The organism is Dethiosulfovibrio faecalis (assembly GCF_021568795.1).
GTDB classification, from domain to species: Bacteria; Synergistota; Synergistia; order Synergistales; family Dethiosulfovibrionaceae; genus Dethiosulfovibrio; species Dethiosulfovibrio faecalis.
In genome coordinates, this window is record NZ_JAKGUE010000004.1 from 1 (window position 1) to 57,671 (window position 57,671).

The 57,671-nt window shown below is 53.2% G+C and carries 53 protein-coding genes and 2 tRNA genes (1 of these 55 running past the window's edge); 17 read left to right on the plus strand and 38 right to left on the minus strand.

All coding sequences use genetic code 11. The features are described from left to right. Window positions 1-219: 219 nt before the first annotated feature. From L2W58_RS04845 to L2W58_RS04875, 7 genes are all read right to left on the minus strand, one after another. Window positions 220-651, minus strand: a complete 432-nt coding sequence (locus tag L2W58_RS04845) for a MarR family winged helix-turn-helix transcriptional regulator (RefSeq protein ID WP_236101999.1) — start codon at window positions 649-651, stop codon at window positions 220-222. A 161-nt stretch (window positions 652-812) separates the two neighbouring features. Then, entirely contained in the window at window positions 813-1,340 is a 528-nt protein-coding gene (locus tag L2W58_RS04850; RefSeq protein ID WP_236102001.1) for a chemotaxis protein CheX, read from the minus strand. Window positions 1,341-1,400: 60 nt separating this feature from the next. Beyond that, window positions 1,401-2,804: a dihydrolipoyl dehydrogenase family protein gene (locus L2W58_RS04855; protein WP_236102003.1), complete on the minus strand. Its 1,404-nt coding sequence runs from the start codon at window positions 2,802-2,804 to the stop codon at window positions 1,401-1,403. Between the two features lie 167 nt (window positions 2,805-2,971). After that, a tRNA-Ala gene (locus tag L2W58_RS04860) sits at window positions 2,972-3,047 on the minus strand. A 77-nt stretch (window positions 3,048-3,124) separates the two neighbouring features. Beyond that, the gene (locus tag L2W58_RS04865) at window positions 3,125-3,868 is read right to left on the minus strand and encodes a peptidylprolyl isomerase (RefSeq protein ID WP_236102005.1); all 744 of its coding nucleotides are present in this window, start codon (window positions 3,866-3,868) and stop codon (window positions 3,125-3,127) included. Window positions 3,869-3,959: 91 nt separating this feature from the next. Continuing rightward, window positions 3,960-5,054 (minus strand): RelA/SpoT domain-containing protein, encoded by a 1,095-nt coding sequence (locus tag L2W58_RS04870; protein WP_236102007.1) that lies wholly within the window; start codon window positions 5,052-5,054, stop codon window positions 3,960-3,962. 103 nt (window positions 5,055-5,157) lie between these two features. Next, on the minus strand, window positions 5,158-7,254 hold the full coding sequence (locus L2W58_RS04875; RefSeq protein ID WP_236102009.1) for a tetratricopeptide repeat protein: 2,097 nt from the start codon (window positions 7,252-7,254) through the stop codon (window positions 5,158-5,160). 148 nt (window positions 7,255-7,402) lie between these two features. Here L2W58_RS04875 and L2W58_RS04880 point away from each other — a divergent pair, with 148 nt between their 5' ends. Then, window positions 7,403-9,103, plus strand: coding sequence for a phosphodiester glycosidase family protein (locus tag L2W58_RS04880; protein ID WP_236102011.1), 1,701 nt, complete (start codon window positions 7,403-7,405; stop codon window positions 9,101-9,103). Here the strand turns inward: L2W58_RS04880 and L2W58_RS04885 are convergent. The 5 genes from L2W58_RS04885 to L2W58_RS04905 all read right to left on the minus strand — a co-directional run bounded on the left by L2W58_RS04885 (window position 9,082) and on the right by L2W58_RS04905 (window position 15,133). Beyond that, window positions 9,082-11,556: an ATP-dependent Clp protease ATP-binding subunit gene (locus L2W58_RS04885; RefSeq protein WP_236102013.1), complete on the minus strand. Its 2,475-nt coding sequence runs from the start codon at window positions 11,554-11,556 to the stop codon at window positions 9,082-9,084. The genes L2W58_RS04880 and L2W58_RS04885 overlap by 22 nt on opposite strands. An 11-nt stretch (window positions 11,557-11,567) precedes the next feature. Next, on the minus strand, window positions 11,568-12,047 hold the full coding sequence (locus L2W58_RS04890) for a CtsR family transcriptional regulator (RefSeq protein WP_236102015.1): 480 nt from the start codon (window positions 12,045-12,047) through the stop codon (window positions 11,568-11,570). A gap of 85 nt (window positions 12,048-12,132) precedes the next feature. Beyond that, window positions 12,133-12,744 (minus strand): glycerol-3-phosphate 1-O-acyltransferase PlsY, encoded by a 612-nt coding sequence (gene plsY, locus L2W58_RS04895; RefSeq protein ID WP_338033068.1) that lies wholly within the window; start codon window positions 12,742-12,744, stop codon window positions 12,133-12,135. Continuing rightward, window positions 12,744-14,795: an acetate--CoA ligase family protein gene (locus L2W58_RS04900; protein WP_236102017.1), complete on the minus strand. Its 2,052-nt coding sequence runs from the start codon at window positions 14,793-14,795 to the stop codon at window positions 12,744-12,746. The genes plsY and L2W58_RS04900 overlap by 1 nt, the downstream gene beginning before the upstream one ends. A gap of 161 nt (window positions 14,796-14,956) precedes the next feature. After that, window positions 14,957-15,133 (minus strand): hypothetical protein, encoded by a 177-nt coding sequence (locus L2W58_RS04905; protein WP_236102018.1) that lies wholly within the window; start codon window positions 15,131-15,133, stop codon window positions 14,957-14,959. Between the two features lie 258 nt (window positions 15,134-15,391). On the opposite strand from L2W58_RS04905, the gene adhE reads away from it, so the two are divergent. After that, window positions 15,392-18,019 (plus strand): bifunctional acetaldehyde-CoA/alcohol dehydrogenase, encoded by a 2,628-nt coding sequence (gene adhE / locus L2W58_RS04910; RefSeq protein WP_236102019.1) that lies wholly within the window; start codon window positions 15,392-15,394, stop codon window positions 18,017-18,019. 53 nt (window positions 18,020-18,072) lie between these two features. Here the strand turns inward: adhE and nifU are convergent, their stop codons facing one another. The 5 genes from nifU to L2W58_RS04935 form a co-directional block, all read right to left on the minus strand. Next, window positions 18,073-18,501, minus strand: coding sequence for a Fe-S cluster assembly scaffold protein NifU (gene nifU / locus L2W58_RS04915; RefSeq protein ID WP_236097777.1), 429 nt, complete (start codon window positions 18,499-18,501; stop codon window positions 18,073-18,075). After that, entirely contained in the window at window positions 18,501-19,694 is a 1,194-nt protein-coding gene (nifS, locus tag L2W58_RS04920) for a cysteine desulfurase NifS (RefSeq protein ID WP_236102021.1), read from the minus strand. The genes nifU and nifS overlap by 1 nt, the downstream gene beginning before the upstream one ends. Before the next feature lie 68 nt (window positions 19,695-19,762). Then, a complete protein-coding gene (carB, locus tag L2W58_RS04925) occupies window positions 19,763-22,897 on the minus strand; it encodes a carbamoyl-phosphate synthase large subunit (RefSeq protein ID WP_236102023.1) in 3,135 nt (1,044 codons plus the stop codon). 3 nt (window positions 22,898-22,900) lie between these two features. After that, window positions 22,901-23,932, minus strand: coding sequence for a carbamoyl phosphate synthase small subunit (locus L2W58_RS04930; RefSeq protein ID WP_236102025.1), 1,032 nt, complete (start codon window positions 23,930-23,932; stop codon window positions 22,901-22,903). Between the two features lie 162 nt (window positions 23,933-24,094). Then, window positions 24,095-25,735 (minus strand): bifunctional metallophosphatase/5'-nucleotidase, encoded by a 1,641-nt coding sequence (locus L2W58_RS04935; protein WP_236102027.1) that lies wholly within the window; start codon window positions 25,733-25,735, stop codon window positions 24,095-24,097. Window positions 25,736-25,848: 113 nt separating this feature from the next. On the opposite strand from L2W58_RS04935, the gene L2W58_RS04940 reads away from it, so the two are divergent. Continuing rightward, entirely contained in the window at window positions 25,849-26,388 is a 540-nt protein-coding gene (locus L2W58_RS04940) for a DUF2179 domain-containing protein (protein WP_236102029.1), read from the plus strand. A gap of 61 nt (window positions 26,389-26,449) precedes the next feature. Here L2W58_RS04940 and L2W58_RS04945 read toward each other — a convergent pair whose 3' ends face one another. Next, window positions 26,450-28,108: a dipeptidase gene (locus L2W58_RS04945; protein WP_236102031.1), complete on the minus strand. Its 1,659-nt coding sequence runs from the start codon at window positions 28,106-28,108 to the stop codon at window positions 26,450-26,452. 270 nt (window positions 28,109-28,378) lie between these two features. On the opposite strand from L2W58_RS04945, the gene L2W58_RS04950 reads away from it, so the two are divergent. From L2W58_RS04950 to L2W58_RS04975, 6 genes are read left to right on the plus strand one after another with little or no spacing between them, the layout of a single operon-like run. Further along, entirely contained in the window at window positions 28,379-29,056 is a 678-nt protein-coding gene (locus L2W58_RS04950) for a queuosine precursor transporter (RefSeq protein WP_236097760.1), read from the plus strand. Between the two features lie 19 nt (window positions 29,057-29,075). Further along, window positions 29,076-30,710 carry an ABC transporter substrate-binding protein gene (locus L2W58_RS04955; protein ID WP_236102033.1) on the plus strand — a complete coding sequence of 545 codons (1,635 nt, stop codon included), beginning with the start codon at window positions 29,076-29,078 and terminating at the stop codon, window positions 30,708-30,710. Next, window positions 30,707-31,696 carry an ABC transporter permease gene (locus L2W58_RS04960; protein ID WP_236102035.1) on the plus strand — a complete coding sequence of 330 codons (990 nt, stop codon included), beginning with the start codon at window positions 30,707-30,709 and terminating at the stop codon, window positions 31,694-31,696. The genes L2W58_RS04955 and L2W58_RS04960 overlap by 4 nt, the downstream gene beginning before the upstream one ends. Further along, window positions 31,693-32,850 (plus strand): ABC transporter permease, encoded by a 1,158-nt coding sequence (locus tag L2W58_RS04965; protein ID WP_236102037.1) that lies wholly within the window; start codon window positions 31,693-31,695, stop codon window positions 32,848-32,850. Before L2W58_RS04960 ends, L2W58_RS04965 begins: the two co-directional genes overlap by 4 nt. Further along, the gene (locus L2W58_RS04970) at window positions 32,847-33,626 is read left to right on the plus strand and encodes an ABC transporter ATP-binding protein (protein WP_236102039.1); all 780 of its coding nucleotides are present in this window, start codon (window positions 32,847-32,849) and stop codon (window positions 33,624-33,626) included. Before L2W58_RS04965 ends, L2W58_RS04970 begins: the two co-directional genes overlap by 4 nt. After that, complete coding sequence (locus tag L2W58_RS04975) at window positions 33,623-34,558, plus strand: ABC transporter ATP-binding protein (protein WP_236102041.1); 936 nt, start codon at window positions 33,623-33,625, stop codon at window positions 34,556-34,558. Before L2W58_RS04970 ends, L2W58_RS04975 begins: the two co-directional genes overlap by 4 nt. On the opposite strand, the gene L2W58_RS04980 is transcribed toward L2W58_RS04975, so the two are convergent. Then, window positions 34,555-35,463, minus strand: a complete 909-nt coding sequence (locus tag L2W58_RS04980; RefSeq protein WP_236102043.1) for a DMT family transporter — start codon at window positions 35,461-35,463, stop codon at window positions 34,555-34,557. The two genes, L2W58_RS04975 and L2W58_RS04980, sit on opposite strands and share 4 nt — an antisense overlap. Before the next feature lie 139 nt (window positions 35,464-35,602). Between L2W58_RS04980 and L2W58_RS04985 the strand changes: the two genes are divergently transcribed. Further along, window positions 35,603-36,406: an EFR1 family ferrodoxin gene (locus L2W58_RS04985; RefSeq protein ID WP_236102044.1), complete on the plus strand. Its 804-nt coding sequence runs from the start codon at window positions 35,603-35,605 to the stop codon at window positions 36,404-36,406. Between the two features lie 93 nt (window positions 36,407-36,499). Further along, entirely contained in the window at window positions 36,500-36,994 is a 495-nt protein-coding gene (locus tag L2W58_RS04990) for a peptidylprolyl isomerase (RefSeq protein WP_236102045.1), read from the plus strand. A 63-nt stretch (window positions 36,995-37,057) separates the two neighbouring features. Here the strand turns inward: L2W58_RS04990 and L2W58_RS04995 are convergent. The 8 genes from L2W58_RS04995 to L2W58_RS05030 all read right to left on the minus strand — a co-directional run bounded on the left by L2W58_RS04995 (window position 37,058) and on the right by L2W58_RS05030 (window position 41,606). After that, window positions 37,058-37,143 (minus strand) — tRNA-Leu (locus tag L2W58_RS04995). Window positions 37,144-37,207: 64 nt separating this feature from the next. After that, on the minus strand, window positions 37,208-37,555 hold the full coding sequence (gene rplS, locus L2W58_RS05000; protein ID WP_236102047.1) for a 50S ribosomal protein L19: 348 nt from the start codon (window positions 37,553-37,555) through the stop codon (window positions 37,208-37,210). A gap of 34 nt (window positions 37,556-37,589) precedes the next feature. After that, window positions 37,590-38,744 (minus strand): tRNA (guanosine(37)-N1)-methyltransferase TrmD, encoded by a 1,155-nt coding sequence (gene trmD / locus L2W58_RS05005; protein ID WP_236102049.1) that lies wholly within the window; start codon window positions 38,742-38,744, stop codon window positions 37,590-37,592. After that, window positions 38,741-39,274 (minus strand): ribosome maturation factor RimM, encoded by a 534-nt coding sequence (gene rimM, locus L2W58_RS05010; protein WP_236102051.1) that lies wholly within the window; start codon window positions 39,272-39,274, stop codon window positions 38,741-38,743. Before rimM ends, trmD begins: the two co-directional genes overlap by 4 nt. 2 nt (window positions 39,275-39,276) lie before the next feature. After that, the gene (locus tag L2W58_RS05015; protein ID WP_236102053.1) at window positions 39,277-39,522 is read right to left on the minus strand and encodes a KH domain-containing protein; all 246 of its coding nucleotides are present in this window, start codon (window positions 39,520-39,522) and stop codon (window positions 39,277-39,279) included. Window positions 39,523-39,524: 2 nt separating this feature from the next. Beyond that, entirely contained in the window at window positions 39,525-39,800 is a 276-nt protein-coding gene (gene rpsP / locus L2W58_RS05020) for a 30S ribosomal protein S16 (RefSeq protein ID WP_236102055.1), read from the minus strand. 78 nt (window positions 39,801-39,878) lie between these two features. After that, on the minus strand, window positions 39,879-41,231 hold the full coding sequence (gene ffh / locus L2W58_RS05025; protein WP_236102225.1) for a signal recognition particle protein: 1,353 nt from the start codon (window positions 41,229-41,231) through the stop codon (window positions 39,879-39,881). 24 nt (window positions 41,232-41,255) lie between these two features. Next, a complete protein-coding gene (locus L2W58_RS05030) occupies window positions 41,256-41,606 on the minus strand; it encodes a sigma factor-like helix-turn-helix DNA-binding protein (protein ID WP_236102057.1) in 351 nt (116 codons plus the stop codon). A gap of 158 nt (window positions 41,607-41,764) precedes the next feature. Between L2W58_RS05030 and L2W58_RS05035 the strand changes: the two genes are divergently transcribed. Both L2W58_RS05035 and L2W58_RS05040 read left to right on the plus strand, forming a co-directional pair. Continuing rightward, the gene (locus tag L2W58_RS05035; RefSeq protein WP_236102059.1) at window positions 41,765-42,430 is read left to right on the plus strand and encodes a lactate utilization protein; all 666 of its coding nucleotides are present in this window, start codon (window positions 41,765-41,767) and stop codon (window positions 42,428-42,430) included. 17 nt (window positions 42,431-42,447) lie between these two features. Beyond that, the gene (locus tag L2W58_RS05040; protein WP_236102061.1) at window positions 42,448-43,440 is read left to right on the plus strand and encodes an asparaginase; all 993 of its coding nucleotides are present in this window, start codon (window positions 42,448-42,450) and stop codon (window positions 43,438-43,440) included. A 42-nt stretch (window positions 43,441-43,482) separates the two neighbouring features. Here the strand turns inward: L2W58_RS05040 and L2W58_RS05045 are convergent, their stop codons facing one another. Then, window positions 43,483-44,238, minus strand: coding sequence for a sulfite exporter TauE/SafE family protein (locus L2W58_RS05045; RefSeq protein ID WP_236102063.1), 756 nt, complete (start codon window positions 44,236-44,238; stop codon window positions 43,483-43,485). Window positions 44,239-44,355: 117 nt separating this feature from the next. Between L2W58_RS05045 and L2W58_RS05050 the strand changes: the two genes are divergently transcribed. After that, window positions 44,356-44,781 carry a PPC domain-containing DNA-binding protein gene (locus tag L2W58_RS05050; protein WP_236102065.1) on the plus strand — a complete coding sequence of 142 codons (426 nt, stop codon included), beginning with the start codon at window positions 44,356-44,358 and terminating at the stop codon, window positions 44,779-44,781. Window positions 44,782-44,835: 54 nt separating this feature from the next. Here L2W58_RS05050 and L2W58_RS05055 read toward each other — a convergent pair whose 3' ends face one another. Together L2W58_RS05055 and L2W58_RS05060 are read right to left on the minus strand one after the other, a co-directional pair. Beyond that, window positions 44,836-45,312 carry a YbaK/EbsC family protein gene (locus L2W58_RS05055; protein WP_236102067.1) on the minus strand — a complete coding sequence of 159 codons (477 nt, stop codon included), beginning with the start codon at window positions 45,310-45,312 and terminating at the stop codon, window positions 44,836-44,838. Between the two features lie 2 nt (window positions 45,313-45,314). Further along, window positions 45,315-46,196, minus strand: a complete 882-nt coding sequence (locus tag L2W58_RS05060; protein WP_236102069.1) for a LysR family transcriptional regulator — start codon at window positions 46,194-46,196, stop codon at window positions 45,315-45,317. Between the two features lie 205 nt (window positions 46,197-46,401). Between L2W58_RS05060 and L2W58_RS05065 the strand changes: the two genes are divergently transcribed. From L2W58_RS05065 to L2W58_RS05075, 3 genes are all read left to right on the plus strand, one after another. Continuing rightward, on the plus strand, window positions 46,402-47,028 hold the full coding sequence (locus tag L2W58_RS05065; RefSeq protein WP_236102070.1) for a TenA family protein: 627 nt from the start codon (window positions 46,402-46,404) through the stop codon (window positions 47,026-47,028). Window positions 47,029-47,051: 23 nt separating this feature from the next. Beyond that, complete coding sequence (locus tag L2W58_RS05070) at window positions 47,052-47,342, plus strand: helix-turn-helix domain-containing protein (RefSeq protein WP_236102072.1); 291 nt, start codon at window positions 47,052-47,054, stop codon at window positions 47,340-47,342. 126 nt (window positions 47,343-47,468) lie between these two features. Next, window positions 47,469-48,335 (plus strand): MurR/RpiR family transcriptional regulator, encoded by an 867-nt coding sequence (locus L2W58_RS05075; protein WP_236102074.1) that lies wholly within the window; start codon window positions 47,469-47,471, stop codon window positions 48,333-48,335. Here L2W58_RS05075 and L2W58_RS05080 read toward each other — a convergent pair. The 8 genes from L2W58_RS05080 to L2W58_RS05115 form a co-directional block, all read right to left on the minus strand. Then, window positions 48,329-49,033, minus strand: a complete 705-nt coding sequence (locus tag L2W58_RS05080) for a metal-dependent hydrolase (RefSeq protein ID WP_236102076.1) — start codon at window positions 49,031-49,033, stop codon at window positions 48,329-48,331. The two genes, L2W58_RS05075 and L2W58_RS05080, sit on opposite strands and share 7 nt — an antisense overlap. A 79-nt stretch (window positions 49,034-49,112) precedes the next feature. After that, complete coding sequence (gene aspS, locus L2W58_RS05085) at window positions 49,113-50,912, minus strand: aspartate--tRNA ligase (protein ID WP_236102078.1); 1,800 nt, start codon at window positions 50,910-50,912, stop codon at window positions 49,113-49,115. A gap of 8 nt (window positions 50,913-50,920) precedes the next feature. Further along, window positions 50,921-52,213 carry a histidine--tRNA ligase gene (gene hisS, locus L2W58_RS05090; protein ID WP_236102080.1) on the minus strand — a complete coding sequence of 431 codons (1,293 nt, stop codon included), beginning with the start codon at window positions 52,211-52,213 and terminating at the stop codon, window positions 50,921-50,923. A 123-nt stretch (window positions 52,214-52,336) separates the two neighbouring features. Next, window positions 52,337-52,597, minus strand: a complete 261-nt coding sequence (locus L2W58_RS05095; protein ID WP_236102082.1) for a stage V sporulation protein S — start codon at window positions 52,595-52,597, stop codon at window positions 52,337-52,339. A 133-nt stretch (window positions 52,598-52,730) separates the two neighbouring features. Further along, entirely contained in the window at window positions 52,731-53,306 is a 576-nt protein-coding gene (locus L2W58_RS05100) for a nucleoside deaminase (protein ID WP_236102084.1), read from the minus strand. Window positions 53,307-53,318: 12 nt separating this feature from the next. Further along, complete coding sequence (locus L2W58_RS05105) at window positions 53,319-54,686, minus strand: FAD binding domain-containing protein (RefSeq protein ID WP_236102086.1); 1,368 nt, start codon at window positions 54,684-54,686, stop codon at window positions 53,319-53,321. Beyond that, the gene (locus tag L2W58_RS05110; RefSeq protein WP_236102087.1) at window positions 54,683-56,995 is read right to left on the minus strand and encodes a xanthine dehydrogenase family protein molybdopterin-binding subunit; all 2,313 of its coding nucleotides are present in this window, start codon (window positions 56,993-56,995) and stop codon (window positions 54,683-54,685) included. Before L2W58_RS05110 ends, L2W58_RS05105 begins: the two co-directional genes overlap by 4 nt. Then, a protein-coding gene (locus L2W58_RS05115; protein WP_236102088.1) for a dihydroorotate dehydrogenase crosses the window boundary here: on the minus strand, window positions 56,992-57,671 show its 3' portion. It continues 229 nt past the right edge of the window; the window shows 680 of its 909 coding nt (coding positions 230-909); its start codon lies off the right edge, out of view; it ends in the stop codon at window positions 56,992-56,994. The genes L2W58_RS05110 and L2W58_RS05115 overlap by 4 nt, the downstream gene beginning before the upstream one ends.

Sequence of the window (57,671 nt, forward strand, 5' to 3'; positions counted from 1 at the left end):
CATTATGTCCCCCTCTTTCTGAGACCTATGATACAGCAGCCTGTTCTTGACCTTAACCTAGCAACTTACTCGGTGGTCCATTTTTCCGGGTCCACTATAAACCGATGAAGGATCATCTGGACCTATCATGTCAAGGGCTCGTCTCAAATCCGAGGGGAGAACAGCAATGGATGCCGCCCCCCCTCTAGATCGATAAAACATATTCTGTTTTGGCGAATATTACAGAGCTTCTAAAAATCTACCTAAAAAGCCTATCAGGTTATCCTGCTCGTCGTCGTTCAGCTTTAAAGCCAGTCTCTTTACCAGCTCACGCTGTTTTTGACTGTGCTGCTGGAAGTAATCCTCTCCCTTGGAGGAGAGAACGATTCTGTAGGAACGACGATCCATCTCGTTCCTACACCTCTCGACCAACCCCATTTCCTGTAATCTATCGACCATGACCGTGACCGTACCGGTCGTAAGTTCCATCTTTTCCGCGATATCCTTCATTCGCAGGTTTCGATTGCGACCGATAACACCGATGGTCCTCATCTGAGCAGGAGAAAGCCTTCCCAACTTGGCGACAGCTCCCTCCCATCCGCTAAATTTTTCACAAAATTCCACAAGCAGATCGGTCATATCCTCTATTTTTTCGTCCTTAACCTCTATCATTCTTTAACACACCCCGCCTTCAAATAACTCGGACTCGAGATTTTATACCACATCTAGACAACAAAATCAAATGGCTTGATAGTCATTTTAACGGTTTTAGCTATAACTAAAGACACTAGAGACTTAAAAAAGAGAGCTCCCTGAAGGAACTCTCTTTACCTCTACAGATTAGGGCTATTGATTACAAGATGGGCCACCCCATCTTCACTGTCTCGCTCGCTCAGGAGATAAGGCAATATTATGTGAGCCGTTCTTTCCGACTCGACCTGTCTTATTCTCTCGCCACAAAAGGTCTGAGGAGGTGTAATATCCACCGAGAAGCCCTCCTTGCTCATCTCGAGAGCCATTCTGCCTGCCACCATATTCAACATCTCCCCGATGGAACTGAGGGCGATGGCATCCTCCACATCGGGACGGATAATGCCGCCCGTCAAAGCTCCTACGTAACGACTAAAACCTGCCTGGTCCAGTATCACGGAGAGACCGCCTCTGCAGTCGCCCACTATCCCTATCATGGCGATTATAACGCCGTAAGGGATTGAATAGGAAAGCGAGGTCTCCCGCCTCAGGAAATGAACGTCTATGCCCATGGATTCGTTAAAGCGATAGAACCCTCTTTGAAAAGACTGCACCAAAGCCGTCAAAGTCTCTATCGGGAGTTTTCTAAACTCCCTTCCAGGATCAGCCATCATAATCCCCCTTCAAGATCCCTCCTACGACGATCAGGTCGGAATTTGGATCTTATCGGATCATCTCAAGAAAAAGCGGGCAAGTTTCCCAAGGACAGGAGATCTCATCTTCGACATCATCCACTCCTCCGCGACCATCTTGTTAATGGTCCCCACAGACGGGAAAGGATGTTGGGTCATCATTATGTGAGTCATCCTCCGTCTATCCTGAATAGCCATGGTCCACTCCTGAATAAGCTCACTCGCTCCTTCGCCTACAACGGTCGCTCCAAGAATTTTACCAGACTTTCCGACTATAATCTTCACGAACCCATCCGGATGACCGTCAGCTACGGTCCTGCCATACGAGCTGTACTTCTTCTCGCACACATCGTAGCTCAGTCCTCTTTTTAAGGCTTCTTTCTCGGTAAGCCCTACTTGAGCTATCTCCGGCTCCGTAAACACCGCCCAGGGAACTACATATCGATCTCTGCGAGTCCAAGGTAGGCTTAAAGGGGACAAGGCATCCATGAAAGCCAGCATACCCTGGTGCATAGCCGCATGGGACAAAAGATATTGCCCGTTACAGTCCCCTACGGCGTATATATTTTTAACGCTTGTCCTCATACGTTGATCCACGAAGATCCCCTTTTTATCGTAGGTTACGCCAACCTCGCCCAGCCTCAAATCGGATATGCTAGGGACCCTTCCAGCCGCCACAAGGAGTTTTTCGGACTCGAAGACCTCTCCTCCGGAATAGAGAAAAATCCTGCCTTCCTTCTTTTCTACTCTGTCTATCGAAGCGGAATTCCGTACAGTAATGCCCTCTTCCAACATAACCTTTTCTAACAAACGTCCTGCAGCTTCGTCCCCTGTCGGCACCAGATGGGGATCCATATGTACGATGGCCACCTTCGCTCCCAATCTGGCAAAAGCCTGCCCCATCTCGCTGCCTATAGCACCTCCGCCTATGATAGTCATCGATTCGGGTATCTCCTCGAGTTGAAAGAGGTTTTCGTTCGTCAACATCTCGGGGATATCTTTCAATCCAGGAATAGGAGGGATAGATGGACTTGTCCCTGTAGCTATGAATATCCGCTTCCCTCTGTAGGTACGGTCATTCACCCTGACGGCGCCTGGTCCATCCAGAACGGCCTCTCCTGATATAAGGGAAACCTTCTCGAACATCTTCATCGTCTTTTTGCTGTTTATAGAGTCTATCTTGCCCCTAACCACCGACATAGGAGAGATTTTCAGGATATCGGCGTCGATCTCGATTCCGTAGGAGGATAGCCTCTTAAGGCCATGAAAAGCCTCGGCTCCTTTCAACAACGCCTTGCTGGGGATACACCCGCAGTTAAGACACTCTCCGCCAATTTTACGTCTCTCCACCGAGAGGACGCTTAAGCCCATCGAGACCCCCATAGCGGATACCGCCATACCGGCCGGCCCCATCCCGATCACTATCAAGTCATAGTTTTTCATATCTACCCCTCCCTAAAGACACGAGTTTAGATATGTCTTATACTATACCACTTAAAAAGATCCCATAAAGAATAAAGCAATCAGAGCTACGACACAATAACCCACAAGAACGAGGACTCAAAACCACAAAAAAAGGCCCACTCCAAAGAGTGGACCCTAAAAGACAATGGTGGAGCTAAGGGGATTCGAACCCCTGACCTCTTGAATGCCATTCAAGCGCTCTCCCAACTGAGCTATAGCCCCGATCAACTTATGTCGACGCCCCGCGACGACAGGGAGAATTATATGTTAGGAGGACGATCCTGTCAACACCTTTTGCATCAGTCTATAGGGAGAATCCTCCCCCTCAGTCTACGCAGCTCTTCTTCCAAATAGGCCCCTTTAAGATCCTCTTTAACCCTGTCCTCTACCACGTCAAAAGGCAAGATTCGACTGCCCTGAAATTCCAATACCCTCGCCATCCACAGACCACCATCGGAGGACCGCACGGGAGGGACATCTCCCAGTTTTAGATCGACGAAAAAAAACTCCTTAAGGGCATCGGGGACGTCATTCAAGCTGAACCATCGTGGTTCTCCCATCTCGATATCGCAGTCGTCGAGATCTCCGGAGTACCTGACCTCGGCTAAAACCTTTTCTGGAGCTCTGTATCTTTCGCCGTTGGACGAATAGAATTCTCGAAGGGCCTCTTCGGAGAGATCCCAAGTCAGACTTATTCTGTCGACATAGGCTTTAGCCAAGGTGTTGATGCCATCCCAACGGATTTTCCTTACCACGTCCCGATTCAGCCCCAACCCCTTCAATCGGGAGGCCTCGGAGAGAAACAGGACGTCCTCCACATGGGAGACAAAGTTTTTCCTCTGTTTGGAATCCATCCCCATCCAGGCCAGAGCCGCTACGTCTAGGTCGCTGTCCATACGTCTGGATAAAAGATATACAAGGTCGTCCTCGGTCACCTTCTGGCTTCCGACCTTGGAGATGCAGGGTTCCGCCACTACAAGATCGGAAATCAAAAGGACGACCATGAAGGCCAAAAGGCCCCGTAGAAAATCCCTGAAGATCAAAAGGCACCCTCCTTACCGCCGGATCTGGAAATTTCAAAAAAGGAGGGCTCTCGCCCTTCCGCACAGGTAAAACAAGCCACACATAATAGGATCAAACTCCCTTGATCCTATCCGACCCCATTTTTATGCCCAACCCCATGAGATCTTTGTTCTGAAGGACATCCCACTTCATGTTCAAGACCAACAGGAACACCGCAGAGTAGCCGTCCACTTTCCAAGAGGATATATCTTCCTCGAATGCGGAGTAGACCGTCTTAAGTTGCTCCATGCCGGTGTCGTCCACCTCCATCGACGAGAGAAATTCTCTCACCTCGGATACAGAATCGATCTCGGCCGCCTTGAATATGCGACACAGATAGTCAAGGCTATCCTCCAAATAAGAACCGTCTGGCACAAACCCGGGGAAGCCCGTCTCTCTAGCCGCCTCGGACCACTGGGAGTAGAGCGCTCCGTCGGATTTCTCGAAAAGCTCTCTCAAATCTTCCTTGTCCAGGGGCTTTTTCTCCTCGGGAGGAGAATTATCGATTATGGGCTTGGCCCGATCGGGCGTCACAGGTATGGCCAATCCCCTAGCGGCTTCTCTCAGATAGTGAAAATCTTCGTCCGCTTCCTCTAGAAGGGCGCTTACCCTGGAAAGCTTTCTCTTTAGCTTGCCCTTGGTCACTACATCAGTGGCCCCCGCTATCTCGGGACTGATGGTAGCCCAAGCTTCCTGTAACATCGTACGTACCTGAAGATGAAGCTTTAGGTCTCTATAACGCTCCCACTCTCTCAACCTGCTTCGATCGGACTTCAAAGAAACGTCGTACACTATAGAGCGATAGCCAAATATATCGGGGTCCTCAAGATCCTTGCTGGTAGTGGATCTGGGAAGGTCTATCAGAAACTCCTCCTGTATCGTCTTCTCCACCGCTATAGCATCGCTGGGGAAATACAGGAGGACCCTCACCGTAGCCAAGTCGGGCATATCCTTAAACGGATCGGCGGGTAGTACCTTACCGCTTTCCGTAAGGTCACGGATAAAATCCTCCGGGGATTTAGCCCATCCCTCAAGAGCATATACCTTCACATGCTCCCTTTCGATTAGATCTTGGAGAAGGTTTTTCATTCTTCTCACAAATTCCTGGTACATGGAGTAGCGCTGGATGTACTGAAACCCCCACTCCTCGACCTTCTGAGTCTGCATTCTGCGACCACCACCTGTGCTTGATATCGATATGTCCCTAACGTAAAAAGATAAAACGCCTTAAAAAGTATAGATGAAAAAGGGAAAATTGGAAATGCCGTTTTTATATCTTCGTTGAAAAACTGTCCCTCAGCTCTTTCCAAAAAGCCACAGAAGGAGATAGCTCCTCAACTGTATCGAGCAATACCAATGCCTCGTTCCGTCGTCCGGAGACGAAAAGACCGTGGGCCTCCATGGCCATAGCGGAGGCTTTCAGAATACTTGAAGAGGCGTTCGGAGCGGTCTTGACAGTAAGAGCCATAAAATCTATGTACAGCTCTTTCCCGTCAGGGTTAAGCTCTATGGCTTTTTTCAGAGGATCGTACATGTCGAGACCGATTTTAGGCGCAATCAGACCGGGGATTGAGACTCCTTCTTCCTCGGTATAAAGCGTAGCGTTCTTCATCGTGCTGTCGCCGTCGTTCCAACCGATATCCCAGGTATTCTTCGATCTGTAGACCAAGACAGAAGGAGGATCGCCCTTCAAAGACACGTCGTGCCCTCTGGTCAATATATGCTGCACCATGGCCATGGCGTCATGATCTCTGCCGATGGAGGCACAGCTATAGGCTGCTTCCAGCAAAAGACGAGAGTTTTTATCGCCTAAAAGCAGCCCCTTCTCCAAGAAAAGCAAAGCTTCCCTGAAACGACCTGCCGTGTTATAGGCCTTTCCCAACCGAAAGAGAGAGGATACCGCGTTTCTATCGACGAGTCGTCTCAGCACATCCGAATCCTGAGCCCCTATACTGCGGGAGGAACTCAACAAGACCATAAAGTGACGCTCCTCAGGGCTAGGCCCTCGGGTCTCCGTCTCTTTTGTTTCCTCTCGGGTGATCTTCTTTACGTCTCTTCTCTCTTTCTTTTTCTCCGGTTTTTCAGATGAAACGAATTTCGGTTCCGAGGCGACCTCGTATCCAGCATCCTCCGTAGTCTTCACCGGTTGAGGTTCTTCCTCCCTATTCTCCCCGTTTTTGTCCTCGACTATCTCTACGGGGACCTCCACCGTAAAGGTCTCCGAGTCTTCGGAGATCTTATCCATGGACACGACGGAGGAGTCATCGCGGATAGTCGAAAGATCTCCCGACAGATCCTCGGAGAGAAGATCCTCTACCTCCGCCACCGGCAAAAGGAGGTCCAGCGCATCCGATCTGAGCGAGTTCACCACATCTCCGGACATCTCGGTCGGAGATTCATCGATCAATCGAAGGACATCCAACGGCTGAGACCTATCCAAAAGCAAACGGGCCAATTCGAGACGTATTTCGTTATCGCCAGGATCTAGCCTCAAGGTCTCCCTGTAGCTCTTCTCCGCTTGAGCGGATGAACCAAGATGAGATAAAATCGATCCTATTTTTCGATGAATATCAGGGCTTTCAGGGGATAACGCCAAGGCCCCATAGAAGGAATCCAGAGCCTCTGCATACCTTTCAGCAATCAAAAGGGCCTCTCCCTTGTTTAACAGAGACCGGATGGGGAGAGCTCTCTCCATCTCGACTTTTTCGTAAAGGTCTACGGCTTCTTCAAAATCTCCGGAAGAATACATTCGGTCCGCCTCTTCGAGTTTTCTCGTTGGATTTTCCATTGAGGTCCAAACTAAAAGGGCAACCCCTCCAGCAAGAGCCAAGGACGAAAGGAGAACATATCTCCGACGAAGAGAGATCTTTCTTCCCTTTTTGAGCGAATCGTAGCTCGAGCTGCCAGAAACCTTCTCCTCATCAGAGATGTCTTCGGAGCTTAATACAGGAGCCTCATCAAAGAGAATTCGGTCCTCCATACCCCTTATAGCCTCTTCGTCCATAGAGGAGAGAGGTTCCTTCTCTGAAGCGGCGGGGAACTGCGGTTCGTCGGACTCTTCTTCAGGATAGGAGTCCGATTCAGGCTCTTCATAGACGTCATCTATGGACGAAGGGCCAGGGATTTCTGCCGAGTCGGAGATTTCCGAACCCATGAGATCAAAGTTATCCTCGGGGAGTACCTCCTCGGTAGATCGTCCTGGGGTCTCGTCTTTTTTTATAAAATCGATGGGAGAGGAGAAGACGTCCTCCAACTGCTCGGGGATACCGTCGTCGACTTTATTGGAGAAGACTACAGGGAAACCCATAACATCGGGATCCAGTTTTTTACGTGGTTCTCGAATCCAGGTCTCCAGATTCTTCTCCATGTCTGCCGATACCTCCCACTCTTGGTGTTTATATTTACACTAAGAGTCATTGTAGCACAAGGAAGAGAGGATCTGTCCATATACACCGTATTTATGGTACCATTTTAATCGACTCTAACATAATCGAGCGAATCGGGGAGGTAAAATATTGAGACATCTCACCTCAAAGATAACGGTAGGATTTCTAATGGTGTTAGTTATATCCACTTCGGCGGCCGCCATAAACAGAGGGGAAGCCCTGTCCGAGATAATATCCGCACTCAGCCTTCCTCTTTGGAACGGAAAAAGTTTTTCCGACGTTCCTAAGGATCATCCAAGCTCACGCTATGTGGAATCGGCCTTCTCCATGGGAATACTTTTCCCCTCCGACAGGTTCTATCCGGACATAGAGATCAGCAAAGCAGAGGCCATAGCTTTTTCGTTCAGAGCGATGGGCTGGCAACACGAGGCTCAACTGGTCGCTTCACTTGGTCATATAACGGGAGAGCTGCCTCCCTATCTGGAACCATACGTAAACTTGGCAGGGGAAACAGAACCGAAGATGCCTTCCAACCTGCTCCGTTCCCCCTCCGAAACTTTGAAAGAGGATGACCTGAAAGAACTGACCGATTGGCTGAAAGATAGGATTGTCTCTGGACTAAGATGGGACATGACCCTGAACAGCCCGTGCTATACCCTATATCTACATAGAGAAGGGGTGGGCCGTCCACCTAAGGGGTGGGCCATCGCCCTGTCCGAAAGCGCCACGGAGGAAAAAGCTAAAGCGATGCTAAAAAAGCTGAATAAGCTTAATTTGCCGTCTTACATAGAGAGGACCGACTGTGCTTTTTCGGTCAGAATAGGTCCCTACAACAACTACGCTCAGGCATGGTTGTTGGCGAAAGGAGTCCCCAGGGAATTCGGAAAGACCTCCATCTTGCCGATCGGAGGAGGAGGAAGAACTCTTTTCTGGTGCATGATAAAGGCTCTTCCATCGAAGACCTATATAACTACAGCTCCTTCCATAGGAGCCAGAAAGCTTTCCCTAAGCGAGATAGGAGAGCATTCCAAGTCTACGGCAGCGGTAAACGCCGGTTTTTTCTGGAAAAACAGGCCGGTCGGAACGATTGTTATAGACGATGTACCTGTGTCACCGACGTATAAGGACAGATCCGCCATCGGCTGGGATCAGGATATGGTCTATTTCGGAGACGGATCCTATCGACTGTCGGCAGAATGTGAAAATAATGGCCTTCCGATATCGGCCATCAACCAACCGACGTCCGAGGGCAAAATAGGTTTTTACACCCCTCATTTCGGACAGTTCGCCACCTCGATCAAGGGAAACGGAACGGAGTTTCTATTGCAAGGGTCAAAGACGGTCAAGGTCAGAAAGTCAACTGGATCGAATCACTTCATGAAGCCGGAAGAAAACATCTTATATTTAAGGACATCCGGATTAGGTCCCCTCTCCGATGCGGCTGAGATCAAGCTTCAGACCATCTGGTCCGATGAAGCTATGGTCGGGACAAAACAGGTAATTCAAGCGGGACCTATGATCCTCGGTCTGGAAGGACCATTCTCCTCCGAATGGTTTTCCGATTCGATAATAAACAAACGCCACCCCAGAACCTTAGCGGGCTGGGATGGCGATAGGTTATGCTGGATCGTCATAGACGGTCGTTCGTCGTGGCATAGCGACGGTGCCACGCTGTCCGAGGCAGCCTTCATAGCCAGACAGGCAGGCCTCTTAAAAGCGATAAACATGGACGGTGGCGGATCAAGCCAGATGTGGTGGAAGGGGATCACAGTAAACCGACCTTCGGAGGGGAGAGAACGCCCCCTACCCTACGCTGTGACCTTTCGCTGATCTCCTTTTTTGGGAGGAACGCAACGCAACGATAGTTCCCCACGGGAGACTCCGACCCTAGAGGTATAACCGTCTATTAAACTCCCGTCCAGTATCATATCCGCAAGAGGATCTTCAAGCAGCCTCTGTATGGTCCTTCTGAGAGGTCGGGCTCCATACTGAGGCTCATACCCCTTTTCCAAGATTAGCTCCTTCGCCTTGGCAGAGACGGTAAGTCGAATACCCTTTTCAGAGAGTCTTTCCCTGACTTCCCTCAACATGACGTCCAGAATGCCGAGCATCTGATCTTTGCTAAGAGGGCTGAAGACCACCTGCTCGTCTATTCTGTTCAAGAACTCCGGCCGGAAAGCCCGTTTCACCTCTTCGTCTATACTCTTGGAGACGTTGGCCCAGTCCGAAAAGCCCTCTCGGCTACCGGTGGCAAAACCGAATCCCTGACGTTTGACGATATTTCTGGCACCTATATTGCTGGTCATTATTACCACGGTATTTCGAAAATCCACCTTTCTACCCTGACCGTCGGTAAGGCGACCTTCCTCTAGGATCTGAAGAAGCAAGTTGAAAACGTCCGGATTGGCCTTCTCTATCTCGTCGAAGAGTATAACTGAATAAGGCCTTCTTCTTATTGCCTCGGTAAGCTTGCCGCCGCTTTCGTGTCCGACGTATCCAGGAGGCGCTCCTATAAGCTTAGAGACCTCGTGACGCTCCATAAACTCGCTCATATCCAAGGTCACAAGAGCTTCTTCGGAACCAAAAAGGAAATCGGCCAAAGAACGAGCCATTTCGGTCTTGCCTACCCCTGTAGGTCCCAAAAAGAGAAAGCTTCCGATGGGACGCCGCGGATCTTTAAGTCCGCTACGAGCTCTTCTGATAGCCTTGGAGACCGCGGAGACCGCCAAGTCCTGTCCGACAAGACGACGGTGAATATCATCCTCCATACGGGAAAGTCTTTTAGATTCCTCCTCTGTGAGCTGGCTCACAGGGACGCCGGTCCACTCGGAGACGACCTGAGCCACGTTCTCATCTGTAAGCACAGGAACTTCCTTGCTCTGTCGAGAGACCCATTCGCGACGTCTCCTCTCCAGCTCGTCGGAAAGTCGATTTTCGTCGTCTCTAAGCTTAGCGGCCTTCTCGAAAGCCTGAGAATTCACCGCCGATTCTTTTTCCTTCCTTATTCGTTCGAGCTCCCTGTCCATTTTTCTCAGGGGCTCCGGAAGTTCCATCGTGTCCAACCTGGCACGAGCTGCAGCCTCGTCGATGAGGTCGATTCCCTTATCCGGAAGAAATCGATCGGTTATATATCTAGAGGACAGTTTTACCGCCGCATCCAGGGCCTGATCGGTTATGGTCACCCTGTGATGTGACTCGTATCTATCTCTCAATCCCTTCAATATAAGGAAGGTGTCTTCCAGATTGGGCTCATGCACCTTGACAGGCTGAAAACGTCTCTCCAGTGCCGCATCCTTCTCTATATGACGACGATATTCCTCCAGAGTAGTGGCTCCTACGACCTGAAATTCCCCTCTAGCTAAGCTGGGCTTCAGGATGTTAGCCGCATCGATGGCACCTTCCGCCCCTCCCGCCCCTACTATGGTGTGGATCTCGTCGATAAAGAGGATGACGTCCCGACACTCCTTCAACTCGGCGACCAGCTTTCTCATTCTCTCCTCGAACTCGCCTCTGTATTTTGTCCCGGCTACGAGATTGCCCATATTCAGCTGAACAACTCTCTTTTCCTTAAGATTCTCCGGGATATCTCCCGATAGGACCTTCTGGGCCAACCCCTCCACTATAGCGGTCTTTCCGACCCCGGGATCTCCGATCAACACAGGGTTATTCTTGGTCCTTCGAGAAAGGACCTGGATGACCCTGCGAATCTCCTTGCTCCTGCCTATGACGGGGTCCAGTTCGTTTTTCTCCGCCATTTCGGTGAGATCTATCCCCAACTGATCCAGAATCGGCGTTCTATTCCGGTCCTTTCTTTCCTGTTTGTTCGAGGATTTGCCATCGCCCTCTCCTCCTGAGAGAAACCGAAGAACCTGTTTCTTGCCCTCAGCCGGTTCCAGTCCCATATTTCTAAGGACCTGTACCGCCATGCCCTCTCCCTCGGAAAAAATACCGAGCAAAATATGCTCGGTGCCGACGTAGTTGACCCCCATGTTCCTGGCTTCCCTTATGGAGAGATCCAGAACTCTCTTGGCTCTGGGACTCAAAGGAAGGTCCATCGGTTTTTTTATAGGATCTCCAAGCGGAACGCTGGCCTCAACCGCCACCAACAACTCGTCTGACGGCAACCCCAAAGAGGAAAGGATCTGTGCGGCAACCCCGCCGTTCTCCAGAGCCAATCCCATGAGTATATGCTCCGTTCCGATCATATCGTGCCCCAATCGAAGGGCCTCTCTATGGGCCAGCTGTATGACTTTCTTACTTCTCTCTGTAAAAAACTGCCACATACTACCCTCCATCACGAAAGAACCAGGCTGCGAAGCATTCTCTTGAGAAGCTCGGCCTGGAGAACGTTTCTCTTATAGGGAGATACATCGAAGACCGATTCTCCCATATCGTCCACATGACGCAATGCTACCTCTATCAATAGCCTCTCCCTCAGATCAAGAAGGCCCCTGGATTGAAGGGAAACCAACAATCTCTTAGCTTCCTGTTCGGTAATGCTGTCTCCTACCAGGTCGTCCAGATGACGGAGTCTGGCCTCCGGAGTCTCGTAGCATATCCGTAGAATCCTTATGTAGCCGTGCCCGCCCCTCTGGCTTTCTACGAGATATCCCCGCTCGGGGGTGAACCTGCTCCTCAAGACGTAGTTTATCTGACTGGGGACGCACCCGAACCTCTCGGCAAGCTCTTTTCTACGAAGAGACACAACGTCCTCGTCGTTTCCCTCGAGAAGCTCTATTATGTGACTCTCTATGACCTCGGTGAGGCTCCGCACCATAACTCCCCCTGTCCATATACTATATTATCGACATTTTATCCGCTTGGTCAAAAATAGTCAATAGGTCAGAGCTTCGCTGATCTTATTTAGATCGGGCCCTTGACTCTCGACCGGATAGAAGCCTTTTTATGTTGGATCTGTGTCTCCATGTAGATAAAACGGCTAAGCCAAAGGCCGACAAAGCAAAAGGAGCAGGAACTCCACAAAGGAGAAGAATAAACGCCAAGCCGAATAACGAAAGGATCGAGGCAAGTGAGACGTATCCTCCGATCTTCAAGATAGCCAGCCAGAGAAGTCCGCCGAGAGGAACGGCTATCATCGACCCTGGAGGAGCTACGAAGAAAAGGGTTCCGTAGGTGGTAGAGACACCCTTTCCCCCCTTAAAATCCAGCCATATGGGATAGTTATGGCCCATGACGGCAGCGAAAGCCGCCATAGCCACAGTGAGCTCGGATGCTCCCAAAAGCCTGATCAGGAATACCGCGACTCCTCCTTTGAGCATGTCCACTATAGCCACTAAAAAAGCCCATTTTTTCCCCATGAGCCTTCCCAGATTGGTAGCCCCTACGTTACCGGAACCGTAGGTCCTTATGTCTATGCCCCTGAAACGCAGTGCGACCAGATAAGCGGTAGGGAAAGACCCCGCCAGGTATCCCAGTACCAACCAGGCGGAAGAGACTAATAAACGCCACATCAGACATTATCCTTTCTCGCCCTGAAGGCGTATGCGTCGGCTATTTTAACGCCTTCGGAGGTCACGAAGGCCGAATCTATATCCAAAAGCTGAAGGTCCGGCTCGGCACAGGACAATCTGGATACCTTCACGACCTCACCGGCAAGAGATTTAAAATCCAGGGTTTCCGTTCCCCTCAAGCCGGAAAAAAGAGGATACCCTCTGAGGCTTTCGACCATCTCCAGAGCCGAGGAAAATTCCAGAGGAGCGAGTCTGAGGGCCAGGTCCTTAGTTACGTCGTAGAGGACCCCTCCCAAACCTACGGCTATGACTGGACCAAAGACGGGATCTCTCTTCATCCCTATCATACATTCGATGCCCTCCTCCACCATCTCCTGTACCAGCACCCCGTCTATGACCGCCCCCGGACATGAGCGCCCTGTCCTCTCCAGTATACGGCCGTAGGCGTTCTGCAATTCCTCCTCCGTCCTGAGACTCAGGGCTATGCCTCTGGCGGCCTTCTTGCTGAACACATCCGTGGAAACTACCTTAAGGACCACAGGATAGCCGATCTCGTTACCGGCCGTCAGGGTCTCGTCCAAAGAACGGCAGAAACGCTGTTTGACCAGGGAGAGGCCGTAATGACCGATAAATTCGGTGGCGTCGTGTTCGTTGAGATCCTTCGGATACAGATCCAGAACGGAGGCACCGGAGGGAGAACATTCCAACTTGGACGAAACCGGAGTCTGTATCATACCCAAAAGGGAGACCAGAGCATCCGCACATCTTCTAGGGCTATCGAAAAGGGGTATCCCGCTCCTACGAAGCCTCTCCAAAGCGTGGTTGCCGTGCGCATCGTCTATCAACCAACAACACAGTATGGGCTTCGAATCAGGGCGAACCGTGCCTATCAAGGCATCAGCCACCAACTCGGCCCCTCCGGCGGACATGATCGGCACATCCACTATGACTGCATCGACCTCATTCGCACTTTGAAGTATACAGAGCGCATCGGACAAAACGGAAAATGGATTTTCAATTGAATGAGGGACGACTACAGGGTTTTGGGATATGCTTCCTAAGGGAAGCACGTTCGACAGCTCTTCTTTGGTCTCATCGGATAAATCCACCACGTTAAGCCCTAGGGAAACGCACTTATCCGCCTGGATAACCCCGATACCACCGGAAAGGGAGAGAATCGCCACGTTGCTACCCGATGCCCTTCCGCCTTCCCCTATAATTCTCGACATATCTATCAGCTCTTCAAGATCGTCCAACAGGACCAATCCGAACTGCTTCGCCACGGCTCTCCATATACCGTCATCGGTAGACGAACCTAAGCCATATCTGTCCAAGACCCTATCCCTGACACATTCCGACGTTCCGCCTCTCATTACCGCTACAGATATCCCCCTTGCTCTGGCTTCCTGAGCCAAACAGAGGAAATCCCGCCCATCAGGCATGCCCTCGATATAAAATATAATCAGCCTTACCTCGCGGTCCTCCACGATCCAACGTCCGATATCTATCATGTCCAGATCCATGGAGACCCCTGTGGTCACCATGTAACGGAAACGAACCCCTGAATCGATCCCCATGGCCAAAGCGGAAAAACCCAACGCTCCGCTCTGAGAGATCAAGGCAACATGCCCCTCCTCTCCCTGACTGAGATCCAGAGCACTGGAACAACTTATCGGTATGGAATCCACGAAATTGACGAACCCCTGAGACTCGGGACCGATAAATCTGGTACCTCTGGAGAGGACCCTCTCCAGAATGGATTTATGATCCCGGCCCGAACCTTCCAGGCGGGACAACAGCACAACGTAGGGAACCCCTACACGGGAACAGAGATCCAAGGCCTTCAAAGAGAAAGCCGAAGAGGAAAGGATCATAGCCAGATCGGGGACAAAAGACAGGTCCTCCATTGACGTAGAGTTCTCTTCCGAGATGGCTACGACTTCGCCGGAGAAACCCCAACCGTGAAGAAGAGCCCTCAACCGCGAGATCACTCCGCCACCTAGAGAATCCTCGATTATCAGAATGCTCTTGGGGCGAAAAAGGCGTTCCATGGATCGATACGAAAAGGACTTGTCTTCATATGACATCGGGAAAACCTCTCTTATCAAATTTATTTACAACCCCATCCATGATAAAACCGATAAAAATGCGAGTATACCACGAGGATTGAAAAAGGGACCGGTTAAAACCGGTCCCTTTTTCAATCCTCAAATTACCGCCAATCGACGTCGCTTTCTTCCTGCCCTACCTCGGTGTTGACCTCGAATCCGAACAGCTTAAGTCTTTCTCGAACCAGAACCTTACGTTTCAGAAACCTCTTACCCCGGAAGGCCTCATACCGTGAGTTTTCCGCCGAACGTGCTTGCGCCTTTGTCTCAGCTACGCTCAATCGATTCACCTCACTGAAAAATGATATGGTTCGGTTACGTATCTGTTTCGATTATACACTTAAAAGAATCGAAGGCAAACTTTTCTCTGTATTCAATTCTACAGCAGCAAAAAACGACCTCTCTTTATCGGTAAAATCTGTCTCTTCTGACCCATAAGGATCTCCCTTGACTTATTTGTGAATGTGATTACAATACCTATCAAGCTATGCGATAGTTATTGTTTTACCTAATAATATTTTTCAAGGAGGTTCTACAAAATGGCCACCAAAAAAATCCAAGAAGACACAAAGACGACCGAAAAACCCGTCAGAGATGTACCGAGAGAGATCGATGAGCTGGTATCCAGGACCAAAGCGGCCCAGGAAAAATACGCCACATACTGTCAGGAAAAGGTCGACGAGATCTTCTTCCAGGTGGCCATGGCGGCCAACCAAGCCAGAATTCCCCTAGCCAAAGCGGCCTCGGATGAAACCGGCATGGGCATAGTGGAAGACAAGGTTATAAAGAATCATTTCGCCTCCGAATTCATATACAACAAGTACCGTAATCACAAGACCTGCGGCATCGTCGAAAAGGACGAAACCAACGGTTTCTTCAGAGTAGCTGAACCTCTGGGGGTCCTGGCCGGAATAATCCCGACGACAAATCCGACTTCCACCGCCATATTCAAGGCGTTGCTGGCGTTGAAAACCAGAAACGGGATCGTATTTTCCCCTCACCCCAGAGCCAAGAAATGTACCGTCATGACGGCAAAATTGATACACGATGCCGCCGTCAAGGCAGGAGCTCCGGAAGGCATTGTTGCCTGCATAGAGGAACCTTCCGTCGAAGGGTCCCAGTACCTCATGTCCCATAGATCCATAAGCATGACCCTCGCTACCGGCGGTCCCGGTATGGTTAAGGCCGCCTACTCGTCTGGCAGGCCTGCCATAGGGGTAGGCTCGGGGAACACCCCCGCTGTGATAGACGAGACCGCCGACATAAAAATGGCGGTAAACTCCATACTCCTGAGTAAGACCTTCGACAACGGACTGATATGTGCCTCGGAGCAATCGGTGATCGTGTGTGAAACCGTATACGATAAGGTGTACAGAGAGTTCACCGAGAGAGGTGCCATAATACTTAACGACGACCAGAGGGAAAAGCTGAGAAGGACTATAATCCAGGACGGAAAGCTGAACGTGGAGATAGTCGGCCAACCGGCCCACAAGATAGCCGAGCTCTCTGGTTTCAAGGTTCCCGAGACCACCAAGGTCCTGATAGGAGAGGCGGAAAAGATAGGCTCCGACGAACCCCTCAGCTACGAGAAGCTATCCCCTGTCCTGGGACTCTACAGGGCCAAGGACTTCTCCGATGCCGTGGAGAAGGCCTCCAAACTGGTGGTCTTCGCCGGGATGGGGCACACCTCGGTTCTCTACACCCAGCCCAGCAACAGGGACAGGATAAAGACCTACAGCGAAAAGATGTCCACCGGCAGGGTCCTGATAAATATGCCCAGTTCCCAAGGAGCAATTGGAGACGTCTACAACTTCCGTCTCGAGCCCTCCTTGACTCTGGGGTGCGGTTCCTGGGGAGGCAACAGCGTCAGCGAAAACGTCGGAATCCGTCATCTTATCAACCTGAAGACCGTTGCGGAAAGAAGAGAGAATATGCTGTGGTTTCGCGTCCCCTCCCAGGTCTATTTCAAGCCCGGATGCCTTTCCGAGTCGTTGAACGAGCTGGAGGGCCGTAAAAAGGCGTTTCTCGTGACGGACCGCCCGTTGTATGACCTGGGCTACTCGGACAAGGTGACCAAACATCTGGAGGCCATGGGCATGGAGATCGAGATCTTCGCAGACGTCAAACCCGATCCCGACATCTCCACCATCCAGAAGGGATTGGAGAGGCTGAAGGATTTCAACCCCGACGTGGTGTTGGCCCTCGGCGGAGGATCTCCCATAGACGCGGCCAAGATCATGTGGCTGCTCTACGAGCATCCGGAGGTCCGTTTCGACAGACTGTCCATGCGCTTCATGGACATAAGAAAAAGAGTCTGCAAGTTCCCTAAAATGGGGAAGAAGGCCATAATGGTCGCAATCCCCACGACTTCCGGTACCGGCTCGGAGGTAACTCCCTTCGCTGTCATAACCGACGATAAGGAAGGGGTTAAATACCCCATAGCGGACTACGAACTCACTCCTGACATGGCCATAGTGGACCCGGACCTGGTGCTGTCCATGCCCAGAGGAGTGGCTGCGGCATCGGGGATAGACGCGGTTACCCATGCCCTGGAGGCACTGGTGGCCACCACCGCCACCGACTACACCAACGGCATAGCCATGGAGGCCCTGAAACTCCTTTTCACCTATCTACCGGCGTCCTACAGGGACGGAGCTTCCAATCCCGAGGCCAGGGAAAAAGTGCACTACGCTGCGACGATGGCCGGAATGGCCTTCGCCAACGCTTTCTTGGGACTGTGCCACTCGATGTCCCATAAACTGGGCTCGGCATTCCACGTGGCTCACGGGGTTGCCAACGGAATACTAATAACAGAGGTCATCAGGTACAACATGACCTCTGCACCGAGAAAACAGGCGGCGTTCCCCCAGTACAAGTACCCCGAGGCCAAGGAGAGGTACGCAAAGGTGGCCGATTACCTGGGGCTGCCTGGCAAGAGCTACGACGACAGGATAGAGGCGCTCATCTCAGCCATAGAGAAGCTACGAAAGGACCTCGACCTCCCCTCGACCATCGAGGAGGCAGGGGTCAACGAAGCGGATTTCATGGCCAAAGTGGACGAACTGAGCGAGCTGGCCTTCGACGACCAGTGCACCGGCAACAACCCCAGATATCCCTTGATATCGGAGATAAGAGAGCTTTACCTGAAGGGATTCAAGAAAAGATAGAACGCAAAGAGGAGGAGGGGAAATCCCCTCCTCCTCTTTCTTTTTATAGCTCTCTATCGGTTGCCGTGATCGTGGGCAAGCTGATTCTGGTTCCTCTCGGGAAGCAGTGGACGCCCTTTTTTGCCCAGGTAATCGTTGAGAGCCTTTGTTATGGCTTCCTCGGCCAGCACGGAACAATGCATCTTGACCGGAGGCAAGCCGTCCAACGCCTGAGCCACTGCTTTGTTGGTGAGCTCGGCGGCCTCCCGGACGGACTTGCCCTTTATCATCTCGGTAGCCATGCTGGAGGAAGCTATGGCGGAGGCACATCCAAAGGTCTTAAATCTGACGTCGATTATGACGTCATCCTCTATCCTGAGATATATCTTCATTATGTCGCCACACTTGGCGTTGCCTACCTCTCCAACCCCGTCGGGATTCTCAATCTCCCCGACGTTTCTCGGATTTCTGAAATGATCCATCACGATCTCGCTGTATAGCATCACAGGACCTCCCGTCGGGCCATGTAGTCGTCCCAAAGAGGAGACATCGCTCTTCTCCTCTCCACGATGGAGGGCAAAACCTCCAGGACTCGAGACACGTCGTCGTCGGAGCTGGACCGCCCCAGAGTCAACCTGACAGAACCGTGGGCCATCTCGTGAGACAGCCCTATGGCCATTAGGACGTGAGACGGATCGAGAGAGGCGGACGCGCAGGCGCTTCCGGTAGAGGCGGCTATCCCGGCATCGTCCAGGTCCAACAGAAGGGTCTCTCCCTCAATTCCGACGAAGCTGAAGTTGGCGTTGTTGGGCAAACGCCTGTTTCCCACGGGACCGTTGAGCCTGGCATGAGGTATGATGGACATGACTCCATCGATGAGACGATCACGAAGTTTGCAGATCTCTAGGGAATCGAACTCCATTTCCTCCGAGGCCAAGGAGGCGGCCTTTCCCATACCGACTATAGATGCTACGTTCTCCGTACCTGCCCGTCTAGATCTCTCCTGACCTCCACCGTGTATGAGATTCTCCAATCTTATCCCCTTTTTCACGTAAAGGGCCCCGACACCTTTGGGGCCGTAGAATTTATGGGCCGCCATGGAAAGCATATCTATCCCCATAGACTTCACGTCTATAGGCACGTGAGCCGCGGCCTGAACCGCATCGGTATGAAACAGTACACCTCTGTCCCTACAGACCTCTACGATCGCCTCTATGTCCTGAATGGTGCCTATTTCGTTGTTGGCGAACGCGACCGAGACCAACAGGGTGTCGTCTCTTATGGCCTCCTTCAACTTATCGATGGAGACGAATCCCTCCGAATCTACGGGAAGGTAAGTGACCCGAAAACCCATCCTCTCCAGAAATTCCATGGAATGGAGCACCGCATGGTGTTCGGTCTCGGTAGTTATCAGGTGTCGTTTATCTTTGCCGGCCCGAGAGAAAGCCAACCCCTTAAGGGCCCAGTTATCCGCCTCCGAACCGCCGCCGGTGAAGAAAATCTCCTCAGACGACGCTCCTATAAGGTCGGCCACCGCTTCTCTGGCTTCCTCTATAGCTCGTCTGTTACCATCGGAGTAGCTGTAAAGCGACGAAGGGTTTTCAAAGGAAATCGAGTGGTAGGGTATCATGGCCAACACGACCTCCGGTCTGACGAAGGTAGTGGCGGCATAATCCATATATACCTTGCCGTTCATGGCATCGCCTCCTGAAGATAGACGTAAAGTCCACTGTATTGCGACGTCAGACTAGCATACCCCACCAACTACGTCAAGTTTAACGCCATCGCCACAGCCGACGCCGCCTCCAGCGAGAAAAGACAGGGCGTCGACGTTTCCATGGCATTTCTCCTTATCCCCGCTCCCTCTTTAATAGCCCCAAGATCGGGCCCCGGAAGGTTTACCACCAGATCCCATCGTCCATCGTTCAAGGAGGCCGACAGTCCATCCTCTTTAACGACAGAACGACAGCACACCCCCCATCTGGAGAGGAAGGATGCGGTCCCAGGAGTCCCTTCCACCTCCCATCCCTTGGATTCGAAAAGAGCCGCAACGGCACAGGCCTCCGCCTTTTTACCGTCGTCCACGGAGAAGAGGACTCTGCCTTTACGGGGGACGGACCACCCGGCACCGATCCAGGCCTCTCTCAAGGCCTCGCTTAAAGACTCGCCCAACCCCAGGGACTCCCCGGTAGAGCTCATCCTCGGGCCGGGTCTCACCTCTGCCCCTGGGATCTTCTCTGTTGAAAAAACCGGAACCTTGACCCCCATCGGTCCTCGATGACGATGAATTCCGGGAACGACGAAAGACGAAAGGGGCTCTCCCAACCCCACGCCTACCGCTATATCCACCAAGGGCAATCCCGTGAGCTTCGCCGCAATTGGAACGGTTCGGCTTGCCCTGGGATTGGCCTCTATGACCCACAGTCGACCACCGTGAAGCACCATTTGAACGTTCAAAAGTCCTTTTACGTTCATCGCTTTCCCGATAGATTCACAGATATTCGCTATCTCCAAACGCATCTCCTCGTTCAAGGATATATCGGGAAACACCGCCATGGAATCCCCCGAGTGGATCCCGGCCGGATCCAGATGCTCGAAAATACCCGGTACGAACACGTCCTCGCCGTCACAGATTACGTCCACCTCGAATTCCTTGCCTGTGAGGAATCGATCTATCAGAACCTCCTGATCGGCATCGACGGAAAAAGCTCTTTCCAGAACCCCTTCCAAGTCCTGAGGACGGGAAACCACTCTCATGGCCGCCCCTCCTATGACGAAGCTGGGACGAACCATGAGAGGATAGCCGATGCCATCGCCGCAGGTCAGTCCCTCCTTCACGTCTCGTACCGCAATCCCTTTAGGATAGGGAATAGACAGCCTATCGAGCAATGATACGAAAGCCCCTCTATCCTCGGCCTGAACCACCGTATCGCCTGAGATTCCTACAAGCTCCTTACCTCTGGCCTCCAGATCCAGCCCTACCTTCAGGGAAGTCTGCCCGCCGAAGGAGGCGAATACAGAGGAGATTCCCTCCCTATCGAGCAACGCTTCGACGTCCTCGGCAGTCAATGGCTCTACGTAGAGCCCGTCGGATATATCGTGATCGGTGCTCACCGTCTCGGGGTTATCGTTCACCATAATCGCCCGGATCCCCCGCCGTCTAAGGGCCTCAACAGCCTTCACGCAACAGTAATCGAACTCGACCCCCTGCCCTATCCTTATGGAACCGGAACCGAGGACCGCCACAGAACTCCCTGAGGGGGCGGAAAAGATATCTCCTTCGGCAGAGTAGCTGCCGTACCAGAAACCGGACCCGGCGGGAAACTCCCCGGCGCAACCGTCGACCTCGCGATATCCCGGAACGATCCCCTTCGTCCTCCGAAGATCCCTGACATCTCCCTCTTCTACTCCGGCCCAGTAGGCGACGGCCCTGTCGGAAAACCCCATAGACTTAGCCTTTCTCAATACGAATTCGTCCAGCCTCCCTCCGGAGGAGATGGCTCTTTCCATGGATACGATCTCCTCGAGGAAATTCAAAAAGCAAGGAGCGATGGAGGACCTCCGTGCCAAACGATCCGTCGAATAGCCTCTTCTGAAAAGCTCCATGGAGGAAAGCAGTGCTCTGTCGGTCGGAATCGTCAGATCTTCCTGTAGCTCTTCGTTGGACAGACAGGCCCCGTCGACGGAGAAACGCCAGGGCTCGGTTCCCAGGGACCTCATGGCCTTCATCCAAGCCTCGGAGAAGCTAAGCCCCATCTCCAGGACCTCTCCGGTGGCCTTCATCTTGGTCCCTAGGGAGCGGTCCTTCGTGTCGAATGTATCGAAGGGGAAGCGTGGAACCTTTACCACCACGTAGTCCAGTGCCGGCTCTGTCATCGCGCTGCCCGTGCCGGTCACAGGGTTTGGCATCTCGCCCAAGGATCGCCCCAGGGCGATCTTCGCGGCTATCCTGGCGATGGGATATCCTGTCGCCTTGCTGGCCAGGGCACTGGATCTGCTGGCCCTCGGGTTGACCTCTATGACGACGTATTCATCCCCATCGGGAGCTAGTCCGAACTGAACGTTACAGGCTCCCCTTACGTCCAGGGCATCCACTATCCTGAGGGCCGAACAGCGCAGGGTCTGCCAGATCCTGTCGCTCAGGGACAGGACCGGGGATACCACGACCGAATCTCCGGTGTGCACCCCCATGGGATCGACGTTCTCCATGCCACAGACTGCCAGGGAATTTCCCGATCCGTCCCGGACGACCTCTACCTCTATCTCCCGCCATCCCTTAAGATACCTCTCCACCAGGACCTTGGATACCGGAGACGCCTTAAGCCCCTCCACGACTATCCTTTTCAACGAAGGCTCATCCCATGCCACTCCTCCGCCGGTTCCTCCCAAGGTAAAATCGGGCCTTACCACCACGGGAAAGGGTGTCTTTTCCGCGAAGGCCAGGGCCTCTTCCACCGATCCCACGTAGGCGCTGTCCACCACAGGCTCCCCTATGGAGCTAACACAGTCTCTAAAGGACTCCCGACCCTCCGCCTTCAGGATGGACGCCACAGAGGTCCCCAGCACTCTCACACCGTAACGGTCCCAGAGGCCCATATCCTGACAACTCACGCAGAGATTCAGGCCGGTCTGTCCTCCCAAGGTAGCGACAACACCGTAGATCTTATGAGCCGTGAGAATTTCCTCCACCGACTCCACAGTAAGAGGACGTAGATAGACCATGTCGGCCAAAGACGTATCGGTCTGGATGGTGGCGGGGTTGCTGTTCAGCAGGATCGTGCCGTACCCCTCCTCCTTCAGAGCTCGACAGGCCTGACTCCCGGAATAATCGAACTCGGCGGCCTGTCCTATCCTTATGGGCCCCGAACCTATAACCAGTATTTTCTCGATAAGGTCCATCGATCAAATCCTCCTCAGGGTGTCTACGAAATCGTCGAATATCCAGAGTCCGTCCAGAGGCCCGGCCCCCGCCTCCGGATGGAACTGTACCCCGGAAATGCGGAGAGCGGGATCGAAGATTCCCTCCACGGTTCCATCGGAAAGATGACGGAAGGAAATGTCCAGACCTGTATCTTTCAAACTGGACTCATCTATGGCGTAACCATGATTCTGGCTGGTCACCATGGCTCTGCCGGTATGAAGATCCAAAACTGGGTGATTTCCTCCCCTGTGTCCGTAGGGCAGCCTGACGGTCTCGGCACCGCAGGCCAAAGCCAATATCTGACAACCGAGACAGATACCTAGGATAGGAATTTTTCCCAACAGCTCTCTCACAACGCCTATCTCTTCGGACAAAAGGGATGGATTGCCGGGACCGTTGCTGAGCAGGACTCCGTCGAAATCCCCATCAAGTACGAGACGAGGGGCGGCTGAATGAGGCAAAAGGGTCACGGAACACCCTCTGTCGACCAAACGCCTGACTATATCCATCTTCGTGCCGTAGTCGATCAAGGCCACGGAGAGGGTACCGGCTCCATAATTTCGCACCGCCGAAGAGGAGACTTCAGAAACGAGGCCCGCCCCCAAAGTATCGACGACAGGGGGCTCTCCCGTCTTGGATATTCTGGCCATCGGAGTGTCTATTTCCCTCAACTTCAAGACCAAAGACCTACAGTCTAGCCCGGTTATAATGGGAACACCCCATTCGGCCAACCATTTTTCCAAAGTCCCCTCCGTATCCTGAAGTCTCTGGACGACCACGGCCTTAACCCAAGGTCTGGAACTCTGAAAATCCACTTGATCCAGTCCGTATATTCCTATACAGGGGAAGGCGAACACCAAAATCTGACCGTGATAGGAAGGATCTGTGATGGACTGAGAGTATCCCGGATAGGCGGTGGTGAATACGAGCTCCCCCTCGATATCGACTCCATCGATCGTCGAAAGACAACTCTTCGAAGCTCCATCTGACAGACTTAAAGCGACCTGATACATAGGCACCTCCACAAAACTAAGGTTTCTTAAAAAACCAAGCTATGATTTTAAGTTCAGAACATCCTACAACAGGACGCAAAAAAAAGCAAGTGCGCCATCGATGGCACACCTGCTTAAAGACCAAAGCTACTTCAGAAAACCCTTAAACCTAAAACCTTAACTTCATTTTTTCACCACAATGCGCCCGTCCTTGGATTTTTCCACTATCCCCGCGGTGTGTCTTATGGTCTCAGCCAAAACGTCCGAGTCGGTAACGTAGGATTCGGCGGCTTTTTTACGGGCGAAAGGATAATATTTGTCCCCTCCTCCTCCGGTCCAGGAATAAGTGGCAACTGTGTATATTTCATCGTCCTTCAAAGGAATCCTTTTACCGTCCCTCTCTATCTCCATGGAGACTACCCGGGCTCCCGAGCGGATCAAATTGGAATCGTTGTCTATCAGTGCAGGGGCCTTGGTGATATCAAGGACCACTCTAAAACCGGAGATCTGTAAAAAAGCTCCGCTAGGAGCCCTCACGGCCGGATCATATTCATCGTCCGTCCCCTTGAGAGCCGAGGCGGATATCTCCATCACTTCCCGCAGCTCCGCTCCGGAGAAAGAGAAGGTCTGCATAGTGTTGCCCCAAGGGAAGATTTCCATTATCGTGTTGTAGGAAATTTCTCCGGCGGGGAATACTCTGTCTCCTCTGATACCTCCACCGTTCACGAAGGCCACGTCGGTTCCGGCTTTCCAACGAAGTCCGTCGGCCAGGTAGTCTCCTAATGCGGATTCACGGGCCCTCACCACGAGCTTGGTGGCGTCCATATCGGCAGCGAAGATTCCGACTTTTTTGCTCAGGTTTTTCTTAAGCTCCTCTCCGTAAGGCTCTATTGCAGACTCGACGTCCTGAGCCTTGGGAATAGATTGACGCATCTCGATCAGCTTCCAGCTCGATCTTTCGACGTCGAGTTTTCCGTCCTTGACCGTTACCGCCATGGAACCGACGTACCTCGCCATGGCACCGGCCTGTCCTATCATGGTCCTCCATCCATCTGGGCCCTCCACTATCTCCGGAGACTCCATCACTGTATGACTGTGCCCTCCCAAGATGGCATGTATTCCCGATACGGATCCGGCCAGTGTTCTATCTGAGTCGATTCCCACGTGGGTTAACGCTACTATGACATCGCATCCCCGTTCTCGGAGGTCCTCGACGCATTTTTCGGAAACGGCGATCAGATCCTGGCCTGCCGCGATATCAGGGCCGGGACTGGAGAGAGATGCCAGTTCAGTACAGAGCAGACCGAAAAATCCTACCTTAAGACCGTTTTTCAGAGTGGTCGTCCAGGTAGGCGGCAGCTCGCAGTCATCTCTGGAGGTATCCAGGTTGGCGCATATCAAGGGGAAGGAGGCGGTCCTTACGAACTGGCCGAACACGTCGGCTCCCAGATCGAATTCGTGGTTGCCAGGAATTCCAACGTCCACCGGTATCGCGTCTATTCCGGCCAACTCTGCTTTTCCATGAAAGAAAAAGAAAAGCGGACCTTCAACCGTATCACCCATCTGAGCCACGACGACGTTACCGAGAGATTGAGATTTTATCTCCCTTATAACCGAGGCCATTCTGGCTATTCCTCCGACGTCTTCCTTGACCTTTTCGCCGTCAACCTTTACCGTGGCTTCGTAGGAAAATATCTTCCCGTGCATATCGTTGAAACCCACTATATTGGCGGTTCCATCCTTGCCCCAAGATGGCGTGGAAAAGGCCAGTATCGCCATCAGGACAAAAAATAGCTTCCCAACTCGGACGGTGCATCTTTTCATATGAAAGACCTCCCGAAAATATATTTACGCAGGCTGAAATGCCTCCGTATCGAAGCTTTATCTCACGACTAAGCATAGCACAGGAAAACGAAAAAAAGACACTAGAAAGGACCGTGATTTCATTGATCGACACCGCTCTTCTGCTCAGCATGGCAATGATATTCTTAGCCAGAGTAACCGACGTTAGCCTCGGCACGTTCAGGATTCTCCAGTTGGTTAGAGGACATAGGATAGCCGCCACCGTCATAGGCTTCTTCGAGATCATGATATATATGGCAGTACTGAGTCACATACTTGGAGGCGGTCGCACCCTCAAGACCATGGAACTACTGGCCTACTGCACAGGATACGCCTTCGGGAACTATGTAGGGGCCTTTATGGAGGACAAGTTCATGAAAGGCTACACGATGCTGGAGGCGATGGCGCCATGTAGCGACGAGACATTGAAAGTCGTAGACGACCTCAGAGACAGAGGTTTCGGCACTACGATGATAAGAGGTGAGGGTAAAAACGGCCCCAGATATATAATCAAGATAATATGCAATAGAAAGGACATCCCGGAGATAACCAGGATGATCAAACACCTGGCCTTCGTGACCGTTTTCGACGTAAAAAGCTGTTTAGGCGGATATTTCAGGATGAAAAGAAAATGATGACGGGAGGAGGGGCTCTTCAGCCCCTCCTCCCGTCATCGATAGCTCAGCAGAACGATTTTTATTTAGGATCGGAGGGATTGGACGTGGCTCCGAATCCAACGTCCTTCAACCACCAGGTAGGATAGCCTGCTCCTTCCTGGGAACCTTCGTCGGTCATTACGTAACCGTCGCTGTATTTACCGACCAACTCATCTCCGAGCGCCCACCATCTGGCCTCCACTTCCTCCATGGCTTCTTCGGTATAGTCGGTCACCATGGAGACGGCCTTGGAGGGATCCTTGCCGTAGACTTTGGCCGCCTCGTCCCTGAGCTTGGGCACTTCGGCGAGGAAACGACTCTCGAACTTCTCCTGTTCGTCCGCGATATCCACGATCATGTGGTTCCACTTGATCGTGGCCCAGTTGGACACGAAATTGAAGGCCCACCAGGCGCTGTTGCGATCCATCTTGTGGCGCATACCGGTCGCCCAGCTCTCGGGGACCTCGGTCACGCCGCAGAACACAGGTACGTAGACCGTGGTGAGAGGCTGATCCAAACCGAACCATAGCACCCCTCCCACCGGATCGGGAAGATCGCTCCAGGATTGGGCTACGTGACTGTAGGAGCAACGGAAAATGCTGATGTTCCTCTCCCAGTAGGTGTGCTCGGTTCCCTCAGGCTTCTGATCCCTGTTTGGCCTGTAGAGCACGGGACACTCGAAGGGGCCTCCGGCCTTGGTCTTGGCAAGATCATAGGGGGTTCCTTGATAATGATCTCTGTTTATGGTCATAAGATCCTCGGCAGAGACCTTTCTGTCCGGCTTGACCGAAAGGGGATACTGGGCCTCGGTGGACTTGAGCTCCAGTGAAGGCGCCATCAGATCAAGCGCCCGCCACTCCCTGCGGCTACACACCGGAGAATAGGCATAGTCCTCAGCTGGCATGTAGGCCTTGTTGAAGAGGAACTCCTCCCCTTCCTTCCACCATCCCATCTCCTTGGCAAAGATCTTGACGTTGGAGGAGTACATGTAGTTCTCGTCGTCGTCGAAGTCGACTCTGCCTATTCTGGAACGGTTGGCGATTACACTGACCTCATCGTCGGGAATCCTGGCTGCGACCCACACGGCACCGGGTTTACCGCTGTCGGAGGTCCAGAGAGGTCCCGGCCCGGCAATCTCAAAAAGCCAGACCTCGTCTCCGTCGGCTATACAGAGTCCCTCTCCAGCGTCTCCGTAACCGTATTTCTCGGCGAGAGAGCCCATGACAGTTATGGCTTCCCTGGCGGTCTTGGCTCTCTGGAGCGCAAAGACCTCCAGCATCTCGATCATCATCCAGCCGTTGTCGCAGTAGAGCTCCTCGCGACCACCCCAGGTGGCCTCGCCTATCATGAGTTTATGCTCGTTCATGAAGGGATATCCCACGTTGAAGTAGGTGTAGGTCTCCTCGACCTGAGGTATCTCGCCTACTTTGTTCAGAGGTTTGATAGGTATCGTCTGATAACATAGGTTTTTGTAAACCGGAGCGGTGGCTCCATTATCCCATTTACGACCGGGGATTATCTGAAGCCTATGATCGTACCATCCATCGGCCGTGTGACTGACCATGGTGGATCCATCCACGGTGGCCTTCTTTCCCGCCATCATAGCGGTACATCCGAAGGCGGATCCTACGAGAACTGCCGAAACAGCCAAAGCCCCTGCGGCAACTCCCGCCCTCTTGAAAACGTTTCTCACGGACATAAAAACACCCTCCCGAACAAAAATACCCGCCAAGAACGCGACGGGGTCGATACTTGGATACCACGCATTCACTGTGAAAAATTTTAACGAGCAGGACCGTTTAGGTCAATTATTTGTATAGAACTGTTCCTATATGTAGGGATTTTGTAACATAACGTTCGTTTTTATGTTTCTAAGCAATATCAAGGACATACCGAGAAGAGACCGTATCGTCTTTATGGGTTAAAATGAGCGACATAATTCGAATCGACGACAGGGAGGAATCTTTACGTGTCAAACGAAATTTTATGGTTCGCCATGATGCTTCTGAACTTCGGATGCATAATGGCCATCTACAGACTTTGGGGAAAACAGGGCTTGCTGTGCTGGATTCCGGTATCGGTCATATTGGCCAACATTCAGGTAGTCAAGATGGTATCCCTTTTCGGTATAACATCGACCCTTGGCAACATAGTCTATGCATCGGCCTTTTTGGTCACCGACATCTTGTCGGAAAACCACGGCAAGGAGGACGCCAAACAGGCGGTCTACATCGGATTCTTCTCCTTGATAGCGATGACGGTAATAATGAACCTGGCCCTGTGGTTCAACCCTCATCCGGACGATTTCGCCCAAGGGGCACTGGAGACGATATTCAAGCTGATGCCCAGACTCGCTCTGGCCTCGTTTATGGCCTACGGAGCCTCCCAGCTCCACGACGTATGGGCTTTCCACTGGTGGAAAGAACGCACTGGAGGCCGTCTACTGTGGCTCAGGAACAACCTTTCCACCATGGTCTCCCAGGCGCTGGACAGCGTCATATTTACACTGGTGGCATTCTATGGGACGGTCCCGACAGGGGTTCTGGGAGAGATCGTCCTATCCACCTATGTGTTGAAATTCATAGTCGCAGCCTGCGATACTCCCTTCGTCTACTGGGCCAGAAAAATCGGAGGGGAAAGAAAGTAGAGAAAGGAGGACGCAAGTCTTGAAAAAAAGATGCCTCTTAGTCCTTATAATTGCCGCAACGGTGCTGCCCCAAATCGCCAACGCCTCTGTCGATCCGGATAAAATCCAGGGACCATCGATAGACGAACTCTACATGGTTGTGATCAAGGACCCCGACGCCAGGGCTCTGGCCTTGGAGAAAGGTGAAGTCGACCTGGTAGGAGACATAGCCAGCCCTGCGATAATCGACAGGCTCTCAAAAGCCGACGACAGGATCTCGATGTCCATGGCCAAAAGCTTTCACGCTTTGTCTATGGGGATGAACCTCCGAAGAAATCCATGGAACAGGGTCGAGCTTCGACGGGCTATAAACACGATCATTCCCAGAGGAAGGTTGGTACGAGAGCTCTTCGGAGGTTTTTCCGAGCCACTGTATTCATACCTACCTCCTGTGTCTCCCTATCACGACCCCGAGACATCCCAACCGAAATACGATAGGGAGAAAGCCAGAGAGATGCTTAGGGCATCCGGTTGGAGCTGGAACGACGAAGGGGTGTTAATACCCCCCGAATCCTCAGAGCCTCTGAAGCCAGTATCCATAATATCCCCCACGGCAAACTCGGCTCCCACCACGGCGGAACTGGCATCCCGCATAGCCGACGAGATGACCGCTCTGGGTACACCTACGAAGGCGGAACCGATGGACTTCTCCACCATGCTGGCGAGGCTCGACGCCAGAAACTTCGACTGCTACATCATGGCATGGAGCTTGACTAGGGATCCCGACGTCCTCTACTCTCTGTATCACTCGTCGATGGACGTCCCAGGAGGATACAATCTCCCCGGCGTCCGATCTTCCATTCTGGACGAAGCTCTCGAAAGGCTGCGCTACGCACCAGATGAGGAATCAGCTATGGCGGCAGCTCACCAATCCCAGAAACTCCTTTCCGACCTGGTACCTGTCGTTCCCATATACAGTCGTTCGTCCGTAGGAGCCGTAGGCAAGGGGTGGTCCGGAACTGTCGCTACCGCCGCGACCTCGGTGGACTCCATATGGACCCTTCTGTCGGCCCACAGAGACGGACACGATCGGTTCAAGATGGCCCTGGAGGACGATCCCAGAGCCCTCAACCCCTTCACATCCTCCAGCGCCACGGCGTGGAAGGTCCTGGGGTTGATATACGACTCCCTCATCGAGATAGATCCTACGACTCTGGGAGACCGACCGGGACTAGCCGAGTCCTGGAAGGTCGAGACCGTAACGATCGACGGCGGCGAGGTGACCAGGATAACCTTCAAATTAAAGGAAGGGCTCCTCTGGCAGGACGGCTCGCCTCTGACCTCCTCCGATCCGGCGGAGACTATCCGATATATCGCGGAAAACGAGATTCCACGGTTCTTCGACAACGTATCGGATCTTATGGCGGTGGAGACCCCGGACGAATCGACCTTGACTGTTACGATGGACTCGATCAGCTACTGGCACTTTCACCATATAGCGGGACTTCCGGTTCTCCCTGCTAAAGTTCTGAGAGAGATAGACGACTGGAAAAGCTGGCAGCCAATGGAGGACGGGGGGCTCATCGGCTCGGGGCCCTTCATTCTAAAGGACTACAGACCCGGTGAGTTCGTTAGATTCTCTTCGAACAAACATTACAGGAGGTACCGCCGTTGAGTCCATCAGTCGGCGAAGGATATTGGATCAGGAGACTTGCGGGGGCCGCAGCGATAATGCTGGCGGTCCTCGCCCTGAACTTTCTCCTGTTCAGGATTATGCCGGGCGATCCTGTATCGTCCATCGTCGACCCCGGCTTTTCACCCGAGGCCAAGGATAAATTAAAGGAATTGTACGGTCTGGATCGTCCTCTGTGGAGTCAATTTCTGACCTACGCCAAAAGAACCCTGACGTTGGACTTCGGGATTTCCTTCATATCGAGAAAGCCGGTGTGGGGGGAAATCGCCTCCAGGCTTCCCAACACGATAGCGCTCATGGGAATCGCCGTTCTAGGTTCCGCCGCATCTGGAATATGGCTGGGGGTAAAGGCCGCGACGAGAAAAGGCGGATGGACGGAGAAACTGGTCCTATGGGGGAGCGCACTGTCCTTTTCCTTTCCCTCCTTTTTCGTACAGATGGTGCTCTTGATGGCCCTGGCCTACGGCCTTCCTCTATTTCCCCTCAGAGGATCGGTGTCGGTTCCACCGCCGACGGAGCCCCTCCAGATTCTGATCGATTACCTCTGGCACCTCGTCCTTCCCGCCGGTTCCCTCATCCTCCTGGGATTCGGAGGATGGGCTCTGTACGCCAGGAACCTGATGGTTCGGGTTTTAGAGGAGGACTTCATCCTGATGGCCAAAGCGAGAGGGCTGTCCGAAAAGAGGATAATATGGCGACACGCCTTCCGATCCATACTGCCGCCAATCCTGACGATACTTCTGATGTCCATGCCATCGCTGGTATCAGGGGCGGTGATAACCGAAGCTGTGTTCTCCCTTCACGGCATAGGAGCCTTCCTGCTGCAATCGGTGATCGGACACGATTACCCCTCCGCCGGTGCCGCTTTCTACCTGCTGTCTTTGATTACGGTGGGTTCCAACCTCTTGGCCGACGCCGCATATGAACTGGTGGATCCCAGGGTAAGGCTGGGGAGGACCATTAGATGAACTTCAAAATAACTAAAAGATGGAGCTTCTGGGCTCTGGTGGGGTTGTCGATCATGGGATTTTCAGGACCTACAGTGATGAACCTATCGGTGGACTCAGTAGCCCCACCCTTCTCGAAACCTCTATGGATAGACGGAGATCTTCCGCCCAGCGTGACGTTGGATATCGATGGAAAAAGATCGGGACAGATAGAATGGGCTAGTCAGCCTCCGGGAGGATTCAGATTATCCGGCACGGTTGTCCTGCCAGATAAGTGTTCCGGAGAAATCATATGGGAAACCCCTGAGAGCCCGTTAAAACTGATCGACCTGTCAGGAGGAAAAAACGAGATCGACCTGGACGACCGAGACATGTCGTTCAAGTTGAACCTGGGAATGTCCCCCTTCGACGATCCGATGGAGCATCTGTTTCCGAGAGAGGGGGCGTATCGAGCCGAGATCACAGGAGCCCCAGTCTCCTCCGATCTGACCCTCCACCTCCCCGGAGAGAGATGGGGACTTTTAGGCACAGATCAAAGGGGAAGGGACGTCTTTCTGCTGTTCCTTCTCGGCATCAAGGTGTCCCTCGTGGTAGGACTGGCCACCACGGCCATAGCCTCGATCCTGGGTTTGACGGTTGGGATGATCAGCGGATACAGGGGAGGCTGGATAGACGGGGCTATCATGAGGGTAGTCGACCTATTCATGTCCATACCGACCCTTCCTATACTCATGGTACTCGCTTCCCTGTGGGGAAAGGGCTTGATACAGATGATCGTCATACTCTCTCTGTTTTCATGGATGGGCACGGCCCGTACGGTCAGGGCCCAGGTTCTGTCGTTGAGGGAATCTCCCTTCGTGGAGGGACTGAGAGCTCTAGGAGCTCCGACGGGCTATATACTGAGAAGACACATACTGCCGGAGACGATGCCTATAATGGCCGCAAACGTAGCCCTGGGGGTCCCGGGCGCCATATTGGCCGAGGCGGGGTTATCCTTTCTGGGGCTTTCCGATCCCCGTGTGATCTCATGGGGAAGGATGCTCCACGAGGCCCACAGCTTCGGAGCCTTTTCCGCCGGAGCATGGTGGCTCCTCCTGCCTCCCGGGCTCGGCATAGTCCTGGTCTGTCTTATATTTCTGGATTTCGGAAAAATATCCGAGGAGGGGTCGCCATGATGGTAAACCTGTCCGACCTCAGCGTCAGATACCCCAATTCGCCTTCGTCCTCCCCTCCCGCCCTGGACGACGTGTCTCTATCCCTCAGGATGGGGGAAATACTGGGGTTGGTCGGAGAATCGGGAAGCGGGAAAAGCACCCTTCTGATGGCCATATTGAGGCTTCTGCCGAAAGGGACCTTCGTTAAAGGGACCATCACCTCGGAGGGACAGGACCTGCTCTCCCTGGACGAGGAGGAGATGCGTCTTTTCAGGTGGGACAGGATCTCTTTGGTTCCTCAGGGAGCGATGAACGGTTTCACACCGGTATTGACTGTGGGGTATCAGATCGCAGAGGTCCTGCTGGAGCACTCGGATATACCTATCGGCGAATCCTCGAAGGAAGTCAGAAGGCTGCTATCCGAGGTGGGGCTGCCTGAAGACGCCTACGAGAGATACCCTCACGAGCTGTCGGGAGGGCAAAAACAGAGGGCGGCCATAGCTACGGCCCTGGCCTGTGCTCCTTATTTCCTCCTGGCGGACGAACCGACCACGGCTCTGGACGTTATAACCCAGGCAGAGGTGATATCGCTTCTGAGAAGAGCCGTCAAGAAGAGAAACATGGGCATGGTACTGGTGACCCACGATATAGCCCTGGCATCGTCGATATGTGACTCGATAGCGGTCTTACGTCACGGGAAACTAGTAGACCACGGAACGGTCGAGGAAATCCTGAGCCATCCCACCGACGAACACACGAAATCCCTTTTGAGAGCTCAGGAGGAGATGGAACGATGAAAGACGTTATATTGGAGACCGACGAACTTGAAGTCGTCTACCGAGGCAGGGATAAATCGGTGAGAGCTCTCAGACCACTCTCCATAAAATTGGGACGGGGAGAGTCTCTGGCCGTAGTCGGAGAGTCGGGGTGCGGAAAGACCACCTTGGTGAGGGCCATCCTGGGACTCCAGCCTCCGTCCTCCGGAGCGATCTCTCTATTCGGAGAAGACATCTCCGAACTGGACAAAAAGGGGACGATAGCCGTCAGGAGAAGGTGCGGGTTCATTCCTCAAGACGTATACGGAGGACTTCCGCCGGGCCTTTCCGCCCTGGATACAGTCAGAGAGCCCTGGGACCTTCTTCACCCTAGAAACGACAAAGAGGCCGGTAAAAAACACGCCGTCGAACTGATGGAGCAACTGGGGCTGGACTCGAAAAACCTGGGGAACCGAAAGGTTAAAAAAGGGCTGTCAGGAGGACAGAGACAGAGAATAGCGGTAGCTAGAGCCCTAATCAACGACCCGGAACTGCTTCTGGCCGACGAACCTACCAGCATGCAGGACATATCCACGAGAGACAAAGTCATAAGGTTACTCCGAGAAAGGGTGGACCGCGGTATGTCTCTGATCTTCGTCACCCACGATCTCCTCCTGGCGCGATCCATAGCCCGGAAGACAGCGATTTTTTTCGGAGGATCGCTATGCGAGACGGGGAATTCCGACGATATCGTATCCGAGCAGATCCATCCCTACACCAAGGCGCTTTACGGAGCCATGCCGAGTTTGAACGAGAAGATGGTGCTGCGGACGTCGAAGGACAGGACCCCATCCCCCAGCGGCTGTCCGTTTAGAAAAGGCTGCCCGGAAGCCATGTACGTCTGCGAGAAGACCCCTCCTATGAAGGACATGGGAAATGACAGGATGGTCGCCTGCTGGAGGACGGGAAACTAGAGGCTTATGGCCACGGAGCCCGCTATGATCAAAAACACACCGAGGATCTGAGAGGGAGACAACCTCTCGGAGAAGAGCAACCTGCCCCATATGGTGGCTATCAGAGGGCTGGTGGCCGCTATGGGGCTTACCAAAGAGGCAGGAGCAAGCATCATCGCCCTGGTGATGAAAAAACCACCTACCGAGAGGGCCAAAGCTCCGGCTATCACCAAAGCTACCCAACTTTTGGAATCTGTCCTGAAGAGATCGGGGCGATCGGCCTTCTCCATGGAGAGATATCGACACCCCCACCATCCCCAGGCAATGGGGAGAAAGAAGATCGCCCTCCACAGATTGAGGGCCGCCGGCCCAAGATCGCTTTCCAGAACCGCCCACCTGGTCACGACCAGGCTTCCACCCCAGAGGAATGCGGCTCCTAAAGAGGCTAGAACCCCCTTGAAGATGGCCCCCGATCCCTCCTCCTGTTCTACGGAACGGCTTCGAAGAAGGACGAGTCCGACTATGACGGCGACTGTGGCGGAAATGGCCGTCAAGGTAACCGACTCCCCCAGTAGAAGCACCGATATGACCGTCACGAAGAGAGGGTAGCTACAGGTCACGGCGGTGGCCTTTCCAACCCCTACCGCATCGATACCTATGAAAAAGAGCAGATCCCCTGCTACGTTGGCCAGAAGCACCGCCAGCCCCAGCCCCACCAAGACGACCCAGCCAGCGCCTCCCATGGAACTTTCTCCGGCGAGTCGATATATTATCAGGGAACTGGCTAGAAACCCGAAAGACCTTATGGCGTTCATCTTTTCCATCAGGACCTTGCCCATTCCAAGCTTATATATAACCGGAACGGTCCCCCAACACAGGGACGCTCCCAAGGCGAAAAACACCCCGGCACTATCCATCAAATCCATCTCCGTTTCGTATCCGAATTCCGATCATTATAACCCATGAGGAGAGCTGTTTTTCAGCTATAAAATCCACCGATCATGTACTAATATATCGATAGATCCTGAGACTAAATCACCGTAAATATTCGATGGGAGGAATTAGATGAATCTCATGTACGTCTACTCAGGCACGGGCAACACGCTTCATCTGGCGGAGAGGCTATCGGAGAGGATCGGCGAACACGAGATACACAATATGGTGGGACTGATGGACGAAGACGTCCATGCCGACGGAGAGACGGTAGGCATATTCTATCCGGTGCACGCCTTCGGGGCACCTGCCGTAGTTCATCGTTTTCTGTCCCGCCTATCGGTAAAACCGTCCAGCTGGGTATACCTCGTATTGGACAGCGCCGGAACACCGCTGGGAGCCGCGGCACAGTGCCGCAGGATATTGGAGAAAAGGGGGATAAGGCTGGACGCCTACTTTTCCGTAAAGATGCCGGGGAACTACCCGCCTCTCTCCAACCCGCCGTCGGGAGAAAAGCTGAGGCGTCTAGTCCAAAAAGGCGACCTTTCCATGGACGGAGTCATCGAGGCCGTATTGACGAGAAAGGGCTCCCGATCTCCGAATAAACTGCTAGGTATTCTGTCCGAATTCATCAATACCGGAGCCCTCAGAGCGGCCCCCAAAGGGGCCTCGAAGTTCTTCTCAACGGACGAATGCACAGGGTGTGGAATCTGCGCTTCTGTATGCCCCGTAGACAACGTGAAGATAGTCGACGGTCGTCCCACCTGGCTTGGGAACTGCACCGGATGTCTATCCTGTTTTCATTGGTGTCCATCCAAGGCCATACAGTACAACCGGGGGTCGTCCTTCCACAGAAACAGATACGGACATCCGTCGATTCCTCTGGAAAGGTACCTGGATTGGTGTTCCCTAGGCAAAGAGGAGGACGAAAAATAATCGAACCTGTTTCTGGACTGTAGGATAGGCATAGGGCATAATACTTCCGGACCGGATAAACAAGGCCAATCAAGACGACGGAGGAGATAGTTTATGGTAAAACTGGAGACCAACAAGGGAGATATCGTACTGGAATTAAACGAGGAACTGGCACCTAAGACCACCGAAAATTTCCTCGGCTACGTGAAGAAGGGATTCTACGACGGTACAATCTTCCATCGGGTTATAGACGGCTTCATGATCCAGGGAGGCGGCTTCGACGGGACGATGAGCCAGAAGGAAACAGGAGACCCCGTCGAGAACGAAGCCGATAACGGGCTGAAAAACGAGGCTTACACCATCGCGATGGCCAGGACCCAGGACCCTCACTCGGCTACGGCCCAGTTCTTCATAAACGTAAAAGACAACGACTTTCTCAATCACAGCGCTCCTACCGCTCGTGGTTGGGGCTATGCGGTTTTCGGAAAGGTAACGGAGGGCAGGGAGGTCGTGGACGCCATAAAAGCGGTAAAGACCGGTGGATTCGGACCGCACCAGGACGTTCCGATCGAACCAGTGGTGATCTTGAAGGCCTATATTCTGGAGTAAAAATCCGAGAGAGCACACATAAGAAAAGGCCGGAAGCTTAAGCTTCCGGCCTTGCTCTTTTAGTGGTGCGGAGGGGGAGACTCGAACTCCCACAGGCTATGCCCACAAGATCCTTAGTCTTGCGCGTCTACCAGTTCCGCCACCCCCGCATTAGGACAGTGCGTATTATACAGAGGCCCAAGCGGTCAGTCAAGCCCCTACCGCGAAAGAAGTTTAGATCCTGCGCTCTCTGATTCTCGCGGACTTACCGCTTCTCTCTCTCAGATAGTAAAGCTTGGCCCTGCGAACCCTGCCGAGACGTTTGACCTCTATTTTCTCCACGCTGGGACAATGAAGGGGGAAAATCCTCTCGACCCCCACTCCACTGGAGACCTTACGAACCGTGAAAGTCTCGCTGAGGCCACCGTGTTTCCTGGCGATCACCACTCCCTCGAACATCTGGATACGCTCTCTGCTTCCCTCTCTGACCCGAACGTGAACCTTGACGGTATCGCCGGAACGGAACTGGGGGACATCCTGTTTCATGAACTTCTGCTCTATCAGGCTAATTCTGGGATCCATATGCATAACCCTCCCTGTCGTGTACATATAAGATTTATCGCCATCCGAAGAAGCGATCTAATACAACCGAAATGGCGTTCTGTACCGGAAGAGCGGATCGAGATCGATCATCTCCCGCGACAGGACGCATAGTTACATCGCAATCCTTCTCGTCTCCACCGGCCATGAATACCACCGGCCTGGAGACCTCGAGGATCTCCCTTTTGATTTCAAGCCAGGAAAGACCACTCGAGTTAAAACCATTGAACCCTACTACATAGGGAACTGCCTTCTCCTTATCGGAGACCCATCGCAAAGCCCTAGCCACAGATGGGAAAAGTTTTACCAGAGCCCCGAGATCCTCTTTCAGGATCAAAGATCGCACCGAGTCCCGTACATCCCTGTCCTCTACTGGGAACAGCAATTTGGAGACACCGTAAAAACTGCAGGCACGAGCTATCGAACGAATTTCCCAAGGAGACGGTACCTCCGATAAAGGACGCATCAGGAACGCGTTCTTATCCATATACCCCAAAAGACCGGAACGGCTCAAAAGGTCCGGACGTCTCTCGAGAGTTCTACGAACCGCCTCTCTACGACGCCAGTCCTCTATAGCCCCATCGTTACCGGACAGCAGGACGTCTGGGACGTCCTGTCCCCTCCAGCTCGACGGTCTGGTGAAATGAGGGGTATCTAGCATACCTCTGAAAAAGGAATCCTCCTCTACGGATCGTCCCTTTCCGACCACTCCTGGAACCAAGCGGGATACCGCGTCGATTATCACCATGGCAGGCAATTCTCCTCCCGTGAGGACATAATCACCTACCGACAGCTCAAGATCGACCCGGGACGACGCAAACCTCTCGTCTATCCCCTCGTAATGGCCGCAGACTATCACGACGTTCCCCTTGGAAAACAGTGTCTCCACCGTTTCCTGAGTAAGAGGAACTCCCTGGGGACTGGGATAGACCACGTAGGGATCGCCTTTCACCCCTTCCAAAGCCAGGGCTAAGGGCTCGGCCATCAGGACCATTCCTCCATTACCTCCGAAGGAATAATCGTCTATCTTGCTGTAGGAGCCCTCTCCGTAGTCGCGAAGATCCACCACGTCAACCTCGAGAAGACCTCTCTCGACGGCCCGACCGACGATGCTGGTCTCGAAAAAGGCACGAAAGAACTCGGGAAAAGCGGTTATCACCGTTACCTTCATAGATCTCTAAGGCCCTCGATGTTCTTTACCTTGAGCACCCCAGAAACGATATCCACGGAAGAGACGTACTCTCCTACGGCGGGGATCATCATGTTTCGTCCATCCGGGCGTTTAACCGTATAGACGTCCGATCCCCCGGTGACCATGACGTCGCACAGAGTACCGATAGCCTCGCCCGATCCTTCGTCGATCACGGATAGGCCGATGAGATCGTCTATCCAGTACTCGCCTTCTGGCAGATCCCTGCGTTCGCTCTTGGAGACCTTTACCAACATACCTCTCAGAGCTTCCGCCTCGTCTCTGTCGCGTACTTCCGGGGAGGTTATCATGACCTCGCCCTTATCCGGTCTGAATCTAACCGAGGAGATAGGGACGGTCTTGATGAACCGCCCGTTGCCGTCGTACAGATCCAACTCGTCCATGGATTCGAAACGATCGGGAAAATCGGTAAGAGGAAAAACCTTGAACTCACCCTTGACCCCGTGAGGAGCTATTATTTTTCCTACTTCAACGAGGTCGTCGCCCTTCACCGTTAATCCTCCCTAACGTCCACGTCGACCCGCTCACTGGACTTGACGGCAGCGGCCCGTACTACCTGACGAATAGCGTTGATGGTTGCCCCCCTACGACCGATCATGCGACCTATATCGTCGGAATCGACGTCCACCAGAACCTTCACGGTGCCATCCTCCACCGTCTGAGATGACACCTGAACCATCTCGGGTTTCGTGACCAAGGCCCGAGCTACATACTCGACCAGGGCACCGTAATCAGGCACGACTACTCCGCCTTACCTTTGCTCTCGACGAACTTCTCCCAAACTCCAGTCTTCTTGAGAAGCCCTCTGGCCGTATCGGAAGGGATAGCTCCCTGCTGAAGCCATTTGACCGCCTTATCGCCGTCGATGGTGATCTCCGAGGGATCGGTCATAGGGTTGTAGGTACCAAGCTGCTCGATGAAACGACCGTCTCTGGGACTTCTGGAGTCCGCTACCACCAAACGATAGAAAGGAGCCTTTTTACGCCCGTGACGGGCGAGACGAATACGTACTGCCATGTCTAGAAACACCTCCTGATATAGATACGTCATAGAACCGGATAACCGATTTCATGCCTCATGAGTGACTTTATTTATTTAATTGAAGAGACCGCCGAATCCCTTGATCTTCGGCATCTGAAACTTCTTTCGTCCCTTCCCCTTGCCCATTTTTTTCCAGAGATCGTTCATCTGACTCTGTTGCTTCAAAAGCTGGTTCACCATCTGAACGGTAGTTCCCGATCCCTGGGCTATCCTTCGCCTGCGGCTTCCCTTGATCACCGCAGGACTTCTCCGTTCCTCCGGCGTCATGGACTGAATTATGGCCTTCATCCTGGCGATCCTACGAGGATCCATCTCCCCGTCCTTCAGTTCCTTTATCTTGTCGGCTCCCGGGATCATCTCCATAACCTTATCCAGAGGGCCCATCTTCTCGATCTGCTCGAACTGAGCCAGAAGATCGTCGAAGTCCAGTCTGTTCTTCTTGAGAGACGAGGAAAGTCTCTTGACATCCTCCTCGCTGGTGGCCTGCTCTATCTTCTCCACCAACCCTACGACGTCTCCCATACCCATTATGCGTTCCGCCATACGTTTGGCATCGAAGACCTCCAGAGCGTCTATTCCCTCTCCGACACCGGCAAACTTAATGGGGACACCGGTCGTAGCAAGAACGGCCAAAGCCGCTCCTCCTCTTGCGTCACCGTCGACCTTGCTGAGGACTACTCCGGTAAGGTCCATCCTACTGTGGAAAGCCTCCGATACCGAGACGGCCTCCTGCCCGGTCATGGCGTCCACGACCAGAAGAATCTCGTGAGGGGCTATCCTGGCCTTCATGGCGTCCAGCTCTGCCATCATCTCATCGTCTACCGTCAGACGACCGGCGGTATCGAAGAGGATAACGTCCATCAATCTGTCTCTGGCGTAACTCAACGCTCCGTCTATCACGTTGAGGACGTCCGCCTCCCCTTTTTCCGGACCGTAAAAGCCTACTCCGGCAGACTCGGCTAGAACCCTAAGCTGATCGACCGCAGCGGGTCGCCTAAGGTCACATGCCACGACAAGTGGTTTATGTCCCTTACTCAACCGTTTGGCCAACTTCACGGTGCTGGTGGTCTTACCTCCACCTTGAAGCCCTACCATCATCATCAAGGTCGGAGGTTTAGGCGATATGGTCAAAGGCTTGGGCTCGGAGCCCATGAGATCCATCAGTTCCTCGTAGACGACCGCCACGACCTGCTGTCCCGGGGTAATGGAATCCAGGACGGATCTCTCCATGGCCCTAAGGCGGATATTCTCGACCAGTCCCTTGACGACCTTGTAGTTGACGTCCGCCTCCAGAAGAGCTCTACGGACTTCCCGAAGGGCTTCCTGTACGTCTCCCTCGGTCAGCTTACCTTTTCCCTTGAGTTTACCAAAAACGCCGTCAAGCCTTTCCTTCAGGGCGTCGAACACGGTCAAATCTCTCCCTTCGCCGCTCTAATCAGCTTCGGACAGGATCGCCCGAATCTCGGAGATGAAATCCGAGGGCAGACGGTCCTTTTCCAAATCGACCAAACTCAGAACATCGGTGTAGACTCTATCCCAAACCACCGATCTTTCGAAAAATCCCAAGATATTCTCCAGTTCTTCCAGACGGTCTCTAGCCCTCTGTAGCTGATCCGATATACCTTGACGACTTATCCCCAGCTCGTCGGAGATCTCCGAGAGAGACAGATCCTGAAGATCGTGCATCTCGTATATCCGCCTCTGTTTCTCGGTGAGAACCGGTCCGTAAAGATCGTAAAGACCTGCTATGTAGAATCTCATGTCAAGCTTATCGGCACCCACGGCAACCCCTCCCGACGAGACGACATAGTATAGAACGACCTCGGGAAGGTGTCAAGCTGTGAACCTTGACACCTTCTTTCGAGACTGGACTTTTACTTGAAACTCTGCCATTATCGTCAGTGATGAAACGAAACCAGATACTTGGGAGGTATGGATTCATGAGCGAAAAACAGGCATCCGCTTTCGACGACATCCGCACAGAGTGGAAAAATCGTCTGGGCGAGACGATCGTCAAGGCTCTGGAGGGACGCGGCTATGGAGCCGCATACGTAAGCACCAAGGAGGAAGCACTGAAGGCGGTGCTAAAACTCATCCCCGAGGGCGCATCCGTAGGGGTGCCTGGAACCGTAACCATAAGGGAAATCGGAGCCCTCGAGGCCCTGGAGAAAAAGGGACACAAGGTACACCATCATTGGGATCCTTCTCTGACCGCCGAGGATAAAAAACAGAAACTTAAGAACGAACTGTCGAGCGAGGTATTTCTTACCAGCACGAACGCCATAACCATAGACGGTAAGATGGTGAACATCGACGGCACCGGTAACAGGCTGGCCGGAATGTGCTGGTCCGGAGGAAAGATAATCTACGTCGTGGGGATAAACAAGGTCTGTAACGACGTGGACTCGGCCATACGAAGGGTAAGGGACGTAGCCACTCCGATGAACGCCATCAGGCTCGGTTTGGAAGTTCCCTGTGCCAAGCTGGGGTATCACGTAGGTTGCCCCGTTCCCAAGACGGTATGCAGAGCCCTGCTGATAATGGAAAATCCGACCATGGGACGGGAATCCCACGTCATCCTGGTAGGCGAAGACCTTGGATATTAGGACAGGAGGCATAGGCATTGTCTAATCGGGGGAAAATAGCGTTGGTGATGGCCGGAGGAGAGATCGGAATGCGTTACTCCGAGCGCAAAAACGGCCATACTCCGGAGGTGACGGCGGAGGAGATGCTCCAATGGCTACCTCCGGAAATGGCCGAGGAAATCCACCTGGTAGACTGGAGTCACCAGGCCAGCAGCCATTATTCCATACGCATGACCTCCGACCTTATGGATATACTGAACAAGCTGGTGATAGACGGAATACAGGGAATCGTCATAACCTGCGGCACAGATACCATCGAAGAGATGGCATATCTGGCCGATCTAATGTGGGCCTATCCGCAACCGGTTATATTTACCGGTGCGACCTATCCATCGGACGTAATAGGGACGGATTCCTCCGTAAACCTATACCAAGCGCTCCTATCCGCCAAATCTCAGGCATGTTGGGGAGCTGGGGTCTTGGTTTGCATACAAGACTGCATCTTCGCTGCCTCCGAGATGACGCAGGAAAGCAACTACAGAAGAAGCGGATTCGTCGCTTTGGACAGGGGGCCGGTTGGAGAGATAATAGGCGAAGACGTAATGCTCCGAAGAGCGCCGAAGAGAGGTAAGATCATCGAAGGCGTGACACCGGCGAAAGGAGTCGAGCTGATTCAGGCATCTCTAGGGGGCGGAGAACGTCTGTTGGCGGCATTGGCAATGTCTTCCGACGACCTTCCCGACGGGGTCGTTTTGGCCGCTTTCGGAAACGGAAATATATTTCCCGCCTGGATTCCCTCCATCAAGGCACTGGTAAGATCATCGGTGCCGGTTCTACTTACCTCGAGATGCTCGGCCGGCAGGGTCGTCGATAGATATTGTTTCGAGGGATCCGCCAGTCGACTCTTCGACATGGGGGTATTGAACGGAGGCGACCTGTCTCCCGAAAAGGCTCGTCTGAAACTATCGGTGGCCATAGGGGCAGGTCTTTCCGGAATGGAGTTACAGGATTACATATTCTGTCAAAGATGATACGAGGCCGACCTTAAGGTCGGCCTCGTATCTTTTCCTGTTTCAAGAGTAAAGGGCCTGAGACATCATCTTGAAGGCGCTTACGATAACGGCACCGGCAACCATCCATCGAACCCACCGACTACCCTTGGACACGGCAAAACGAGCCCCTAAATACCCGCCGAGCATGGAGCCACAGGCAAGCACCAGACCGACCTTAAGATCCAGCAATCCCTTCGCTGCGAACATAGCCACGCTGATGGACGTATAGGACAGGATAACCGCGACCTTGAGGGCGTTTGATCGAACGAGATCGTGTCCGATAAACCCGGAAAGGGCCCAAAGGAAGATAAACCCCACTCCGGCCTGAACGAACCCACCGTAAACCCCTATCCCAAAAAAGATGAGAAACAAAGCAGGCCTAGGAACATCCCTACTCCTCTCCTTCTCCCACATGGACGGTTTTAACAGAAGAAGAAAAGCCATCACGGATATCAAAATCGATATGGATATCTGAAGGACTTTAGGGTTTAACTCTATAGCCAAAGATGTGCCGACCACAGATCCTATCGTCGCAGGGAGGGCTAAAGACAGCGCCTCTCGGACGGAGAGGACCCCCGACCGGTAAAACTTCGTGGTTGCCACGGTGTTCTGGGAAAATATGGAGATACGGTTGGTCGCGTTGGCCATAGGAAGAGAAAGCCCCGTAAAAACCAGCATAGGCAGGCTCAGCAGGCTCCCCCCTCCCGCCGTGACGTTCAAGAACCCCGCCGCCACTCCCACCAAGAACACCGCTACAAGGCTGAGATAAGAAGACATGTAGACCCTCCATAGAAAGACATGACTTGGATACTTTTGGGAAAACGCCCTCTATATAGTACAATAAAGGCAAGAGGAACCGGTTAAAAGGCACGATATAAAAAAGGGGGCGAGATCATGCAGTATTGTGGAACAGAGGAACTCCTGGCGCTTCACATAGAGGACGGAGAAAACCTTCACAGTTGTATCGTCACGGCCTGCCAGGGAAGCAATGTAGACTCCGCCGTAGTTATTTCCGGACTAGGAATGATCTCATCCGTGACCTTCGGATGGTTTACCGGAAAAGAATATCTCAAGAAAAATTACGACGGAACGATGGAGCTAATCTCTCTCTCGGGGGACATAAGCTTCAGGAGAGAGGGGATGTATCCCCACCTCCACGGAGTCTTCAGCTCCCCGGACCATCAGGTGATAGGCGGTCACATCATGGAGGCAATCGCCATGAGAAACATCGAGCTGTTTCTGAAACCGATATACTCCCAGCATTTCAACAGAAGGGATATAAACGCTTTCGAGGCACTTGTCCCGGAAAGAAGAAGCTGACCTCGCAGACGAGGGGGAAAAAGTCCCCCTCGTCTTTTTTCTATATGGACGATACTACTTTTTCAAGGACACCATTCGCCCCTCCGTATATTCCAACAGGAGCTCAGGCGAGATGGGAAAGAAGTCGTGATCAGTGCCGGCAGCGGCCCAGACTACGTCAAATCTACTAAGTTCCTCGTCCACCAGGGCAGGAAGAGACGGCAGATACCCCACGGGAGGAACGCCCCCCACCTTATAGCCGAAATTGGAATAAACGTAATCCGGTTGAGCCATCTTAACCTTCGAGTTAGCCGTTCCCATGACCGAGGCGATCCTCTTGGGATCGACCCTGTTATCACCGGACATCAGTACCAAAACAGGATCGCCGCTCACCATGAAGACAAGACTCTTCAATATCTCCTCAGGGGGAGCCCCTACTGCCCTGGAGGCGTCCTCCACCGTAAATATGGTGTCGTCGGTATGATGAATCGTTCCGTCGTAGCCCTTGGACTCCAGAAAGGATCTTACATTTTTCACCGCTTCGTTTTCCATCGTCAAACCTCTCTGCTCTCCGCTTTTTCCATCAGGAAGGACACCAAAGACTCCACCGCCTTCGTCTCACACAGGCCGTAGACCATGTAGAAAGGCCTTCTGACCGGAGGCTCGAAAGCGACCACAGCCACGTCCGGATTGGATTCCGCCGCCACCCGGGATACCACTCCAGCCTCGGCACCGCTGGCCACTGCGTTGACTACGGCCAAAGCGTGACCAAATTGCAGAGGAATATCCTTCGATCCAGCCTCTACTGATCTGTAGGCCCTCTCCCATATCTGTCTGGTTCCCGATCCCGAACTCCTGCCGGCCAACTTCAACGAGGTAAGTTCTTCCAGTCCGACGCTCTTTTTCGTAGCAAGAGGATGTCTTCTGCCCACCACCAGCACAAGCTCGTCGTTCAGGAAAGGGACGCTGGAAAATCCGGGCAAAGAGCGATCGGTACCGACGATGGCCAGATCGGCCTTGCGTAACGACAGATCCTCTAAAGCCGTCTGGGAATCTCCAACTCGGACCTTTACGTCCACCCCCGGATGGCGTTCGATAAACTCTACGAGAAAAGTAGGGAGGATGTAGTCTCCGGGAATCGAGCTGGCGCTTATTGTGACCGAGCCGTAAAGCTCCTCGGAGATCTCGGCTATCTGAAGCTTCGTCTTTTTTCGACAGTCTAACATCCTCAGAGCGGACTTATAGAAAACCGACCCTTCAGAAGTCAGACTCGAATGTTTGTGCCCCTTGGCAAACAGCGTAGCCCCCATCTCTTTTTCGAGCCTGGCGACCCTCTTGCTGACCGCAGGCTGGGAGACGCCTAGGGCGGCAGCCGCAGCGGAGATGCTGCCTTTTTCCACTATAGCTATAAAAGTCTCCAATTCTCTAAAATCCATAGGATACCATCCCTCTCAACGACATCTACAGGTCTTTTCATCTGACGAAGATTATCACACGGGATAAAAGGCTTGGCAAGAACGGAAGGTTCGGTTAGAGTCATTCTTAGCACATCAAAACTCTAGAAAAAAGGGGATTTGTCGATTTATGGTCACATTATCAACGGTCCTTTTTGACGAAAACATGGACGTAGCTCTAGCCTGTTTGGATCATCCTTTTATACAGGGACTTAAAACGGGATCTCTGAAGCTGGAGACCTTCCAAGGTTACCTATCCCAGGACTCCTTCTATCTCAAAGCATACGCAAAGGCGTTCGCCTTCGGAATATCCAAAAGCCAAGACGATGAGACCATGGAGATATTCCTCTTCCTCCTCAACGGAGTCTTCGAAGAATTGAAGCTTCACGGAGCCTACTCGAAAAAATGGGGCTTTCCCCTAAACTCCCCTCCCTCCAAGGCTACGTCCAACTACGTCGATTTCCTGCTGAGGGTTGCATCTACAGAAGAGATCGGAGACATCGCAGCGGCTACACTTCCCTGCGATGCTTTGTACCTTTTTCTAGGAACCGAACTTAAGCGAGGGGACCATTCCAAATCACGCTATATGGAATGGATCGACACCTACTCCTCCGAATCGTTCAGGATCCTGACGAATGCCCTGGCGAAACTGGTCGACCGCCACGGAACGGATCCAGAGAGAGCACGGCGCCATTACAGAAGGGCCATGGAACTGGAATATGACTTCTTCGACGAGGCGTATCACTCCTACATTCATTGCGGAGAAAAAACAGGAGGGAGAGATTCAAGATTAGAAGCACCGGCCTCAGGATAAAGCTGCTCAGGGAAAGTCTCGGAATGACCCAGTTGGAGCTGGCTGAAAAAGCCGATATAAGCAGAACCTACGTTCAAGCTCTCGAGGGCAACAGAAAGACCCCCTCGTTAAAATTGCTCGGAAAACTAGGCGACATACTTAAGGTGGATCCCGGTTCGCTGATCCCCTCAGGAGGTCACCTGGAGGGGGAGAGGATCTACCTGGAGGAGATCTTCGACCTAAGTTCGGGGGGGGAATACTGGTATAAAAACAGACGTATTACCGAAGAAGAGGTCGAAAAGATAGAGAAAGTGATATCGGCACTGTTGGATTGACTCGACGGGAACGAGAACATTCTGACCAAGCGGTGGTTTCGTTGTTTCGACCGATAGAATTGACTAAACTATCCTTTCGTCTTAAACTGTATTAGAGTACAAGTTTCTTCGGATGGAGGTGTTTTTTTGGAGGCTCAACAGTTACAGGACCTCTTGAGGTCCCATCTCGACAACATGCCTACCAAGGCGCGAAGGGTAGTGGAATACCTCTTGACCCACATGAGAGAGGCGGCCTTCATATCTATAGGAGACGTCGCTGACCGTCTGGAGGTCTCAAAGGCCCAGATGGTTAGGGTGGCCAGGGTTTTGGGGTTCGAGGGGTATGCGGATCTGAAAGAAGCGCTAAAAGAGGCCGTTTTGGAGCAGGTAAATCCGGCGGCGAGGCTGAATCGGGTGATGAACGACGAGAACGACCTGCCCGATAAAATCCACCAGATGGAACACGCTAATTTAGACGATACGTGGAATCAGCTCTCTCAGGACAAGATAACCCTCTTCTGCGACATCGTCAAAAAGGCACAAAATATATATTGCACCGGCTGGGGAATCTCGTCCATGGTGGCCGAATCCATGTTCTCCAGGTTCAGGGAGATGGCTCTAAACGGGATCCTGATGAAGAGGGGATCCTTAACCCTTATAGAACAGGCTCGGGGAATAAAACCGGAGGACATGGTGATAGCCTGCGACCTTCCAGGCTATGCCATTCAGGTAACCGAATCGGTAGAGAGGGCGAAGAAAAACGGGGCCGCCATCGTAACCATAACCGACAGCCCCGCAGCTCCTATATGTAGATTCGCCGATCTGTCTTTCTACGTCAGCGACAACAGCCCTACATTCGGAAGCAGCCTGATCGGACCGATCTTCCTGGTGCACGTGCTGACATCGATCTTATCTATCAGTTTAGGCGAAAAAGCCCAGGAAGCCCTGGAAGACCAGGCTCAGTGCCTACACGACGAGAGGATATACCATCCGGTATTCGGCCTTCGTTACTGATCCAAAACCTCGACCAGGGGAAACTCGACGCTCTCTCCGGGAGTCATAATCACCACGTCCACCGTCCCGCTGACTGCGGCGGCGAACTCCTCCGGATTGGCCTCTATCGCCTCGAAGGTATCGTAATGCATAGGTATGACATGATTGGGACGGATGAGGTTCGCCGCCTTTGCGGCGTCCTCTACGTCCATGGTGAAATTGCCTCCTATAGGTAGCATAGCCACCTCGACCTCATCCTCTTTGAGCAACCCCATATCGAGGGTCAAGCCGGTGTCTCCGGCATGGTACAACTTCCTTCCGTCCACCTCTATGAGAAAACCTCCGGCCACACCTCCCGGTATCACCCCATCAGAAGACTCTATATCCGAACCGTGCAGGGCCGGAGTCATCTTGACCTTCCCGAATGGGAACTCAAAGGAACCGCCGATATGCATGGCATGGCATTTTGTTCCCGATCGAGAGAGATAGACCGATATCTCGTAATTACACACGACGGTGGCTCCGCTTCTTCTCGCGATCTCCTGAGTATCGCCTATGTGATCGCCGTGACCGTGGGTCACGAAGATATAGTCGACGTCGTCAAAATCGTCGATTTTTCCTACGGCTTTAGGGTTTCCCGTAAGGAAGGGGTCTATCAAGAAACTGACCGACTCCCCTCTTACGTAAAAAGCCGAGTGACCTAGATAACGGACCAACATAAGAAACGCCCCCTCTCTAAGCACAGTATAACAAAAACGGGACCGCCACCGTTCAGTGACGATCCCTAAAAAACTCCCTCTAGCCTTTGGGCACGAAGGTCGATTTTATGTGTAGTTCCTCCATCTGGGCGATCCCCACCTCGGAAGGGGCACCCGACATGAGGCTCTGAGCCTTGGCGGTTTTGGGAAAAGCCATGACCTCTCTGATGGAGTTGGATCCGGTGAGAAGCATGACCAATCGATCGAATCCAAGGGCGATACCTCCGTGAGGAGGAGTCCCGTAACTCAGGGCATCCAGAAGGAAGCCGAACCTCTCTCTGGCCTGATCCTCCGAGAAGGCCAGACAACCGAACACCTTGGACTGTATGGCAGGATCGTGGATCCTTATGGATCCGCCTCCGACCTCGTTTCCGTTTAAAACCAGATCGTAAGCTCTAGATCTTACCGATCCAGGATCTCTGTCCATGGACGGAAGGTCTTCCACCATAGGCATGGTAAAGGGGTGATGTACCGACGTCCATCTCTTTTCCTCTTCATCCCATTCAAACAGAGGGAACTCCGTCACCCAGAGGAATTCCCAGGGTTCCCTTACGTGGCCGTGTTCTTTTGCGATCTCCAACCGGATCTGCCCCAGCACGGAGCACACCAGGTTCCAGTCTTCATGGCCCATAACGTACAGGACATCTCCGTCTGAAGCACCGGAGATCCTTCCGAGATCGGCCTGTTTAGCGTCGCTCAAGAACTTGGCAAGAGGTCCTTTGACCCCTCCGTTCTTGAACTGAAAATAGGCCATCTCCGGAGCTCCGAGCACCTTAGCCCTCTCGCATACCTGCTCTATCAGACGTCTGGAGAGGGAGGTTCCTCCGGGAAGGACCACCCCTCTGACGTAGCCCCCCTCTTTTAGGAGTTCCTCGAAGGGCTTGAACCCACCGTCTGCAAAAACATCTCCAAGATCGACTATCTCGAAGGGAATTCGCAGATCGGGCTTATCGCTTCCGAAGCGGTCCATGGCCTCCCTGTAGGGCATCCTCAAAAAGGGAGTAGGGAGCTCGACTCCCAGTCTGTCCCTGAAGAGACCTACCATGTAGGCCTCCATCATCTCGTATATATCTTCCTCCGTTAGAAAGCTCAACTCGATGTCCACCTGGGTGAACTCCGGCTGTCTGTCGGCCCGAAGGTCTTCGTCCCTGAAACATTTGGCGATCTGAAAATATCGGTCCATACCGCTTATCATCAGTATCTGCTTGAAGATCTGGGGCGATTGAGGCAGAGCGAAGAAGGAACCGGGATTGACCCTGCTGGGAACGAGGTAGTCCCTGGCTCCCTCAGGGGTGGACTTCGTGAGAATAGGGGTCTCCACCTCGCAAAATCCCCTGTCGCTGAGGAATTCTCTGGTGTACCGCGCCACGTCGTGGCGCACCCTCAGGTTTCTCTGCATCCTGTTACGCCTCAGGTCGAGGTACCGATGGGAGAGTCTGAGGTTTTCGTCCACTCCGTCAGCGCCCTCTCCCACCTCGAATGGCAGAGGTTTAGCCGGAGCTAGTAGGACGAAATCGTCAACCATGATCTCCCAACGCCCCGTCGCCATATCGTCGTTACAGGTCCCGTCGGGACGAACCCTTACTGATCCCTTAACAGACACTACGAACTCGCTCCGAAGAGCTTTAGCCCTATCGTGAGGTTCGGGACACAGTTCAGGATTGAAGACGACCTGAACCGTCCCTGTGTGATCCCATAGCTCGATGAAGATAATGCCACCCAGGTCACGACGTTTTCGGACCCATCCGTTTACCGTTACGACCTGGCCTTCATGACTTCCGTTTACGGATCCGCAGAAGACGGACCTTTTCCAGGAAGCCGAAAAAACACCTGTTTCCATAGTCTAAATCATCCCCGCTTTATCAAAGTACTCTGATCCAACAGTCGGAACACGCTGGAGGTCAAACTCTTCAGTTCCACCTGGGTCTGCTCCGACCTGGAGAGATCCTTTACCGTAACGACCCCTTTGTTCAACTCGTCTCCGCCTACTATACAGGCCACGGAGGACCCTCCATTGACGGCGGACTTCATCTGGGCTTTCATGCTTCGGCCAAGATAATCCATATCCGCGGAGATCCCCTCCCTTCTGAGACGGTAGAGAACATCTACCGCCAGAGAACGAGCTATCTCGTCCGCACAGACCACGAAGACATCCGGGGTCGGTTCTCTCCCGAAATCGCACCCCTGCTGCTCCATTGTCAGGACTATTCGATCGAGCCCGGCGGCGAAACCGACGCCTGGCACGTGAGGTCCTCCGATAGCCTCCGATAGGTTGTCATAACGACCTCCGCCACAGACGGCGTTCTGGGCACCGAGATCTCCGGACTGCACCTCAAAAGCCGTCTTTGTGTAGTAGTCCAAACCTCTGACCAGTCTCTTGTCTACGTGATAGACGATACCGAGGGCATCGAGACCTGATGTCACAGCTTTGAAGTGCTCGGAACACTCGTCACAGAGGGTCTCGAAGATGGCCGGAGCTCCGTCGGTGATCTCTTTGCACCTGTCGTTCTTGCAGTCCAGTATTCGAAGGGGGTTTCTGTCGAACCTGTTCTGGCAGGTACCGCATAGCTCGCCCAGGTAAGGACGAAGGTAGTCCATCAGAGCCTCCCTGTAGGCGGGGCGACATTCAGGACATCCTACCGAGTTTATGATCACCTCCAGGTTGGACATGCCGAGATTTCTAAAAAGCTCGACGGCGGTCATTATGACCTCCAGGTCCACTAGAGGACTATCAGAACCTAGAGCTTCGAAATCGAGCTGCCAAAACTGGCGGTATCTCCCCTTCTGAGGTCTCTCGTAGCGAAACATCGGACCGTATCCCCATAGTTTAACGGGCTGAGGTCCGCCGTTCATGGAATGTTCCAGATAACATCTGACCATAGATGCGGTCAGCTCCGGCCTTAAGGTTATGCTTCGCCCACCCTTGTCCTCGAAGGTGTACATTTCCTTTTCCACGACGTCGGTGGTGTCGCCGATGCCTCTGGCGAAAAGCTCCGTATGCTCGAATATGGGGAGATGGACCTCTTTATACGAAAAAAGATCGGCGATCTTTCGGGACATATTCAACGTATGGCCCCATTTCCATGAATCGTCGGGAAGAATATCCCGAACTCCTCTAGGGGCTTTAATACTCTCGGCCATAGCGTTACCTCCTGTGTCGTGAGTTTAAGGATAAAACGTTATCGAGAAATTATACATCGTCTACCTCGACAACGCCAATTAAAAAAGCGGCCCTAGGGCCGCTTTTTCCATCGTTCAGAATAACTAACGGGATTCAAGTTGAAAACGGATAGCGGTTCTCTCCTCGCCCTCTATCAGTATCTTGGCGAAAGCCGGCACACAGACCAAATCGATTCCGTTAGGGGCCACGTAGCCTCGGGCGATGGCGATCGATTTTACCGCTTGATTGACCGCGCCAGCTCCTACGGCCTGACATTCCACCATACCGGAATCTCTCATAACCGCAGCGATAGCTCCGGCCACCGATTTAGGTTGCGAGTTTGCGGAAATTTTAAGAACTTCCATGACTTTTGCCGACCTCCCTCTGCTTGGACGTTATCGTGCGACTCACATCATAATGACGTTAACCAGCTGTAAAGCATATTCAGTATAGACGAAAGCCTACTTCCTTGGCAAGAGAAAGCGATATCCTCCGTTTTCACTTTAAAGGGATCGAGTTCGCATCCTTTCTCGACTGGTACACCGAAGACATAGAATCGTACTCGCGCTGGATCCTGGAGATACGCTCTTTAGCGTCGTCGGGATCGTCCAGCTCAGGGACCATCTCCATCAAGGGGTGGGCCCGATAGAAGGAATTTTCCCTCGTAGGGGCATCGCATTCAAAGACCTCTTTTAGCATTTTTATATCGTGAGGAATGGAGAAGGAGTCTTTCGTGTCATCGTAACTGAAGAGAAAATAAAACTCCGGAAATCCGGCCCAGGCGATGGCGGACAGGCACATCGAGCAGGGCTCGTGGGTGGACAGGAACACACAGTCTTGCGGATCCGGCCTGTTCGACATCTCGTAAAATTTCTTTATGGTGTAGACTTCTCCGTGCCATAGGGGACATTCAAGCTCGTGGTTCGTCCCTGCTACCACCAACGAGAGATCGTCCTTTTTAAGGATCGCCGCACCGAAGACCTTGTGCCCTTCTTCCACCCCTTTACGGGTTAGGGGCACTACGTCCTTCTCTATAACATCCAACATCCTGTTGAAGATAACGTCGGCTTCCACTGTCGTCCCTCCTCAAAATCCCTGACCAAGCTCGCTCAGAAAACGAGCTACCATATTTCCGGTGATGTTTTTTCTGTACCCCTCCGAGGTTCTCGGATGAACTCCGTCTCTGGCAGCTTCTCGAACGGCTTCCACCAGGGATGCCGTTATCGGCTTCCCCTCGACCATCTCGGAAACCTGTACCAAAGGACTAGGGAGGATCGACATCGTCCCAGCGACTACCTTCATATCCCTCACCACTCCGTCCTCCAGTCGAGCGGAGCAGGCCACGTTTACCCTCGATATGGTCAGAGATTTTCTCGAACCTCTCTTGAAAAACGCCTGAGATGTTCCCGTTTTGGGGATCGGTATCATGACCGACTCCAGAAGTTCGTCGGGGCGACGTACCGTCTCTCTATAGCCCTTGAAAAGGGAATCCATCGGAACCTCTCTTCGACCGGAGGAACTTCGAAGGACCGCCTTCGCCCCCAGCATCAGGAGAACCGGAGGCATATCGGCCGCAGGGGACGCCGTCATCAGGTTTCCACCCAAGGTAGCCCTGTTTTTTATGGCGATCGCCGCGGAGCTATCGGCGGCTTCCCTGAGGGCCGGAAAAAACTTCGCTATAGCCGGATCTTCCGCTATCCTTTGGGTGGTAACTCCGCTACCGACAATCACATTGGCTTCCGATACGTCTATTTTCTTCAGCTCGCATATATGGGTAAGATCCATCAATCGCCCCGGAACGGGTTTCCCTTTCTTAAGGTCCGGGTAGAAATCGGTCGTACCGGCGAGCATGTAAACATCGTCGAAGCGGCTTAAGGCCTGGCAGGCTTCATCGAGATCGTAGGGAAGAAACACCTTCTCCATTTCGTCCTCGCTAAGACCGGCGGGCTCGGAGGGTTTTTCCATTTCCTGAAAATCCAGATCGGCCTTAGCTATCTTGCCGTATCCCTCATCGGCCGCCCTGGACACGGCCTTTATTATCTTCTCGTAACCGGTGCAACGACATAGATTGCCAGCGAGTCCCTCTTTGATCTCCTCCCTGGTCGGATTGGGACGTCTGGCTAGCAGGGCTCTGGAGGCCATGACCATCCCAGGAGTACAGAAGCCGCACTGTACCGCCCCTTCCTCCACGAATGCCCTTTGCAGGAGATCGCCCTCCCCTTCAAGTCCCTCGACCGTCAGCACCTTGCTGCCGTGGAGCTCCATGGCAGGGATCATACAGGAGTTGACCAGTCGGCCGTCCAAAATGACAGCACAGGCACCGCACTCCCCCTCTCCGCACCCCTCCTTGGTTCCGGTCAGCCCCCTGTAGGTCCTAAGTATATCCAGGAGACGATCGAGAGGGCTTACATCGAAGTTTAGTTTCTCTCCGTTTACAGACAAAGCGATTCTCATCGCCGTTCCTCCTTTGAGGTCAACATAGCGGTGATCCTCTCCGGGGTCACCGGGATGTCCTTGGGGAATATCCCTAACGCATGCCCTATCGCCTGGGCCAAGGCAGGAGCGGCTCCGTCGTGAGGGAGTTCGCCCAACCCCTTGGCTCCATAGGGCCCGTATTCGTATGGCACCTCTAAGAACTCGACTTGGAAGGACGGCGTGTCCATCGTGGTCGGTATAAGATATTTACTCAGAGACCCCGCATCTATGCGGTCTCTTTTAACCTTCATATCCTCCAGCCAGCCGTAACCGAGAGCCTGCAGGGTCCCCCCTTCGTACTGTCCCTCCGCCAGGACCGGGTTGATAACCGTCCCTATCTCGACGGCGGCGTAAGACCTGGTGGGGACTACCTCGAGGGTGTCTCTGTCCACCTCCACCTCTACCACGTCGCAAGCCCAGGAGTAGGAGGGATAGGCGTCGCCGCTATTCGTATCGTCGTCCCAGTGGCTTCCGGTAGAACGATATCTGCCCCATCCTACGAGCTCGCCCTTGACCTCGGAATAGCTATGGGCCGCCTCCATAAAGGACATCGCTCCTCCGTCGAAACGGAATAAGCCGTCCTCGTAGGATACGATCGAGTTTTCTCTCTCCCCTATGAAATCCCTCAGCTTATCTATCATATCCTGGGCCGATCTGGTCAATATGGCCCCTACGACGACGGTGGTACGAGAGGCTACCGTCGGCCCGCTGTTCGAAACGGCGGAGGTATCGGGAGCCATGTAATCCACCTTCTCAAGATCCAGCATAAGGCCTTCAGCGACTATCTGGGGCAACACCGTGGCAGCTCCCTGGCCCATCTCGGTGCTGCCTATCCTTATCTCGACCCGCCCGTCTTCCGGGACCTTTCCGGGGACGAAGACGACCTTGGTGACGCCGTCTATGTGGTCCTCTCCCGACCCGGTGAAGGCACCTCCGTGAAGGAAGACCGCCGCCCCTATCCCCTTAAGAACCTTCGATCCGGAACGATTTTCCTCCGAATATCTCTTAGCCTTTTCAAAGTAGTCCGAGCTCTTCAGAGCTCTGTCCATGACCTCTCTAGCTGCGACCTGATCCAACACCTGCCCGCAGGGCAGTATGTCTCCCACGTCGAGCATGTTCACTCTACGGATGTCGACGGGAGAGATTCCCAGTCTGGAGGCGACAAGATCCATGTGACGCTCCACGGCGAAGACCGACTGGGGAACACCGAAACCCCTGTAGGCTCCGCTGGGGGGCAGATTGGTGGCTACCGCCCTTCCCAGTACCCTGACGTTCGGGACCCGATAACACCCCGTCGCGTGGAGGACCCCCCTCTGGAGCACTACCACGCTCAAGGTGGTGGTGGCCCCTCCGTTCAGGATAAAGTCCACGTCCATGGCGGTTAAGGTACCGTCTTTCTTATGGCCGGAGTGAATTCTGGTAACCGACGGGTGCCTTTTGGAGGTAGATGCCAGATCTTCCTCCCGATCGAATACCAGCTTGACCGTTTTACCCGAGGCCAATGCCAGAACTGCCACATGGAGGGCAACCAGAGACGGATAAAACTCCTTTCCTCCGAAGGCTCCTCCCGTAGTGGACTGCTTCACAACTATGTTCTCCGGATCTAGGGGCAACCCCTTGGACAAAGAGTTATGCACGTAAAAAGGGCACTGACAGGATATGGTGACCTCTACTCCCCTTCCATCGGAAGTGGGTATGGCGAAAGCCCCTTGTGGCTCCAGATAGGCCTGTTCCTGATGCTGGGTGCTGTAGTTTTCCTCGAAGATAAAGTCCGCTTCGTCGAAACCGGTGGACAGGTCTCCTCGACGGATATCGAACTGCTGTATGACGTTGTCCTCTCCCCATACGATACGTTCGGCCTTCAATGCCTCCATCACGTCGATCACGGGATCTCCATCCGGCTCTATGATCGGTCTCAGGCAGGACAGAGCCCTCTCGAGCAATACTATATCCGGAGCGGCCACCAAGGCTATGGGCTCAGTAACGTAGGAAACCCGACTCTCCGCCAATATGGGACAGTCGTCTCGCACCGAAGCCACCATATTAGCCCCGGGCAGATCCGCGGCGGTGACGACCGTAACCTTGGACCAGTCGAAGGAGGGATCTCTATCGACCCCCTTGAGAATCCCTCTGGCAACGGTCGATCTAAGAACTCCGCCGTACCAACATCCATCCAAAGGTATATCGTCCACGAAAAGAGCCCTGCCGGTTACCTTATCCCAACCGTCCTTCCTCGGCTCGGGCTTACCCACCACCCTGCGTCCATCCATATCTAGACCCTCGATCATCTCGAATCGCCCGCCTCGACCGGAGCATACAGACCCCGAATATCGTCCAACGAACCGTATCCCTTTCGATCCATCCAATCGGATATCTCGGAGGCTATCTTTCCGTATATGCCGGTTCCTCTGCGTATCGCTTCGGAACATATTCCGACCAAAGAAGCTCCGGCCATGATGAACTTGACCGCATCCTCTCCGGTCCTGATGCCTCCCACCCCCACGACCGGTTTATCCTGAGAATGGGATATCTGATAGACCGCATAAAGTGCGACGCCGGTGATGGCCGGGCCGGAAAGCCAACCGTGGCCGTCCTCCGTTCCCAACCGAGGCCTGGGGTTATCGATATCGAAATCCAGAGCGGGACCTACCGAGTTGACCGCGACGAATCCGTCGACATAATCGGACATGACCTTGGCCATCTCAGGGATATCCGGGGTACTGGGAGATACCTTCATCCATACCGGACAGGATACAGACCCTCTAAGGGCCTCGGCCACTCGTTTCAGTGGATCGAGGGTCTTGCCGACGTAATGGGTTGAGAACTCCACCACGTCGGGACCGACCTCCGCCGCCAGCGCCTTTCCAAGTTCGGCAACGTCCTCGGGGCTGTAGCCGATGGAGCATATCAGGGGAACACCGGTCTCCTTGACCTTGACATAGTCATCTATATAGCTCCGCCAGG

Excerpts from the sequence above, each read along its gene's own strand:
- L2W58_RS04845 (WP_236101999.1), bottom strand. The coding sequence starts at position 651 with ATGATAGAGGTTAAGGACGAAAAAATAGAGGATATGACCGATCTGCTT.
- L2W58_RS04850 (WP_236102001.1), bottom strand. The coding sequence starts at position 1,340 with ATGGCTGATCCTGGAAGGGAGTTTAGAAAACTCCCGATAGAGACTTTG.
- L2W58_RS04855 (WP_236102003.1), bottom strand. The coding sequence starts at position 2,804 with ATGAAAAACTATGACTTGATAGTGATCGGGATGGGGCCGGCCGGTATG.
- L2W58_RS04870 (WP_236102007.1), bottom strand. The coding sequence starts at position 5,054 with ATGCAGACTCAGAAGGTCGAGGAGTGGGGGTTTCAGTACATCCAGCGC.
- L2W58_RS04875 (WP_236102009.1), bottom strand. The coding sequence starts at position 7,254 with ATGGAGAAGAATCTGGAGACCTGGATTCGAGAACCACGTAAAAAACTG.
- L2W58_RS04885 (WP_236102013.1), bottom strand. The coding sequence starts at position 11,556 with ATGTGGCAGTTTTTTACAGAGAGAAGTAAGAAAGTCATACAGCTGGCC.
- plsY (WP_338033068.1), bottom strand. The coding sequence starts at position 12,744 with ATGTGGCGTTTATTAGTCTCTTCCGCCTGGTTGGTACTGGGATACCTG.
- L2W58_RS04900 (WP_236102017.1), bottom strand. The coding sequence starts at position 14,795 with ATGGAACGCCTTTTTCGCCCCAAGAGCATTCTGATAATCGAGGATTCT.
- adhE (WP_236102019.1), top strand. The coding sequence starts at position 15,392 with ATGGCCACCAAAAAAATCCAAGAAGACACAAAGACGACCGAAAAACCC.
- nifU (WP_236097777.1), bottom strand. The coding sequence starts at position 18,501 with ATGCTATACAGCGAGATCGTGATGGATCATTTCAGAAATCCGAGAAAC.
- nifS (WP_236102021.1), bottom strand. The coding sequence starts at position 19,694 with ATGAACGGCAAGGTATATATGGATTATGCCGCCACTACCTTCGTCAGA.
- carB (WP_236102023.1), bottom strand. The coding sequence starts at position 22,897 with ATGGACCTTATCGAGAAAATACTGGTTATAGGTTCGGGGCCCATAAGG.
- L2W58_RS04930 (WP_236102025.1), bottom strand. The coding sequence starts at position 23,932 with ATGTATCAGGTCGCTTTAAGTCTGTCAGATGGAGCTTCGAAGAGTTGT.
- L2W58_RS04935 (WP_236102027.1), bottom strand. The coding sequence starts at position 25,735 with ATGAAAAGATGCACCGTCCGAGTTGGGAAGCTATTTTTTGTCCTGATG.
- L2W58_RS04945 (WP_236102031.1), bottom strand. The coding sequence starts at position 28,108 with ATGTCCGTGAGAAACGTTTTCAAGAGGGCGGGAGTTGCCGCAGGGGCT.
- L2W58_RS04965 (WP_236102037.1), top strand. The coding sequence starts at position 31,693 with ATGAACTTCAAAATAACTAAAAGATGGAGCTTCTGGGCTCTGGTGGGG.
- L2W58_RS04970 (WP_236102039.1), top strand. The coding sequence starts at position 32,847 with ATGATGGTAAACCTGTCCGACCTCAGCGTCAGATACCCCAATTCGCCT.
- L2W58_RS04975 (WP_236102041.1), top strand. The coding sequence starts at position 33,623 with ATGAAAGACGTTATATTGGAGACCGACGAACTTGAAGTCGTCTACCGA.
- L2W58_RS04980 (WP_236102043.1), bottom strand. The coding sequence starts at position 35,463 with ATGGATTTGATGGATAGTGCCGGGGTGTTTTTCGCCTTGGGAGCGTCC.
- L2W58_RS04985 (WP_236102044.1), top strand. The coding sequence starts at position 35,603 with ATGAATCTCATGTACGTCTACTCAGGCACGGGCAACACGCTTCATCTG.
- L2W58_RS04990 (WP_236102045.1), top strand. The coding sequence starts at position 36,500 with ATGGTAAAACTGGAGACCAACAAGGGAGATATCGTACTGGAATTAAAC.
- rplS (WP_236102047.1), bottom strand. The coding sequence starts at position 37,555 with ATGGATCCCAGAATTAGCCTGATAGAGCAGAAGTTCATGAAACAGGAT.
- trmD (WP_236102049.1), bottom strand. The coding sequence starts at position 38,744 with ATGAAGGTAACGGTGATAACCGCTTTTCCCGAGTTCTTTCGTGCCTTT.
- rpsP (WP_236102055.1), bottom strand. The coding sequence starts at position 39,800 with ATGGCAGTACGTATTCGTCTCGCCCGTCACGGGCGTAAAAAGGCTCCT.
- L2W58_RS05035 (WP_236102059.1), top strand. The coding sequence starts at position 41,765 with ATGAGCGAAAAACAGGCATCCGCTTTCGACGACATCCGCACAGAGTGG.
- L2W58_RS05045 (WP_236102063.1), bottom strand. The coding sequence starts at position 44,238 with ATGTCTTCTTATCTCAGCCTTGTAGCGGTGTTCTTGGTGGGAGTGGCG.
- L2W58_RS05050 (WP_236102065.1), top strand. The coding sequence starts at position 44,356 with ATGCAGTATTGTGGAACAGAGGAACTCCTGGCGCTTCACATAGAGGAC.
- L2W58_RS05055 (WP_236102067.1), bottom strand. The coding sequence starts at position 45,312 with ATGGAAAACGAAGCGGTGAAAAATGTAAGATCCTTTCTGGAGTCCAAG.
- L2W58_RS05060 (WP_236102069.1), bottom strand. The coding sequence starts at position 46,196 with ATGGATTTTAGAGAATTGGAGACTTTTATAGCTATAGTGGAAAAAGGC.
- L2W58_RS05070 (WP_236102072.1), top strand. The coding sequence starts at position 47,052 with ATGACCCAGTTGGAGCTGGCTGAAAAAGCCGATATAAGCAGAACCTAC.
- L2W58_RS05080 (WP_236102076.1), bottom strand. The coding sequence starts at position 49,033 with ATGTTGGTCCGTTATCTAGGTCACTCGGCTTTTTACGTAAGAGGGGAG.
- aspS (WP_236102078.1), bottom strand. The coding sequence starts at position 50,912 with ATGGAAACAGGTGTTTTTTCGGCTTCCTGGAAAAGGTCCGTCTTCTGC.
- hisS (WP_236102080.1), bottom strand. The coding sequence starts at position 52,213 with ATGGCCGAGAGTATTAAAGCCCCTAGAGGAGTTCGGGATATTCTTCCC.
- L2W58_RS05095 (WP_236102082.1), bottom strand. The coding sequence starts at position 52,597 with ATGGAAGTTCTTAAAATTTCCGCAAACTCGCAACCTAAATCGGTGGCC.
- L2W58_RS05105 (WP_236102086.1), bottom strand. The coding sequence starts at position 54,686 with ATGAGAATCGCTTTGTCTGTAAACGGAGAGAAACTAAACTTCGATGTA.
- L2W58_RS05110 (WP_236102087.1), bottom strand. The coding sequence starts at position 56,995 with ATGATCGAGGGTCTAGATATGGATGGACGCAGGGTGGTGGGTAAGCCC.